Annotated in this window: 52 protein-coding genes and 1 tRNA gene (1 of these 53 running past the window's edge); 25 read left to right on the forward strand and 28 right to left on the reverse strand. The window is 70.9% G+C overall.

What is annotated here, in order from left to right; all coding sequences use genetic code 11:
• On the reverse strand, positions 1-687 hold a 687-nt coding region (locus tag WH85_RS18870), incomplete at its 3' end, for a cytochrome c oxidase subunit I (RefSeq protein ID WP_045743229.1).
• Between the two features lie 151 nt (positions 688-838).
• Positions 839-1945 carry an FAD-dependent monooxygenase gene (locus WH85_RS18875; protein WP_045743230.1) on the reverse strand — a complete coding sequence of 369 codons (1107 nt, stop codon included), beginning with the start codon at positions 1943-1945 and terminating at the stop codon, positions 839-841.
• Positions 1946-2086: 141 nt separating this feature from the next.
• Here WH85_RS18875 and WH85_RS18880 point away from each other — a divergent pair, with 141 nt between their 5' ends.
• Positions 2087-2485 carry a VOC family protein gene (locus WH85_RS18880; protein WP_045743305.1) on the forward strand — a complete coding sequence of 133 codons (399 nt, stop codon included), beginning with the start codon at positions 2087-2089 and terminating at the stop codon, positions 2483-2485.
• Positions 2486-2723: 238 nt separating this feature from the next.
• Here the strand turns inward: WH85_RS18880 and WH85_RS18885 are convergent, their stop codons facing one another.
• From WH85_RS18885 to WH85_RS18905, 5 genes are all read right to left on the reverse strand, one after another.
• Positions 2724-3413, reverse strand: coding sequence for a helix-turn-helix domain-containing protein (locus WH85_RS18885; RefSeq protein WP_045743231.1), 690 nt, complete (start codon positions 3411-3413; stop codon positions 2724-2726).
• A gap of 113 nt (positions 3414-3526) precedes the next feature.
• The gene (locus WH85_RS18890; protein ID WP_045743232.1) at positions 3527-3997 is read right to left on the reverse strand and encodes a MarR family winged helix-turn-helix transcriptional regulator; all 471 of its coding nucleotides are present in this window, start codon (positions 3995-3997) and stop codon (positions 3527-3529) included.
• Positions 3998-4298: 301 nt separating this feature from the next.
• Positions 4299-4688 (reverse strand): cupin domain-containing protein, encoded by a 390-nt coding sequence (locus tag WH85_RS18895; RefSeq protein WP_045743233.1) that lies wholly within the window; start codon positions 4686-4688, stop codon positions 4299-4301.
• Between the two features lie 19 nt (positions 4689-4707).
• Positions 4708-6714, reverse strand: coding sequence for a sensor domain-containing phosphodiesterase (locus tag WH85_RS52990; RefSeq protein ID WP_045743234.1), 2007 nt, complete (start codon positions 6712-6714; stop codon positions 4708-4710).
• Positions 6715-7044: 330 nt separating this feature from the next.
• Positions 7045-11151, reverse strand: a complete 4107-nt coding sequence (locus tag WH85_RS18905) for an AAA domain-containing protein (RefSeq protein WP_083449092.1) — start codon at positions 11149-11151, stop codon at positions 7045-7047.
• A 145-nt stretch (positions 11152-11296) separates the two neighbouring features.
• Between WH85_RS18905 and WH85_RS18910 the strand changes: the two genes are divergently transcribed.
• Positions 11297-12172, forward strand: coding sequence for a hypothetical protein (locus WH85_RS18910; protein ID WP_169792464.1), 876 nt, complete (start codon positions 11297-11299; stop codon positions 12170-12172).
• A gap of 45 nt (positions 12173-12217) precedes the next feature.
• On the opposite strand, the gene WH85_RS18915 is transcribed toward WH85_RS18910, so the two are convergent.
• From WH85_RS18915 to WH85_RS18925, 3 genes are all read right to left on the reverse strand, one after another.
• On the reverse strand, positions 12218-13018 hold the full coding sequence (locus WH85_RS18915) for an SDR family NAD(P)-dependent oxidoreductase (RefSeq protein WP_045743236.1): 801 nt from the start codon (positions 13016-13018) through the stop codon (positions 12218-12220).
• Between the two features lie 47 nt (positions 13019-13065).
• Positions 13066-13734, reverse strand: a complete 669-nt coding sequence (locus tag WH85_RS18920) for a hypothetical protein (RefSeq protein WP_045743237.1) — start codon at positions 13732-13734, stop codon at positions 13066-13068.
• Between the two features lie 868 nt (positions 13735-14602).
• Positions 14603-14974, reverse strand: a complete 372-nt coding sequence (locus WH85_RS18925) for a hypothetical protein (protein WP_052720534.1) — start codon at positions 14972-14974, stop codon at positions 14603-14605.
• Positions 14975-15024: 50 nt separating this feature from the next.
• On the opposite strand from WH85_RS18925, the gene WH85_RS18930 reads away from it, so the two are divergent.
• The 3 genes from WH85_RS18930 to WH85_RS18940 all read left to right on the forward strand — a co-directional run bounded on the left by WH85_RS18930 (position 15025) and on the right by WH85_RS18940 (position 19221).
• Positions 15025-16329 (forward strand): AAA family ATPase, encoded by a 1305-nt coding sequence (locus WH85_RS18930; protein WP_045743308.1) that lies wholly within the window; start codon positions 15025-15027, stop codon positions 16327-16329.
• Between the two features lie 21 nt (positions 16330-16350).
• On the forward strand, positions 16351-17184 hold the full coding sequence (locus WH85_RS18935; protein ID WP_045743238.1) for a bifunctional DNA primase/polymerase: 834 nt from the start codon (positions 16351-16353) through the stop codon (positions 17182-17184).
• 231 nt (positions 17185-17415) lie between these two features.
• Complete coding sequence (locus tag WH85_RS18940) at positions 17416-19221, forward strand: GAF domain-containing SpoIIE family protein phosphatase (RefSeq protein WP_045743239.1); 1806 nt, start codon at positions 17416-17418, stop codon at positions 19219-19221.
• Here the strand turns inward: WH85_RS18940 and WH85_RS18945 are convergent.
• Together WH85_RS18945 and WH85_RS18950 are read right to left on the reverse strand one after the other, a co-directional pair.
• Entirely contained in the window at positions 19198-20637 is a 1440-nt protein-coding gene (locus tag WH85_RS18945; protein WP_045743240.1) for a hypothetical protein, read from the reverse strand. The two genes, WH85_RS18940 and WH85_RS18945, sit on opposite strands and share 24 nt — an antisense overlap.
• Positions 20634-21683 (reverse strand): hypothetical protein, encoded by a 1050-nt coding sequence (locus WH85_RS18950; RefSeq protein WP_045743241.1) that lies wholly within the window; start codon positions 21681-21683, stop codon positions 20634-20636. Before WH85_RS18950 ends, WH85_RS18945 begins: the two co-directional genes overlap by 4 nt.
• 140 nt (positions 21684-21823) lie before the next feature.
• Between WH85_RS18950 and WH85_RS18955 the strand changes: the two genes are divergently transcribed.
• A complete protein-coding gene (locus WH85_RS18955; protein WP_045743242.1) occupies positions 21824-22108 on the forward strand; it encodes a DUF427 domain-containing protein in 285 nt (94 codons plus the stop codon).
• Between the two features lie 25 nt (positions 22109-22133).
• On the opposite strand, the gene WH85_RS18960 is transcribed toward WH85_RS18955, so the two are convergent.
• Positions 22134-22466, reverse strand: coding sequence for a hypothetical protein (locus WH85_RS18960; protein WP_045743243.1), 333 nt, complete (start codon positions 22464-22466; stop codon positions 22134-22136).
• A gap of 49 nt (positions 22467-22515) precedes the next feature.
• The gene (locus WH85_RS50500) at positions 22516-22668 is read right to left on the reverse strand and encodes a hypothetical protein (RefSeq protein WP_157411081.1); all 153 of its coding nucleotides are present in this window, start codon (positions 22666-22668) and stop codon (positions 22516-22518) included.
• Between the two features lie 204 nt (positions 22669-22872).
• Between WH85_RS50500 and fxsA the strand changes: the two genes are divergently transcribed.
• The 3 genes from fxsA to WH85_RS18970 are packed head-to-tail and all read left to right on the forward strand — an operon-like array spanning position 22873 to position 26221.
• A complete protein-coding gene (gene fxsA, locus WH85_RS48185) occupies positions 22873-23064 on the forward strand; it encodes an FxSxx-COOH cyclophane-containing RiPP peptide (protein ID WP_245673998.1) in 192 nt (63 codons plus the stop codon).
• On the forward strand, positions 23064-24512 hold the full coding sequence (locus tag WH85_RS18965) for an aKG-HExxH-type peptide beta-hydroxylase (RefSeq protein ID WP_045743244.1): 1449 nt from the start codon (positions 23064-23066) through the stop codon (positions 24510-24512). Before fxsA ends, WH85_RS18965 begins: the two co-directional genes overlap by 1 nt.
• A gap of 47 nt (positions 24513-24559) precedes the next feature.
• Positions 24560-26221 (forward strand): putative bifunctional diguanylate cyclase/phosphodiesterase, encoded by a 1662-nt coding sequence (locus tag WH85_RS18970; RefSeq protein ID WP_045743245.1) that lies wholly within the window; start codon positions 24560-24562, stop codon positions 26219-26221.
• A gap of 7 nt (positions 26222-26228) precedes the next feature.
• Here the strand turns inward: WH85_RS18970 and WH85_RS18975 are convergent, their stop codons facing one another.
• Positions 26229-26567 (reverse strand): STAS domain-containing protein, encoded by a 339-nt coding sequence (locus tag WH85_RS18975; RefSeq protein ID WP_045743246.1) that lies wholly within the window; start codon positions 26565-26567, stop codon positions 26229-26231.
• Positions 26568-26659: 92 nt separating this feature from the next.
• Between WH85_RS18975 and fxsT the strand changes: the two genes are divergently transcribed.
• The gene (fxsT, locus tag WH85_RS18980) at positions 26660-29077 is read left to right on the forward strand and encodes an FxSxx-COOH system tetratricopeptide repeat protein (RefSeq protein WP_045743247.1); all 2418 of its coding nucleotides are present in this window, start codon (positions 26660-26662) and stop codon (positions 29075-29077) included.
• Between the two features lie 107 nt (positions 29078-29184).
• On the opposite strand, the gene WH85_RS18985 is transcribed toward fxsT, so the two are convergent.
• On the reverse strand, positions 29185-30471 hold the full coding sequence (locus WH85_RS18985; RefSeq protein WP_045743248.1) for an MFS transporter: 1287 nt from the start codon (positions 30469-30471) through the stop codon (positions 29185-29187).
• A gap of 71 nt (positions 30472-30542) precedes the next feature.
• Here WH85_RS18985 and WH85_RS18990 point away from each other — a divergent pair, with 71 nt between their 5' ends.
• From WH85_RS18990 to WH85_RS19040, 11 genes are all read left to right on the forward strand, one after another.
• Positions 30543-31478: a GlxA family transcriptional regulator gene (locus WH85_RS18990; RefSeq protein ID WP_245673999.1), complete on the forward strand. Its 936-nt coding sequence runs from the start codon at positions 30543-30545 to the stop codon at positions 31476-31478.
• 40 nt (positions 31479-31518) lie between these two features.
• Complete coding sequence (locus WH85_RS18995) at positions 31519-33186, forward strand: GspE/PulE family protein (RefSeq protein WP_045743249.1); 1668 nt, start codon at positions 31519-31521, stop codon at positions 33184-33186.
• A 69-nt stretch (positions 33187-33255) separates the two neighbouring features.
• On the forward strand, positions 33256-34359 hold the full coding sequence (locus WH85_RS19000) for a type IV pilus twitching motility protein PilT (RefSeq protein WP_045743250.1): 1104 nt from the start codon (positions 33256-33258) through the stop codon (positions 34357-34359).
• A gap of 2 nt (positions 34360-34361) precedes the next feature.
• On the forward strand, positions 34362-35594 hold the full coding sequence (locus WH85_RS19005; RefSeq protein WP_045743251.1) for a type II secretion system F family protein: 1233 nt from the start codon (positions 34362-34364) through the stop codon (positions 35592-35594).
• A 96-nt stretch (positions 35595-35690) separates the two neighbouring features.
• Complete coding sequence (locus tag WH85_RS19010) at positions 35691-36161, forward strand: prepilin-type N-terminal cleavage/methylation domain-containing protein (protein WP_045743252.1); 471 nt, start codon at positions 35691-35693, stop codon at positions 36159-36161.
• Positions 36162-36222: 61 nt separating this feature from the next.
• The gene (locus WH85_RS19015) at positions 36223-37005 is read left to right on the forward strand and encodes a prepilin peptidase (protein WP_045743253.1); all 783 of its coding nucleotides are present in this window, start codon (positions 36223-36225) and stop codon (positions 37003-37005) included.
• A 28-nt stretch (positions 37006-37033) separates the two neighbouring features.
• On the forward strand, positions 37034-38056 hold the full coding sequence (gene pilM, locus WH85_RS19020; RefSeq protein WP_045743254.1) for a type IV pilus assembly protein PilM: 1023 nt from the start codon (positions 37034-37036) through the stop codon (positions 38054-38056).
• Entirely contained in the window at positions 38056-38766 is a 711-nt protein-coding gene (locus tag WH85_RS19025) for a PilN domain-containing protein (RefSeq protein WP_045743255.1), read from the forward strand. Before pilM ends, WH85_RS19025 begins: the two co-directional genes overlap by 1 nt.
• The gene (pilO, locus tag WH85_RS19030) at positions 38766-39341 is read left to right on the forward strand and encodes a type 4a pilus biogenesis protein PilO (protein ID WP_045743256.1); all 576 of its coding nucleotides are present in this window, start codon (positions 38766-38768) and stop codon (positions 39339-39341) included. Before WH85_RS19025 ends, pilO begins: the two co-directional genes overlap by 1 nt.
• A 51-nt stretch (positions 39342-39392) precedes the next feature.
• Entirely contained in the window at positions 39393-40340 is a 948-nt protein-coding gene (locus tag WH85_RS19035; RefSeq protein ID WP_045743257.1) for a metallopeptidase domain-containing protein, read from the forward strand.
• 159 nt (positions 40341-40499) lie between these two features.
• Positions 40500-42272 carry an FG-GAP-like repeat-containing protein gene (locus tag WH85_RS19040; protein ID WP_083449093.1) on the forward strand — a complete coding sequence of 591 codons (1773 nt, stop codon included), beginning with the start codon at positions 40500-40502 and terminating at the stop codon, positions 42270-42272.
• A 64-nt stretch (positions 42273-42336) separates the two neighbouring features.
• Here the strand turns inward: WH85_RS19040 and WH85_RS19045 are convergent, their stop codons facing one another.
• The 3 genes from WH85_RS19045 to WH85_RS19055 all read right to left on the reverse strand — a co-directional run bounded on the left by WH85_RS19045 (position 42337) and on the right by WH85_RS19055 (position 45337).
• Positions 42337-42615 carry an excalibur calcium-binding domain-containing protein gene (locus tag WH85_RS19045; protein WP_045743258.1) on the reverse strand — a complete coding sequence of 93 codons (279 nt, stop codon included), beginning with the start codon at positions 42613-42615 and terminating at the stop codon, positions 42337-42339.
• Between the two features lie 304 nt (positions 42616-42919).
• Positions 42920-45004, reverse strand: coding sequence for a helicase-associated domain-containing protein (locus WH85_RS19050; RefSeq protein WP_157411082.1), 2085 nt, complete (start codon positions 45002-45004; stop codon positions 42920-42922).
• Positions 45005-45133: 129 nt separating this feature from the next.
• Complete coding sequence (locus tag WH85_RS19055; RefSeq protein WP_245674000.1) at positions 45134-45337, reverse strand: helix-turn-helix domain-containing protein; 204 nt, start codon at positions 45335-45337, stop codon at positions 45134-45136.
• Positions 45338-45384: 47 nt separating this feature from the next.
• Between WH85_RS19055 and WH85_RS48810 the strand changes: the two genes are divergently transcribed.
• The gene (locus tag WH85_RS48810) at positions 45385-45489 is read left to right on the forward strand and encodes a type II toxin-antitoxin system YoeB family toxin (protein ID WP_083449094.1); all 105 of its coding nucleotides are present in this window, start codon (positions 45385-45387) and stop codon (positions 45487-45489) included.
• Positions 45490-45658: 169 nt separating this feature from the next.
• Here WH85_RS48810 and WH85_RS19060 read toward each other — a convergent pair.
• Together WH85_RS19060 and WH85_RS19065 are read right to left on the reverse strand one after the other, a co-directional pair.
• Positions 45659-45731, reverse strand: a tRNA-Ala gene (locus WH85_RS19060).
• Positions 45732-45823: 92 nt separating this feature from the next.
• Entirely contained in the window at positions 45824-46381 is a 558-nt protein-coding gene (locus tag WH85_RS19065; protein WP_045743259.1) for a YqgE/AlgH family protein, read from the reverse strand.
• 113 nt (positions 46382-46494) lie between these two features.
• On the opposite strand from WH85_RS19065, the gene WH85_RS19070 reads away from it, so the two are divergent.
• Positions 46495-47301 (forward strand): S-methyl-5'-thioadenosine phosphorylase, encoded by an 807-nt coding sequence (locus WH85_RS19070; protein WP_045743260.1) that lies wholly within the window; start codon positions 46495-46497, stop codon positions 47299-47301.
• A 2-nt stretch (positions 47302-47303) separates the two neighbouring features.
• On the opposite strand, the gene WH85_RS19075 is transcribed toward WH85_RS19070, so the two are convergent.
• The 7 genes from WH85_RS19075 to WH85_RS19105 form a co-directional block, all read right to left on the reverse strand.
• Positions 47304-48509, reverse strand: a complete 1206-nt coding sequence (locus WH85_RS19075; protein WP_045743261.1) for an ABC transporter permease — start codon at positions 48507-48509, stop codon at positions 47304-47306.
• A complete protein-coding gene (locus WH85_RS19080) occupies positions 48503-49171 on the reverse strand; it encodes an ABC transporter ATP-binding protein (RefSeq protein ID WP_045743262.1) in 669 nt (222 codons plus the stop codon). The genes WH85_RS19075 and WH85_RS19080 overlap by 7 nt, the downstream gene beginning before the upstream one ends.
• The gene (locus tag WH85_RS19085) at positions 49168-50499 is read right to left on the reverse strand and encodes an efflux RND transporter periplasmic adaptor subunit (protein WP_045743263.1); all 1332 of its coding nucleotides are present in this window, start codon (positions 50497-50499) and stop codon (positions 49168-49170) included. The genes WH85_RS19080 and WH85_RS19085 overlap by 4 nt, the downstream gene beginning before the upstream one ends.
• Positions 50496-51056 carry a hypothetical protein gene (locus tag WH85_RS51630; RefSeq protein WP_045743264.1) on the reverse strand — a complete coding sequence of 187 codons (561 nt, stop codon included), beginning with the start codon at positions 51054-51056 and terminating at the stop codon, positions 50496-50498. Before WH85_RS51630 ends, WH85_RS19085 begins: the two co-directional genes overlap by 4 nt.
• Positions 51053-51925 (reverse strand): hypothetical protein, encoded by an 873-nt coding sequence (locus WH85_RS19095; RefSeq protein ID WP_157411084.1) that lies wholly within the window; start codon positions 51923-51925, stop codon positions 51053-51055. The genes WH85_RS51630 and WH85_RS19095 overlap by 4 nt, the downstream gene beginning before the upstream one ends.
• Before the next feature lie 369 nt (positions 51926-52294).
• A complete protein-coding gene (locus tag WH85_RS19100) occupies positions 52295-53377 on the reverse strand; it encodes an ALF repeat-containing protein (RefSeq protein ID WP_045743266.1) in 1083 nt (360 codons plus the stop codon).
• An 11-nt stretch (positions 53378-53388) separates the two neighbouring features.
• A complete protein-coding gene (locus WH85_RS19105; protein WP_083449095.1) occupies positions 53389-55713 on the reverse strand; it encodes an alpha-mannosidase in 2325 nt (774 codons plus the stop codon).
• 225 nt (positions 55714-55938) lie between these two features.
• Here WH85_RS19105 and WH85_RS19110 point away from each other — a divergent pair, with 225 nt between their 5' ends.
• Positions 55939-56994, forward strand: coding sequence for a hypothetical protein (locus WH85_RS19110; RefSeq protein WP_052720536.1), 1056 nt, complete (start codon positions 55939-55941; stop codon positions 56992-56994).
• A 424-nt stretch (positions 56995-57418) separates the two neighbouring features.
• On the forward strand, positions 57419-57671 hold the beginning of the coding sequence (locus tag WH85_RS48815; RefSeq protein ID WP_245674001.1) for a type IV toxin-antitoxin system AbiEi family antitoxin. The gene runs 797 nt beyond the window's last position; the window shows 253 of its 1050 coding nt (coding positions 1-253); the start codon lies at positions 57419-57421; its stop codon lies off the right edge, out of view.

Below are 57671 nucleotides of genomic sequence, written 5' to 3' on the forward strand. Positions count from 1 at the left end.
GAACAGCGCGGCGGCCAGGAACGGGAAGATCAGGATCGCCAGCAGCGCGGTGACCAGCATGTTCCAGGTGAAGATCGGCATCCGGAACATCGTCATGCCAGGCGCGCGCAGGGTCAGGATCGTGGTGATCAGGTTGACCGAGCCGAGGATCGTGCCGAGACCGGAGAGGGCCAGGCCGACCACCCACATGTTTCCGCCGATACCCGGCGAGTGCAGGCTGTTGCTGAGCGGCGTGTACGCGAACCAGCCGAAGTCGGCCGCACCACCCGGGGTGGCGAAACCACCGATGGTGATCAGACCACCGAAGAGGTAGAGCCAGTAGGCGAAGGCGTTCAGCCGGGGGAACGACACGTCCGGCGCGCCGATCTGGATCGGCACCAGGTAGTTGCCGAATGCGAACACGATCGGTGTCGCGAAGAACAGCAGCATGATCGTGCCGTGCATGGTGAACAGCTGGTTGTACTGCTCCGCGGAGAGGAGCTGCATGCCCGGCCGGGCCAGCTCCGCACGCATGAGCAGGGCCATCAGGCCGCCCAGCATGTAGAACACGAAGGCCGTGATCATGTACATGATCCCGATCTGCTTCGCATCCGTCGTGCGCAGGATCCGGGCGAATGCCGAACCCTTGACCTGCCGTCGCACCGGATAGGGTCTGGTCGCGATCGGCGACGGCGCAACGGTCGTCACGAATTGCCTCCGTTGTTCTCGTTCGTCCCTAGAGCCGTACGCCCCTCGACCGAACACCGAAGATCAGGCGTACTCCGCTGGCAGAATAGTCCTCCACCGACCTTCGGCCTGCGCGGGGTGACCCAAGGACCTCCGTGGAGGGTCCGTCCCGTCAGACTCCGGTGACGAGTTCCCGATAGTGATCGGTGAAGATGCGGAGGCCACGGCGCCGCAACATGGGGTCACGCAACGACGGCGGAACGTCCCGGGTCCGATCGCGTTCCCGGGTCCGATCGCGGACCTCGTTGCACCGGGGACGCCGTCGATCCTCGAACGCCCGCAACGCCGACGGGATGTCGTCCTTGGCGTTGCGAAGCTCCTGGCCGAGCACCCAACCGTCCTCGAAGGACATGGCCGCACCCTGCGCCAACGTCGGCGCGGTCGCGTGCGCCGCGTCACCGACCAGCACCACCGGACCGGTCGACCAGGACGGCAGCAGCACCTCGTCGGTCCGCGCCACCTGCACCTTCTCGATCTTCTCGAGGATGGCCGGAACGGGACCTCCGTAACCGGAGAAGAGGTCACGCAGACGGTCGATCGGATCCTGCGGGTCGGGACTCTCCGGCGCGGTCTCGTCGGCGTAGCAGTAGAGCTTGCGACCACCCATCGGCATCGCGACGAACGACGAACGCCGGCCGAGGACCGCGGTCCAGTCCGTCAGCGGCGGGCCGCCGGTGACGACCGCGCGGTAGACGATCTGACCGGTCGGGACGGCCGGGCCACCCAGTCCCGCGAAGGACCGGATCGTGGACCGGCGGCCGTCGGCGCCGACGACGAGGTCATACTCCCCCACGACGCCGGTGCCGAACTCGACCTTGGCGGCACCCTCGACGATCTCAAGGCCGGTCACCTCGGTGTCGTAGCGGACCTCGCCGCCGACCCCCGTGAGCAGCACCTGCTGCAGATCACCGCGGGACAGCACCCGGGACTCGCCGACCCCGGCCCACAGCGCCGCGACGTCCATCTCGAACAGTTGCCGGCCGCGCATGTCGAGGAAGACCTGGCGGAAGATGAGGTCACCGAGCGGGCGCAGCGGGACATCCAGCCCGAGCAGGCGCAACGCCCGTGCGGCGTTGCCCGGGAGATAGATGCCGGCGCCCGGAACCGTGGTGGCGGGCAGAGCCTCCACCACCTCCGGCCGGAACCCGGCGATACGCAGCCCCCGGGCCGCCGCCAGACCGGCCGTGCCGGCGCCCACCACGAGAATGCGCAAGCTCATCGCACCTGTGCCTTCTTGTCGATATGTACGCGTCGGAGCCAAGAGACTACCCCCCGCCATCACCGCGGGGAAACACCCGCGATCCGGCCGAGGTCCGATTTGTTCAAGACACCGGACCTCACGAGCCGTAGCGTCCGGTGCATGACCACTGTTCTCAACGCCTTCGGCCTGTCCGTCGCCGACATGGCCACCTCGCTGGGCTTTTACCGTCTCCTCGGCCTGAAGTTCGAGGACGGTGCCGACGATGCCCCGCACACCGAGATCACTCTCAGCGGTGGCGTCCGTCTCATGTGGGACACCCACGCCACACTCGCGTCCTTCGACCCGGGGTTCACCCCACCGGGGCCGCACGGCGCCCGGATCAGCCTGGCCTTCGAGTGCGGGAGCCCGGCCGAGGTGGACGAGACCCATCGCCGCCTGATCGAAGCCGGGCACACCAGCGAACGGAAGCCGTGGGACGCGCCGTGGGGACAGCGTTACGCCGTCGTACTCGACCCGGACGGCAACGGCGTCGACCTCTACGCCACCCTGCCCGCCTGACCATCTCACCCACACCGCCCCGCCCGCCTGACCGGCTCAGTGCACGCCGCCCCGCCCGCCTGACGGCTCAGTGCACGCCGCCCCGCCCACTGACCTGTTCACGGCACACCACCCCGTCTGCTTGACCGCTCAGTGCACGCCGCCCCGCCGACCCGACCAGCAACCACCCGGCACCGATCAACGCCATGGTGTACGGCCGGAGCACAGCACCCGGCCGGCACGACACTGTGGCGTCTGGTCAGGCTGGGGTCGGGGTGGGACGGGTGCCGACCAGCTCGCCCAGTGGCACGCCGGCCAGCGCCCGCACCTCGCGGGCGAGGTGGGGCTGGTCGGCGTAGCCCGTCTCGGCTGCCACCTCGGCGAACGCCCGGCCGGCACGGGCCAGCGCGACCGCACGCCGCATCCGGAAGATCCGGTGCAGGGTCTTGGGCGGGTAGCCGAACGAGGTGACGCTGCGACGGCGCAACTGCCGTTCGCTGAGTCCACTGCCGTCGGCGATCTCGGTCACCGGCAGCGCGGACCGGGCGCCGTCGGCGAGTGCCACCATCGCCCGGTCCGGCGGCTGGAACCGGCGGGCGGCCGCGGACTCCAGCGCGGACGCCGGATCGTCGGACTCGGCGACCCGGCGAACCTCGGCCGCCGGCCAGATGCCCTCCAACGGGACCCGGCGGTCGACCAGCTCGGAGGCCGGGACGCCGAGCACGCCCGGACCGGTGCCGGCCCCGAACCGCAGGGCGGCGAACCGGTCGCCCGGCGCTGGGCCGGCGAGCTGGGCGGTGGTGTCCGGGCCGGCAACGAAGACGGCCCCCTCGTGCCAGATCAGATCGAGGCAGCCGTCCGGCAGGATCCGCCGGACGCCACCGGACTGCGGTGTCACGCTGCGCCAGGCGACCACGTGTGGCAGCGAGGAAGGCCCTTCGGTGTACATGGGAACACCCAACCACCGGGGTACGACATTCTCCGGCGCGCGAACGGACCTCGACGGTCTCAAACGCGGACGGATCTCGACGGTCTCAGACGCGCGGACGGATCTCGACGGTCTCAGACGCGCGGACGGACCTCGAGCGGCGTTTCGAGGAGCGCCTCGGCGACCTTGGTCAGCTGCCGGACCTGCGTCCCGGTGAGACGGTCGAAGACCAGCTGCTGAACGGCCTCGGCGTGCCCGGGTGCGGCGGCCACCACCTTGGCCCAGCCGTCGTCGGTGAGCACCGCGATCTGCACGCGGCCGTCCTCCGGGTCGCGTTCGCGGCGGACCCAGCCGCGCTCCTCGAGGCGGGCCGCGACGTGCGAGAGACGGGACAGCGAGGAGCTGGCCCGTTTCGCGAGTTTACTCATCGGGAGTCGACGATCCGGCTGCTCGGACAACGTCATCAGCACCAGGTAAGCCACGTGTGTGAGACCGGCGTCGCGCTGCAGTTGCGCCTCCAGGGCGGCCGGCACCTTGACGAGCACCTCGACGACCTGCCGCCAGGCGTGTTGCTGCTCCTCGGTCAACCAGCGCGGTTCGTCCATGATGGAAGGTTAGTGGCGGCCCGCGGAATCGACGCGAACGGGCCGTCCAGCCCTCGCATCGATCGACTTACGTGGAAGTAGGCGGGTACGCTGTGCGGGGACTTTCACCCCGACACGGCGCCGGAACCGGCTGGCTGGGGGGCCTCGGCCGGTTCCGGCGTCGTGACAAAGGGCTTCCCCGCCATGGCAGGAACCGGCTCCGCCGTGACAGGAACCGGCCCCGCCGTGACAGGAACCGGCTCCGCCGTGACAGGAACCGGCCCCGCCATGGCAGGAACCGGCCCCGCGACGGGGAGCGCCGTCACTGCGACGGCGGCTCGTCCTTGCCGGCCTCCTCGGCCGCGTCGCCGGCCTCCTTCGTCTTGTGCACCGCGCCGTCGGCGTGCTCCGGCGGGCCGTAGATCGTGTAGAGGACCAGCGGGTTCGGCCCGTCGTTGACGAAGTTGTGCTTGTGCCCGGCCGGGACGACGACCAGGTCACCCTGGGCGACCTTGCGCTTGGCGCCGGAGACGGTCGCGGTGCCGACGCCGCTGACGAAGGTGAGGATCTGGTCCACCTCGTGGACCTCCTCGCCGATCTCACCGCCCGGCGGGATCGTCATGATCACGAGTTGGGTGTGCTTACCGGTCCACAGGACGCGTCGGAAGTCGGGGTTCTGCTCCGCGACGGTGGCAATCGTGAAGTGCTCCATACCGCGGACGTTACCCACGTCAGGGGCTTTGCAACCGGTCCGGCAGCACCGGGGACGGGCGCCCGATGAGATATCCCTGGACATAGTCGACACCGAGTTCGCGCAGCATCCGCAAGGTCGGCTCATCCTGGACGAACTCGGCCACGGTATGGATGCCGTACGCCTGGCAGACCTGCACCAGGGCCCGGACCAGGACCTGGTCCTGCGGGTTGGCGACCAGGTCGACGACGTACTCGCCGTCGATCTTGACGAGGTCGATCGGGAAGAGGCGCAGGTAGCGGAACGACGCGTAGCCCGAGCCGAAGTCGTCGAGCGCCAGGCCGCAGCCCAGATCGCGGATCCGGTCGGCGAACCGGCGGGCCTCGCTCAGGTTGCCGATCAGCGCGGTCTCGGTGATCTCGAAGGTGAGCTGTTCCGGATTGACCTGGTAACGCTGCAGCAGCTTCTCCACCTCGGCGGTGAGCCGCGGGTCGCCGACCGAGCGGCCGGAGAGGTTGATCTGCAGGCACAGGCCGGGCTGTTCGGCGGCGAGCCGCATGGCCCGCTCCACCACCCAGAGGTCGATGTCGTAGACGGCGTCCAGCCGTTCGGCGGCGTCCAGCACCTGGGTCGGCGACTGCGGCCCGTCGCTCTCGTCGAGCACCCGCAGCAGGAGTTCGTGCCGGGTGACCCGGTTGGTCTGCAGTTCCAGGATCGGCTGCGACCAGAGGGTGAACCGGTCGGTACCGAGGGCGTCGGCGACCCGGGTGCGGTAGGAGCCCTGCCGGTCACGGACCGGGACCGGGTGGGCGATCCGGGTCAGTGGGCGGCCGGTCTCCCGGGACTGCCGCCAGGCCTGCTCGGCGTCGATCAACAGGCCGTGGCTGCCGGCTTCGGCGTCGCGTTCGAAGCGGACCAGGCCGCCCCAGCAACGGGCCTCGGTCTGCTCCTCGAGGACCTCCATCAGGACCTGCGCGTACTCCTTGGCGGCCGGCCAGCCGGCGCCGGCGAGCAGCACCGCGATCTCGTTGGGGCCGACCCGGCCGAGCAGGTGTTCCGGGCTGACCTTGCCCTCCAGCAGCCGGGCCGCGCGGCGCAGCAGGGCGGCGTTGCGTTCCAGCCGCGACATGTCGGCGACGCCGGAGGGACGCGACACCTCAGCGATACCGGAAGAGGCGGCATCAGAGACAGCGGCGTCGGAGGCGACGGCTCCGGAGGAAGCGACGGCTCCGGAGGAAGCGACGTCGGAGGCGCCGACTTCAGAGGAAGAGACGACGGCCCCGGAGGAGGAAACGGCGGCTTCGGAGGAAGAGGCGGCGCCGGAGGAGGACTGGACCCGGACCACCAGCAGGGCGCCACCAGCACCGCGCAGCGCCCGGTCCACCTCGTCGGCGAACCGCTCCCGGGTGAGCAGGCCGGTCGCCGGGTCGGACTCGACCAGCGACACCTGCACGGTCTCGCCGCGGCGGGTGAGGCGGGTGTGTTCGCGGCGGGCCCGTTCACGGTCGGACACGTCGAACACCGTGCCGCGGATGCCGCGGACCGTCCCGTCCGGGCTCTTCACCGGGTCGAGCCGGCAGTCGACGTCGAACCAGCCACCGTCGGCGCGCATCAGCCGGACCGTGGTGCGTACGGCGTCCTGGCTGGTCCAGACGTCGGTGATGGCGCCGAGCGCCTTGGCGTGGTCGTCGCGGTGCACGTACCGGGCGAGCAGCTGGCGGGTCATCGTCTTCTCGGCCGGCGGGCGGCCGAGCATCGCGGACAGTTCGGCGGACCAGACGATCGTGTCGTCGGTCGCCGCGTAGGTGAACCAGGCGTCCCGCTCACCCGGGTCGGCCTCGGCGATATCGGCCGAGCCGGCCCCGGCGAGATCGGCCGAGTCAGCCGCCGCGAGATCGGCCGCGCCGGTCCCGGCAACACCGGCGAGATCGGCCGAGCCGACCCCGGCAACACCGGCGAGATCGGCGAGATCGGCGGGCTGGCGCGGCTCCGGCAGGGTGGCCGGTTTCGCCGGCGTGGCCCGTCTCCGTTTTTTGGGCACCGTCATCCGACGTCACCTCCCCCCTTGCGCACGACCGCTCCCCTTTGCCACCCAAGACCCCTCACCTATTACGACCCGTCACCGGGCCGCAGTAACAGTGGACGTAGGCGTCAAAGTTTTGACGTTTCCGCAGGCAAGGCCATGAGCTGGGAATTATCGCCCATCCAGAGCAGCGAAACAACCGAACGGATGACCTCGTTGCCCTACATTTCCGTCGAAATGCCGCCCTCGTTTCGATGACAGGCTGTCACTACGTGTATTTACTATGGAACCTTCCGCAATTCCCTACCCGAATCCCCTGAAGCGCATGCACGGCGCGTAAGGAAGCGAACGCAATCAGTCCTCACCGAGGTTCCCGTCGGAATCCCCGGCGAGGTCCCCGTCGAGATCCCCGCCGACCGGAGTGATCTCCAGCTCAGCGATCCGCTGCCACACCGGCCGCATCGCCGCCGCGGGCTCCCGGGCGAAGACACTGCCCCGGATCCGGACGAACACGCAGTTGCCGACCCGCTCCAGCACCGACTGCCGGCGGCTGTCACTCTCCCACTGGTCCGGCCCGGCCGCATCGGTGTCGCACTCGATCGCCAGCCGCCGGCCGTCCGGCGCGTTCAGCATGAAGTCGATCCGGTAACCACCGATCCGGAACTGCGGAACCGGACGGAAACCCCGATCGATCAGCATCCGCAGGACGGCCCGTTCGACGTCGCTCTCGCAGAGCAGCGCCGGGTCGGCCGGCATCGCCTCGGCGGGCAGGTCCGACGCGTACGCCAGCAGCAGCCCCCGGGCGTCGTCGGCGGCCAGCGATCCCGGCCGCACCGAGTGGAAGATCCACAGCTGGTCCCGGGCCCGGGACGCCGCCACGTTGATCCGCCGGTGGTAGTCGCGCTTGGTGAACGCGGCGATCCGCTGATCCTTCCCGGACACCACCATCGAGATCAGCACCACGTCCCGCTCGTCGCCCTGGAACGTGTACGCGTCACCCACCCGCAGCCGCCGGGCCTGGATCTCGTCCTCGCCGATCGTGTCACGCAGCCGGTCGAGCAGGTAGTTCGCCTGCCCGCTGCTGCTCAGCAGGCTGATCACGCCGAGGCTCTTCCCGTCGTACCGCGGATCGGCGACGATCTTGGTGACCTGCTCGACCAGGGCGTCCGCCTCGTCGGTGTTGACGTCGCCGAACCCGGGGACCGGCCGACGCACCCCGTTCTCGCAGAAGACCGTCCGGATCGGGGGCAGCGCCGGCCGGTCCGCCCGCAACGGCATGATCTTGCCGTCGTAGTAGTGCCGGGAGGAGAACTCCACGATCTGCGGCACGCTGCGGAAGTGCTCGGTGAGCAGGATCCGTTCCGGGGACCGGCGGACGGCGTGGTCGTACAGCGACGACTCCGGGTCGAAGTGCTCCGCGGACGGGACACCGGTCAGGTGCCGCTGGATCAGCGGGGTGACCGACCCGACGAACCCGAGCTGCGGGCCGATCTGCTGGTCGTCGCCGACCACCACGGCCCGTTCGGCGAGGGTGAGCACCGGCAGCGCGAACAGGTCGGCCTGGGACGCCTCGTCGACGATCACCACGTCGAACCGGGCGCCGGCGGCGAACTGCTCGATCGCCCGGTCCACCGACATGACCCAGACCGGCACCGCGGTCACCGCCGACTCCATCGCCCGCTGGGCGTGCGCCTGCCAGGCCGCCGCGCCCCGGCCGGTGCCCTTGCCGATCTTGCGGAGGGCGGTGGTCCAGTCGGCAAGCGCGGCGCGGCGCCGGTCGTCGAGTGCCCGGGCCACCTCCAGCCACGACGAGGCCACGACCAGTTCGCCGGTCAGCCGCCGGATCCGGGTCCGGGCCCGCTCCACCCGCCGGGCCAGCACCGCCGGGTCGACCTCGCCGACCACGTGATCGAACCAGGTCTGCGCCCGCCGCCACTCCCAGGCCTCCAGGCACGCCTGGCCGGAGACCACCGGATGCTCACCACCGGCGATCGCCGCCGCCCACTCCGGCGCGACCGGGGCCAGCCGGTCGTACGCCGCATGGAACCGCATCACGTCCGGCTGCAGCAGGACAAGCCGGCGCACCTCGCCGACCGCCTCGTCCCAGCCGTCCAGCTCCTGCCAGGCCTCGGCCAGCGCCGGCCAGGACGCCACCCGGGCGGCCACCGCCTGCTGCACCGCCTCCAGGTGTTCCCGGTCGAAGACCCCGGCGACACCCTCCAGCATCTCGGTGATCGCGGCCAGCGCCGCGGGCTCGAAGGACAGCTCCCGCTGCGGGGCCAGCACCGCGACCCGGGCGGCCAGCGGCGGCCAGCGGTTCAGGTCGAAGTCGAGCGACTGGCGGGCCTCGGCGAGCAGCCCACCGGCCCAGATCTCCGGGTCGCCCCAGCCGGATGCGGGTTCCGGCACGGACAGCCGGTCCACCCACTCCAGCCAGAGCTCACCGAGGCGGTGCCGGGCCTGCGAGCGGCGGACCGCGGCGACGGCCAGGTCGACGTCCTCGGGTGTGCGCAACGGTTCGCGGTCCACCCGGATCTCGTCGGCGACGCGGTGCAGGCCCGCCTGCAGCAACCGGTTCAGGCCGCGTCCCGCGGCGAACCGCTGACGGATCTCCGCGAGCCGGCCGAGCAGCAGTTTCGGCTCGGTGAGCAGGTGCTCCGGCGCGACGATGCCGTGCCCGCTCACCGTCCGGGTCAGTTCGGTCAGCTCCGCGTACAGCGCCTCGGTCGCGGTGACGTGGTCGTTCCACATGGTGCGCCAGTGCGGGTCGTCGAGCAGCCGGCCCAGCCGGTCGGTCCAGGTGCCCTCGCGACGGCGTACCCAGGCCAGGGCCTCCCGCAGGTCGGCGAGCAGATCCGCGATCCCGTCGCGGTGCTCACCGCGTACCCTCGAAAGATCGATGCCCTGGTCCGCCCAGCGTGCGAGGTCCGCGGAGATCCGGGTGATCCTCTCCCGCTGCGCGGTGGCGGTGGCGGCGTCCGGCAGATCGAAGATCTCCGGCATCGGCCGCATCGCGGCCACCCGGTCCTCCGGCCGCAGCCGGGCGGCCAGCTTGAGCAGCGTCGCGAAATCCTCGATGGTCAGCGGCGGCGGTCCGGTGACCGGGTCCGGGATGCCACCGTGTGCCGCGGCGCGCTCCCGCAGCCAGGCGCCGACCTCGGCGGGGAGAAGAGCGATACCACCTATCTGGTACGTGACCGCCTCGCTCTCGGCGATCATCCGCAGTCCCGCCAGTGCGGCGGCCAGTTCGCGTTCCGCCTCCTCGATCGCACGGGTCAACCGGTCCACCCGGCGCGTCTCGGCGTCGGCGTCCAGCGTGGCCGCGCGGTCGGACAGCTCACGGGCCGCCAGCTGCAGCTGCATCAGCTGATCGGTGGTCCGCCCGAGCACCGCCAGGCACAGCGGCCGGACCTCCTCGGGCAGACCGTCGCGGAGCACCCGCAGCGGCTCCTCCTTCTGCGCGACCACCAGCACCCGCTTGCCGTTGGCCATCAGATGGCAGATGAGGTTGCGGATCGTGTGCGTCTTGCCGGTGCCGGGCGGGCCCTGCACGGCGACGTTGCGGTGATGCGCGAGACGGCGGGCGATCGACTCCTGCGCCTCGTTGGTGGGCAGCGGCATCAGCAGACGCTCGCCGACCCGGTCCCAGGTCTCCGGACGGTCGTCCGGCATCCGCAGCCGGCTCGGCTCGTGCGCGACCACCGCGGCCAGCGCACCGACCGCGCCCACGTCGCCGGCCAGCCGGTCGCGCAGGTTCTCCAGGAAACCGCGCAACTGGCGCTGGCGGGGACGGGCGAACAGCACCGACGTGTCGCGGACGAACGCCGGAACGCCCTTGGCCGTCTCCCCCGGCGCCAGGACGACCCGGTCGAGACCCATCCGGGTCAGTGCCCGCTCGAAGAACTCGCGCCGCTCCAGGTCGCTCCACAGATCTGCCTCGACCGCGCCGCCCGGGCCGGTCAGCGCGACGAGCTGGCTCAGGTAACGCTCGTCCAGACCGGTCAGGGCGTCGGCCTGCAGGCGGGACGGGCCGGCCGGGGAGACCGTGATCAGGGTGCGGTCGGCGTCGTACTCGATCAGGACAGGCGTGGCGACCAGCGGGTAACGGATCGCGACCCCGTCGATCTCGGCCTCGAGCAGGCCGTGGCCCCAGACCAGTTCGGTGGTGGCGGCGGCCATGTCCAGCTGGTGCATCCGGTCGAAGAGCCGCCGGTGCAGTTCGCGGATCTGATCGGCGCCGGGCGCCACCGGATCGGGACGGCCGGCCCGCAACCAGGACGCGTCGTCCCCGCCCGGGCCGATCCGGCAGTCCGGGTGCTCCGGAAGGTCTCCCAGCCAGTGGGCGTCGAACGGTACGGTACGAGCCGGACGGTCGGTCTGTGCACGGACCGCGAGCAGGTAATCGGCAACCGCGACGGCCCGATCCCGGATCGTCGTGGGCGATTCCCGCTGCTCCGACATCTCCAGGAGTCTAGGACCTGACGTCGATCCCGTAACGGTGCGGACCGGCCTGTTTCACCGGGCGGCGTGTCGATGCCCGAGCCGATAGGGTGACGCGCGCTGATCTTGTATCGATGTATCTGGGGACCTCGTGAATCAGGGATGGGTGGAGTTGGACGGTAACGGGCACTACTGGCCGGCTCAACCACCCGCGGTGCCGCCGTCGTTCTACGCCATGCCCAACGATCCGCTGGTCAGCCCGGACTACAACGGCTGGTGGCAGCGCGGTCTGCACCTGCTGCGGCAGACCTGGAAACCGTCGCTGATCCTGCACGTGATCGTCGCCGTGCCCACGGTGGCCATGATGATCCCGGCCCAGCGGCGGGCCGAGGAACAGCAGGCCGCCGCCGAGCGGGGATTCGGCGCTGTCGACTCCGCGACGGTGGAGATGGGACCGTTCCTGATCGCCCTCGGCCTGGTGCTCGTCGTGGCCCTGATCTCCGCGCTGATCTACATGGTCGTCACGGTGGCCGCCGCCCGGATGGTGGTCCTCGCCGCCACCGGTCAGCCGGTGACCCTGGCGTCGGCGGTCCGCACCGGCCTGCGCCGGGCCCCGGCGATGCTCGGCTGGGGTCTGCTAGCCATCCCGATCTACCTCGTGGCGGCCCTGCTCTGCTTCTTCCCCGTCCTCTACGTCGGGGCCGCCCTCGCCGTGCTGCCCGTGGTGATCACCGTCGAGCGGGGTGCCGGGATCGGCCGCTCGTTCCAGCTGTTCCACGCCGACTTCGGCGCCGCCCTGGCCCGGATCGCCACCCTCGGTGGCATCGGGCTGGCGTTCGGCCTGGTCTACACGGTCATCACCGCGATCCTCCAGGCCGCCCTGCCGGACCTGGCCGCGACGGTGGCGATCGCGTTCGGCGACGGCATCGTCTACGCGCTCGGCGGGGTGCTGTTCACGCCGTTCCTGGTCGCGGCGTACGCGGACATGCGCGCCCGCCGCGAGCCGTTCTCCACCGCCTACCTGATGACACCGCCTACCTGATACGACACCGCCTACCTGATACGACACCGCCTACCTGATGACGCCTCACCAGCCGGCCGGCTGAGCCTCCTCCGGGTCCCGCCCGGTCGCCGACCGCCCGCCGTCGACCGGGACGACCGCGCCGTTCACGAAACCCGCGGCCCCGGAGAGCAGGAACGCGACCACTTCGGCGACCTCGTCGGTGCGGCCCATCCGGCCGAGCGGCTGGAGCAGCCGGATCTCGGAGTCGAACCGGGCGCGGCCGTCCGGCGGGAGCGCCGCGCGGTACGCGTCCGAGCGTGCGGTGGCGATCGAGCCGAGGGACAGGGCGTTGACGCGTACCCCGGAGGGTCCGTAGTCGACGGCGAGCGCGCGGGTCAGTCCCTCGATCGCCGCCTTGGCGGTGGCGTAGGCGAGCGCGCCCCGGACCGGGCGCTGTGCCTGGTGCGACGAGATGTTGACGATCGCGCCGCCGCCGCGGAGGTGGCGCACGGCTGTGGCGCAGCCGGTCAGCACCGGGGCCAGGTTGGCGTCGATCAGCGCGGCGACCGCGGCCGGGTCATCGTGCAGGCTCGCGTCCCGGAAGATCGCGGCGTTGTTGACCCAGCCGCGCAGGGGCGCCACGGCGGCTGCCGCCGCGGCGGCCCGGTCGGCCACCTCGGGGTCGGCGGCGTCACCGACCACCGGGACGAGACGGCCGGCCGCCGGATGACCGTCGAGCCAGTCGAGCGCCGCCGGATCGGTCTCGATGACCGCCACGACGTCGCCGTCGGCACCGCCCGGGTCCGGGTGCGGGCGGGCGAGGCGTTCGACGACGGCACGGCCGATGCCCCGGCCTCCGCCGGTCACCACGTACGAGACAGCCACGGGTTCCTCCGATCCGGATCGTGCGAGCCGGAGGAACCCTTCCCCGCTCAGGGGAACTGCATGCGCCGCGGGCGCGGGATCACCGGCGGCGGCAGCGGCAGGTCGTCGAGGTGACTCCAGTTGAGGGTGCCGTTGTCGGTCGACTTGATCTCGCCGATGCAGGCGCGGAGCAGACCCAGGTGGGGCGCCCCGGCGTAGCCCGCGATGACCACCTCGGGCCGGGGCGCGATCTGGGCGATGGCCGCGCAGATCTTGGCGACATCGCGTTCGTCGACCGCGTCGAGCGGGAGCGGCGACTCGACCGGCGAACGCCGCCAGGACGGGCCGAACCGGCGTAACAACTCGCGGGCGAGACGCCCGAAGGAGCGTCCGACCTCGGCGTCACGCATCGAGATCCGAGCGGACTGTCCGTAGCACCACGGGACCACGACATGGCCGTTGATCAGGACGAGCTGATAGACCGACTTCGGCACACTGATGATCTCCGCTCCCGGAAGGGTGCCGAGGAACAGGACGAGTTCCTCGTAGGGCAGCGCCCATCGCGGGTTTGCCAGGACACGCTCCACGGTCTGGGTCATGGCCGGGTGGGCGTGAACCTCGCGGTCGATCGCGGTGCTGAGTGCCTCCGGCACCCGGGTCCACAGCTCGTCGGCGATCTTGTCACCGAACTGCTCGATCAGCCATTCACTCGGACCGACGAGAACGTCTGGGCGCATTCCCCACCACCACCGTCCGTGTTTCTGACGTCACTGCTGGCTAGAAGAGTTGCACTTCCGATGATCGACTGGAAGAGGCTCGCAACGAGATCATAAAAACAGTCATGAATGAAATCGCGCACGCTGATCATCGGTTAGCCACGACGATGGAGCATCCGGGCGGGCGGCTGCGAAACCTGCAACTTGCGCAGCGAACCGCATGCGCAAGTTGCAAGCCGGTTTCGCTTTTCACCCGTACTCGATAGTGAAGCCGAGAGTTATTTCCGAGGGGTGACAGGGATGCGAACATCATTTCACGGGACGTGATCAAAGCGGGTGCCACCTGCGTCGCGGCGGACGTGTTGATCATTTGCGCGACGAGTGCCGGCGCCGTCCGGCGACTCCCGAAATCGGTTCCGGCGCACGCCGGGGACTTGCATCTCGATCGACTTCACCCCGAGGCCCCGCGGGGCCACATGATCACTGCATGGCTCACGACAGTGCAAGTGTCGGATTCCCGTCAGTTCACTCAGGCTCCCGCCATCCGGAAGATCACCCGCCCGCGCGCCGGCGTCCTCCGGCCCGAGCAGGTCACACCGCACGGCACCCGAGAACCTCGATCCGGTTCGGACGTGTTTCACGGACCCGGAAGCCGGGACAACGCCACGGAACCGGTTCAGCTCACTGTCACGTCTCATCACCGCCCTCACTCACCGGTCACCCCGGCGCACCATTCGGACAGACCCGGGAAATCCGCCCCGGGCGGGCGGACAGCCCGACTGTCCCCGCAGGGACAAAATGTGGCCCCCAACCAGGGAAAACAGCGATCGGGCAGGCCGAGGCGCAGGCAGGCCTTTTCCCGGCCCTACGGAAATGGCGACGGGAATCGTCAGTCCGGATCGACGGTGTCCCACGAATAGCGGAATTCGGAAGGCGGCAGACGCCATTCCCGGAGAACGGCGAGAAGTTCACCCTCATCGGCGGCCTCGGCACGCCGCAACCGGACCGCGCCGATTCCGTGGTCGTATCCCTCCAGGCGATCCGATTCGAACTCCCAGTGCGTCACGCGAAAGCTGCGGGCGTCGTCGCTGCGGGCCCGCCCGGCCCGGATCGCATCCTCGTCGGCGGGGCCGGTGCTGGGGACGATCTGCACGAAGGACCACCGGTGCGGCTGGGAGGCGGGCACGCGGACACCCAGCCGCCGCCCGAGCCGCAGCGCGGACAGGTGGACCGCCGGCCAGGTCCATTCATGATGATCCATAACAGGTGGGAGCGTACCCACCGGAGGTGCCGGGCGTTACCGTTGCCGAGGTGAGTTCCGACCCAGTCGTCAGCCCGTCGCACGAGGCGGCCACCGTCATCGCGGCGGTTCTCGCCGACCTCCTCTCCGGCGATCACCGCGGCGTGGTCGTCGACTCCCCGCCCGGTGCCGGCAAGTCGACCCTGGTCGTGCGGGCGGCCGGCGAGCTCGCCGCGACCGGCGCACCCCTGATGATCGTGGCGCAGACGAACGAGCAGGTGGACGACCTGATCGACCGCCTGGGCACGCGATCGCCGCAGGTCACGGTCGGTCGGCTCTCCGCGGTGGACTACGCGTCCTCGGAACGGGTGCGTGCCCATCCGGCCTGCCGGGTCGCGCCCAAGGTCGCCGATCTGGGCTCCCCGGCGGTCACCATCGGCACGGCCGCCAAATGGGCCACGGTCACCGAGGGCACCTGGCCGTGGGCGATCGTGGACGAGGCGTACCAGATGCGGTCGGACGCCCTGCTGCGCGTGGCGCCCCGGTTCCGGCGGGCGCTCTTCGTCGGCGACCCCGGCCAGCTCGACCCGTTCTCCACCGTCGAGGTGGACCGGTGGACCGGGCTCTCCTGGGATCCGATGCAGAGCGCGGTGGCGGTGCTGCTGCGGCACAACCCCGACCTGCCGGTGCACCGCCTGCCGGTCTCCTGGCGACTGCCCGCCTCGGCGGCGCCGGTGGTGGCCGAGGCCTTCTATCCCTTCACCGGGTTCCGGTCCGGCACCGGTCCGGGCGACCGTGTGCTGACCTTCGGCCGGGCCGCGTCGGACGGGCTCGACGAGGCGCTGGACGCCGCGGCGGCGTCCGGCTGGGGATTCCACGAACTTCCCGGGCGTTTCACGGTACGCACGGACGCCGAGGCCGCGGCCGCCTGTGCGGCGCTGGCCGGCCGTGCCCTGACCCGCGAGGGCGTCGCCACCTCGGAGTCCGGCACCGGCCCGCTGACGGCGGACCGGATCGCGATCGGCGCCGCGCACCGCGACCAGGTGGCGACGATCCGCGCCCTGCTGCCCCCGGAGGCGGCCGGCGTCACGGTGGACACCGCGAACCGGCTGCAGGGCCGGGAGTACGACCTGACCGTGGTGCTGCACCCGCTCTCCGGACGGCGTGACGCGACCGCCTTCCACCTGGAGTCCGGCCGGCTCTGCGTGCTCACCTCCCGGCACCGGCACGGTTGCGTGGTGGTGGCCCGGGAGGGCATCGCCGAACTGCTCGACGCGCATCCGTCGACCGAGCCGGTGCATCTGGGCGTGCCGGTGAAGTTCCCGGACGGCTGGGAGGCGAACCAGGCGATGCTGGCGCACCTGCATCGGCGGTGAATTTATCGTACGGTTGTTCTAATGTCGCTGAGAGCAGCCCTCGCGTACGCCCGGCACGGCATCCCCGTCCTGCCGGTGCACACGCCTGACCGCGCCGGCCGCTGCTCCTGCGGCCGGGGCGCCCGCTGCGACAGCCCCGGCAAGCACCCGCTGCTCCGGCACGGCCTGAGCGAGGCCTCCACCGACCCGTGGCAGATCCACGTCTGGTGGGCACGCTGGCCCCGGGCCAACGTCGGCCTGCGCACCGGCGTGGTGATGGACGTGGCCGACGTCGACTCGGCCGAGGGCTGGCACGGCCTGCACCGCCTGCTGCACGCCGCGATCCCGGCCGGACCACAGGTGCGGACCGGGCGCGGCGGGCGCCACCTCTGGTTCCACCCCACGGGGTACGGGAACCGCGTCGGTCTCCTGCCCGGCCTCGACTGGCGGGGCGCCGGTGGATACGTCCTGGCCCCGCCGTCACGGCACGTGACCGGCGCCGACTACACCTGGCTCCGGCCACCCGAGGCGTTCATGCCGCCGGCCCCGGACGCGCTCCGCGAGCTGATCGCCGGGCCGCCGGCGGCCGGACCCGAGCGGACGGTCACCCATCCCGGCCGCTACGCCGGGGCAGCCCTGGAGGCGGAGAGCGACCGGGTGGCCGGCGCGGTTCCCGGCACCCGCAACGACACCCTGAACCGGGCGGCGTTCTCGCTCGGGCGGCTGGTCGGGGCGGGCCTGCTCGACGAGGGGACGGTCCGGCGGGAGCTGACGTCGGCGGCCCGGCGCGCGGGGCTCGGGGCCGCCGAGACCCGGGCGACCATACGCTCCGGGCTGACCGCGGGACGGCGGTCGCCGTTCGATCACGCGGCGTGAGACGACGATCCACAGCCTGCGCGGAAAGTAGCAAAAGTGGGCAAGATCGACGCCTGCACCGGCTGTGACATAAGTCTGCCCTGATGGGGATCAGCCAGGCCGGGACGACCCCCAGCTGAGGGGCCCCGATGGGCCGTTCGGCGGAGCGTTCGGGTCGTTCGGGCCGCCGCTGGAGGGGCATCCGCTCGTCTCCCGCCGGTAACCTGGCGGGCGACCGGCCGGAGGGCGACAGTGCTGCAACGGGACGTTATCGAGGACACCGGGCAGAGCGTGCTGGCCGACCCACCACGCCTGCGATCGGTGCGCCGGATCATCGGCGGTCCGGCACCGGACCCCGCCTTCGACCGGCTGTCGATGCTGGTGAACAAGCTCGTCGACGCCCCGATGGGTGCGATCTGCCTGGTCGACGCAGATAGACAATATCTCGCCGGCCACGTCGGCATGCCCGATCCGCTGGGGACCGTCCGCGAGATGCCGCTGACCCACTCGTTCAGCCGCCACGTGGTGATCGCCGGCCGGATGCTGGCCGTGCCGGACGTCCGCGCCGACCCGCGGATGCGGGACAACCCGGCGATCGACGAGCTGAACGCGATCGCGTACGCGGGGGCCCCGATCACCGACCCGGACGGGCTGATCGTCGGAGCGCTCTGCGCCGTCGACACCGAACCCCGGATCTGGACACCCAGCGAGATCGCGCTGCTCAGCGAACTGGCCGAGGTCTGCTCGTCGGAGGTCTGCCTGCGCATCGCCCGGGTGGCCGCCGACGAGGCCCGCCGCACCGCCGAGTCCGCACAGCAGCAGATGGAACTCCTCGCCGAGGTGACCGAGTCGCTGGCCGCCACCATGGACGTGAGCGAGGCGATGCGGCGGCTCGGCCGGATCGTCACCGCCCGGCTGGCCGACTGGTGCGTGGTCGCGATCGCCGACGAATTCGGCGAACCGGCCCGGGTCTCCGCGGCCCACCACGACCCCGGGCACGCCGACGACATGGACCGGATCGCCGGCCTGCTCACCGCCACCCGTGAGGACCTGCGCTCGATGCTGCTCGCGGTCCGCCGCAGCGGCAGCCTGTTCCGCACCACGGACGGCGCGGCCGAGGTCCGCAGCCGCATCCTCGACGCCGAACTGACCGCGATCACCACCCGCGCCGGATTCGGACCGTCGATGATCGTGCCGATCACCTCGTCGGTGCGGCGCCGGGTCCTCGGGGCGGTGCTGCTGGTCAACCGGCCGGACCGGGAGCCGTTCACCGCGGCGCAGGCGCAGACCGCTGCCGAGATCGGCCGCCGGGCCGGGCTGGCGGTGGAGAACAGCCGCCTCTACCGCGAGCAGCGGCACATGGCCGAGGTGCTGCAGCGCAGCCTGCTCACCGACCTGCCGGAGATCCCGGGCATCGACCTGCACGCCCGCTACCAGCCGGCCCAGGACGGCGCGGCGGTCGGCGGCGACTGGTACGACGCGTTCGCCCAGCCGGACGGCGGCGCGGTGGTGGCCGTCGGCGACGTCTCCGGGCACGACATCAAGGCGGCGGCCACCATGGGGCAGCTGCGCAACCTGGTCCGCGGAGACGCGTACGGGCGGGACGAGGAGCCGGGAGCGGTGCTCACCGCCCTCGACCACACGCTGCACGGGCTGGCGGTGCCGGCGTCGGCGACCGCGGTGCTGGCCCGGGTCCGGCCGGCCCCCGGCGGCTACGCGGTGACGTTCGCCAACGCGGGACACCCGCCGCCGCTGCTGCTGTTGCCGGACGGTTCGGTGCAGGTGTGGTGGGTGCCGCCGGAGCCCCTGCTCGGGCTGCCGCCGCTGGGACCGCGGACGACCAACCGGCGGACGGTGCCGCCCGGGTCGACGCTGGTGCTCTACACCGACGGGCTGATCGAGTCGAAGGACCTGCTCATCGACGAGAGTGTCCGGCGGCTGGCGGGGGTGTTACGGGCCAACGCGGCGTATTCCGGGGACGAGCTGTGCGCCCGCCTGCTGGAGACCGCGCCACGCCACTACGACGACATCGCCCTACTGCTGGTCCGCCTCAACTGACAAGATCTCAGGCGGGACGTACGGCTCGGGTGGGCCCCCGTGGGTCCACGGCGTCTCGGTCGGGTCCGGGAACGCCCCGCCCGGCCGGTACGCCTCGCTCAGCGTCGTCAGCATCAGCCGCTCGCCCGCCGCCGGCACACTGCCCGGCTCGGCCACCAGCTTGCGACCCATCCCGCCGGACAGTTCCAGGAGCACGTCGTACCCGCCGGGCACCCGGGTCACCGACACCACCCGGGCCTTCTGCGACGGCCGGGCCGGTGACGTCAACGACGTGCCCGGCTCGACCCGGACCTCCTCCGCCGTCTGCACCATGATCCGCGGGCGCAGCACCGGCCGTCTGCCGCTGTCGTCGATCCGGTCCGGGGCGGCCAGCGTCACCACCCCGGCGAAGGCCGCGCCGGCCAGGCGGTACTCGGCCAGCACCAGCGGATCGTCGAAGGCACGCTGGACCGAGTATCGAGAAGCCGCGTTCTCCAGGCGTTGCAACCGGGCCGCGGCCGCCACCGCCCCGTCCCGGCGGGGCTGCGGCGGGCCGCCCTCGGCGAGCGTCTGCGCGAAGGCGGTGAAGGCGTCCCGGTCGGAGTCCCAGCGCGATGCCACCCGGTCGCCGACCGGCAGGTCCCGCAGCCGGCCGAACACCCGCCACATCCGGTCCCAGGTCGGGGTCAGCAGCTCGCGCAGCACCTCGGGCAGGGCCGGGTCCCCGCGTTCGAAGAGCGGGGCGAGCACCCGGTTGTCGAAGTCCGGGTCGGTGGCGGGCCCGGCGACCGGGCCCTTCTCCGCCTCGCGGGCCGCGGCCGCGCCCTCCTCGATCCAGGCGAGCTGCGCCCCGAGCTGGGCGTCCTCGGCGCTGCTCTGGCCGGTGGCCCAGTGCAGGCCGAGCGCCTGCACCGCGGTGAGCAGCAGCGACGAGCCGGGCACCTCGGCGGTGGCGGCGAAGAAGGTGAGCCAGCGGCCGAGCAGCGGCACGGCCGGCGGGACCGGGTTGTCACCGTCGACGCTGCGGAACCGGGTGGAACGCCCGAACAGGCGCAGGAAGTCGACGCCGCCCGGGTTCGGCACCCAGATCTGCGGGGCGTCGGTGTACCGGTGCCGGACGTCCTTGCCCCGGTCCACCGGGACCGCCTCGGTGTCGGTGGTGAACGATTCGGCGTACGGGACCAGCACCTCGGCCAGTTCGGCGGCGAAGGCGAACCGGTCGTCGCGGTTGCGCGGGTTCGTCACCACCAGCAGGCGCGGCTTCTCCGGATCGGTGCCGGCCAGGGCGGCCAGCGGCGCGTTCGCCTCGCCGGCCATCGCGAGCGGGATCAGGACCATCGGATGGTCGTGCAGGTGCAGGTGGCGTACGGTCGCGATCGGCTGGGCGTGGCCGGTGGCGGCGGCCTGGGCCCGGGCGAGCGCGGTGAGCGTACTCAAGAAAGCGCCTCGGACCGCAACCGCAGCGCGGTGCGCAGGAGGGCGGCGGCCTCGCTCTGCTCCTCGGTCGGCTCGCGACTGCCGTCGGCCAGGGCGAGCACCTCGCCGACGGTCTCGATGCCGCCCAGTGATTCCCGCACCGAGCGGCCGAGCGCGGCGGTGCTGCCGGACGACTCGTCCCGGCAGTACACGGAGAGTTCGCAGGCGGAGAGGCACTCCGGGGCGTAACGGGCGGCGATGTGACCGAGCGCGCCGGTCAGCTGCTCCGGTTCGAGGGTCAGGTCGAAGGTGACGCCGTCCGGGAGCGCGGCGGCCAGTTCGCCGACCGAGGCGAGCCGGGACAGCTGGCGGCGCAGGGTGGACAGCTGTTTGCGGATGTCGAGGACGACCGCGGCCGGGCGCAGCGAGAAGTTCTCCGGGCAGACCAGCACCACCTCGTGGCTGACCAGGGACGGGTCCTGGCCGAGGCGTTCCAGCAGGTCGCGCAGGGCGAGCACGTAGACGGCGGCCTGCACGGCGGCGGCCGAGACCTTGGCGCTCTCGGCCTGGCCGTCGACGATCGCGAACGACTTGATCTCGACGACCTGGAGGCGGCCGCGGTTCGCGTACGCGATCAGGTCCGGCTCGAGGTAGACGGTCTGGCCGGCCACCTCGAGGGTGAGCAGCGGGTGGTCGATCAGCGCGGCGCGCGCCGAGGCGAGCAGAGCGACGGTGCGCCGGTGCCGGGAGCTGAGCGTGTCGTCGGAGTCGGCGCCCAGGTCGGAGTAGCCGAGTCCGGCGTCGGCCTGCAGCACCGAGCGCAGCAGTTCGCAGTCGTCGGCCTTGAGCATCGCCTCGAACGCGTTGCCGCGGGACAGCGCGAACCGGGACTGGCCGAACTCGCCGGGGAAGCCGATCCGTTCGGCGAGTTTGAGCTTGTCGACTCCGGCGGCGTCGAGCACGGCCCGGCGGTCGCAGCCGGGGTTGCCGGTGAGCGCGGCGATGGTGCGCGCGTTGTGCCGTTTGGCCCGCGCGGGGCCGCGCAGCTGGTCGAGCCGGGTCTCCATCAGCGCCGTTTCTCCTGCCAGGAAAGCTCGACTGTAGATCTTTGTACGCTCCGGCGGCAATGTCCGGACGTTTCACCCTCGAGAGGTGAATAAACCGCACATATCAGACACGAAACCCATCTGCGGGGTACGTTCGGGTCATGCCGAAGGCCATCTGGAACGACGAAGTGATCGCCGAGAGCGACGACACCGTGGTGCTCGAGGGCAACTACTACTTCCCGCGCGCATCGATCCGCGAGGACGTGCTGGTTCCCTCCGAGACCCACACGGTGTGCCTGTGGAAGGGCAAGGCCTCCTACTACTCACTGCGCGCGGCCGGACAGACCTCGGTTGACGCCGCCTGGTATTACCCCGACCCGAAGCCCGACGCCGCGGCGGTCCGCGACCGCGTCGCCTTCCGTCGCGACGTGCACGTCGAAGCCTGAGACACGCCCACTGGCGGGGGCCCGCTCACGTGATGCGCGGGTGGGCCTCCTCGATCGTGCCGACCTCGAGATAGTCCAGCATGTCCCGCCGCTCCTCCTCGGAGAGGTCGGCGAACGCCGCGTAGGCCTCCGCGCGCGCGTGCGGGGTCTCCGCCGCCAGCAGCGCGATGATCGCCGACCAGGCCAGCGAGACGCGGTCGAAGAGCCGCGCCCGGCGCAGCGAGGTGAGCCGCGACAGCATCCCCACCCGGGTGGCCGCGTCGTCGTCACGCGGAACCCGGTCGCTGAGCTCGAACAGCGCCCGCCCCCGGTACGGATGCTCGGACTCGACCATGCGAGCCAGCTCCGCGTTGCTCATCCGGTCGACCGCCGGCGCGGGACCACGCCTCGGCAGTGACGGCGGCGTGTCAGCGGGCACGGCTGTCCCGCCCACTCTCGAACCCGTTGCCCGGCACCTGCTGCGGCAACGTGGGCGTGTTGTCGAAGATCGGGAACGGCGGCGCCGGCGGCATCACCGGTTCGGCCGGCTCCGCCTCCACCGCGACGTCCGTTCGCGACACGCCGTCACCGGCGCCTGGGTCTGCATCCCGCACGTTTTCGCCCTCCGTTACCGACTTTGCGGTAGTCAACGCCCATCAGATCACGGCTGTGCAAGACCCGCGAGCACCCACCGTAGCGACTCCCGGCGGTCACCCGACCCGGCGACCGCCGTAACCTTCAGGCAACGCATCGACCGACACCGCGCCAGCACTGAAGGAGGTGCCGTGGAGCCAGGCCAGGACGGCGACGGGAAGCCTACCGAATGGCGATCCGTGATGATCGATCTCTCCGGCGTCTCCCTCACGGATCTCGTCACGGATGACGACGAGTCGGTTCTCGCCCATTCCCTGCGCCGGGTCCTCGGCGAGCTGTCCGGCCCCGGCGAGCCCATCGCGGGCTTCAACTCCGCGGTCTGATGCCCCCGCAGCCTCCCCCGTCCTCCTTCTCCCTCGGCGACCGTGCGTTCGCCGCGCTCGGCGCGGGCCGCCCGGACACCGCCACCCTGGACCTGCTGCACCGCGCCCACCTGAGCCGGCACCTCCTGCTCCTGCGCGAGCTGCGGCTTTCGGCGACGGTCGAGCCGGACTGGTTCACCCGGCTGAGCACGACCGATCCGGATCAGACCCGGCAGTGGATCGCCGACCCGATGACCGGTCTGTGGGCCGCACACGCGCTGCGGACCGGCGCGGCCCCGGACGCGGCACCCGCGCCGCGCGGCGGTCATCGGCTCACAGCCCACCACCGAGACCTCTCTCTCCGGGTACGCGTCGACGACAGTGATCCGCTGCGCCGGTCCCTGGGGCTGACCCCGGCGCCGGCCCTGACTCCCGTCCAGGCGGCCCACTGGAGCGCCTGCCTGGACGAGGCGTGGCGGCTCCTCGTCGACCGGCACCGGGCGGCCGCCACGACCGTCGCCGCGGTGCTGCGGGTGATCGTGCCGGTGCTTCCGGATCCGGTGGCCGAAGGGATCAGCGCGACCTCCGCGGAGGCCTTCGGAGCGGTGGCCATGTCGGCACCGGTGGACGGGCGTTCGCTGGCCGCCGGGCTGATCCACGAGACGCAGCACAGCGTGCTGAACACCGTTCAGCTGCTGTTCCCGCTGGTCGAACCGGGCGGCGAGCGGGAGTACTCGCCGTGGCGGGAGGATCCACGGCCGGCGTCGGGGGTGCTGCACGGCGCCTACGCCTACCTGGCCGTCACCCGGTTCTGGCGGGACGAATGGCGGGCCGGTGGATCGCCGGCCGGCGGATTCGAGTTCGCCCGATGGCGGGAGGCGGTGCTGTCGGCGGCCGGTGACCTGCTGGACGGCGGACGGCTGACCCCCGCCGGGGAGCGGTTCGTGACGGCCCTGCGGGCGCAGGCCGCGGCGTGGCGCGACGATCCGGTCGCGCCGGAGACCGCCCGCCTGGCCGCACTGGCGAACGCCGACCACCGGGCGCGGTGGCGGCTGCGAAACCTGGCCGTCACGCCCGGCGACACCGGACGTCTCGCGGACGCCTGGCGGGCCGGGCAGCCGCCGCCGGCGGTCACGTCCCGGCTGAGTTCGGCGCCCGGACGCGCCCTGGAGAACAGCCACCGGCTGCGCCTGGCCCACGCCCGGGTGAAGGGCGACGCGGCGGACCGGACCGGCGACGGGGACGCCGGTGCCGGGGACGCCGCCTGCGTGCGCGGCGACCACGGGACGGCGCTCCGGTCGTACGGTGAAGCGCTGGTGAAGAACCGCGACGACGACGCGGCCTGGAGCGGCCTCGCCCTGGTCGCGCCGCAGCAGGCCCTGCGCGCGCGGCCCGAGGTGGTCCGCGCGGCGGCGCTCGCCCTGCCCGGAGCCGACATCGTCACACTCGCCGATTGGCTGTCCGGATGACTCATCTGCGCCCGGGGCGGACCGATGTGTGTCGCCGGAGGTGGACCGTGGGCCGCAACGCACTGATGGACCGGATACGGGTCGGCATCGATGACAGCATCGTGCTTGCCTCGCTCGTTCTGCTGGCCTGGCCGGCGGCCGTGGCCGCGCACCCGGGCGGGCTGCTCGGCCGTCTCGTGCCGCTGCTGGCCGCGGTGTGCCTGGCGGTGGCGGTCCTCGCGACCGACAACACCCGGCCGATGCTCCGGCAACTCACCGTCGGGGCGGCCCTGACCGCCGCCGCGGTCCAGCACCTGAGCGGGGACCTCTCCCCCGCCGCGACCTGGCTGGTGCTGCTCATCGGGGGCGCGCTGGCGGCCCGGCAGGCGCTCACCGGCCGCGAGGTGGACGGCAACCGGCAGCAGGTCCTGCTCGCCCAGCAGGCGTTCCGCGACTCGCTCACCGGCATCGGCAACCGCCGGATGTTCGTCGAGTACGCCGACGAGGTCCTCGCCGTGCCGGGCCGCAACCGCACCGCGGTGATCCTGCTCAACCTGGACGGCTTCAAGGACGTCAACATGTCGCACGGCCAGGCCGTCGGCGACGAACTGCTGCGGATCACCGCCGACCGGATCTCGGTAAACGTGCGTGCCAACGACACGGTCGCCCGTCTCGGCGGCGACGAGTTCGCCGTCCTGCTGCCCGGTGTGGAGGACGAGCACGCGGCCGTCGCGGTCGCCGAACGGGTGCTGACCGAGCTGCACCGGCCGATCGAGGTCGCCGGGGTGCCACTGGCCGTCCGGGCCAGCGCCGGGGTGGCCATCGCCGGCGCCGTCGAGGACCTGACGTCGGTGCTGCGCCGGGCCGACCAGGCCGTGCTGCGTTCCAAGGAGGACGGCGGCGGCATCGCCCGCCGGTTCGACCCGGTGCTGTTCGCCGCGGCCGAGCAGCACCGCCGCCTGCAGGCCGACGTGCTGCGCGGTCTGGAGGCCGGCGAGTTCGAGGTGCACTACCAGCCCATCGTGGACCTGCGCAACGGCGAGCAGACCGTCGGCGTCGAGGCGCTGATCCGCTGGCGGCACCCGGAGCGCGGCCTGCTCGCCCCGGCCGCCTTCCTCGACCTGGCCGAATCGCTGGGCCTGCTGCCCCGCATCGGCGGCTGGGTGCTCGAGGAGTCCTGCCGGCAGGCCATCGCCTGGCAGAGCCAGTTCCCCGGCTTCGAGATCAACGTGAACCTGTCGGCGTCCCAGCTGGGCAACCCGCGGCTCATCGAGGAGGTCCGGGCGGTGCTGACCGCGACCGGTCTGCCCCCGCAGGACCTGGTGCTGGAGCTGACCGAGTCGGTGGCGCTGACCGACCTGGTCGAGTCGGCCCGGGTGCTCGGCGCGCTCAAGGCACTGGGCGTCCGGATCGCGCTGGACGACTTCGGCACCGGCTTCTCGTCACTGAGCCACCTCAGCGCCCTGCCGGTGGACGTCGTGAAGATCGACCGCTCGTTCGTGCAGGCGATGCCGGAGACCGGTGGCGCGTCGGTGGCCGAGGCGGTGCTGCACATCGCCCGCACCTTCAACCTGGCGCCGGTCGCCGAGGGCGTGGAGGACGCCGGGCAGGCCGAACGGCTGCGGGAACTGGCGTGCAGCCGGGCACAGGGCTATCACTTCGCGCGGCCGATGCCGGCCGCCGCGGTGACCGAACTGCTGGACCGTCAGGGCGTGCCGGTGCCGCTGTGAGCCGCCGTCACTGCGCCGGGCCCTGTTCGGCCGGCCGCACCGGGACGACCTCCATCAGGCCGCTCAGGACGAGCACCTGGCGGACGTTGGCGGACGGCCGGGCCAGCCGGAAATCGATGCCGGAGTCGCGGGCGCGCTGGAAACCCGAGATCAGCGCGCCCAGGCCGGTCGAATCGATGAACGCGACACCGGCCATGTCCACCTCGATGAGCCGCGGACGGCCGGCCACCGCCTCGCCCAGAGCCACCCGCAACTGCTCCACGGAGAGGATGTCGATCTCGCCCCGGAGGGACACGGTGGTGACGCCGTTCGCGGCATCCAGGCTCGTCACGATCTCGTCGGTCACCGAGGGGCCTTCCGTTTCGTCGCGTGCCCGCTTTGCGTTGGCGTGGCTTCCACGTACGGTAATCGGCATCACCAACACGTGAGGAGCACGGTGTGCCGATCCGTGGCGGTCTGCCGCCGCGCAACTCCCGCTTCGTGGGCCGTGAGGAACTGCTGACCCGCGTGCGAGGTCTGCTCGGCAACGGCCCCGTCGTGCTGCTGCCGAGTCCGGACCATCAGCTCGGCGGGACAGGACGTACCCAATTGGCCGTCGAATATGCCTACCGGCACGCCGACGCCTACGACCTGGTGTGGTGGATCCCGGCGGAACAGCCCGCGGGGATGCGCGCCGCCCTCGCCGGTCTCGCCCAGGAGCTGGGCGTGCCCGAGGCCCGCGACCTCAACCGGACCCTCGGGGCGGTCCGCGACGCGCTGAGCCGCGGCGAGCCGTACCGGGACTGGCTGGTCGTGTTCGAGAACGCCAACCGGCCCGAGGACATCATGCCCTACCTCCCCTCCGGCGCCGGGCACGTGCTGGTGACCAGCCGCAACCCGCGCTGGACCGCCGAGGTGGCACAGGCCATGCCGGTGCCGGTGTTCGACCGCGCGGACAGCGTGGACCTGCTCCGCGGGCGCTCTCCCGAACTGTCCGCCGACGACGCGGACCGGCTCGCCGACCGCCTCGGCGACGTGCCGATGGCACTCGACCTGGCCGCCGCGGTCCGCGAGGCCACCGGCTGGCCCCTCGCCGACTACCTGGACCGCTTCGAGAGCCGCGCCGCCGACCTGGCCTTCCCCACCCCGATCCGGGTGGCCTGGGGACTCGCCGCGGAGGCGATGGCCGCCGGCGACCCGGCCGACCGGGCCCTTCTCGAACTCTGCACCTTCCTGGCCAGCGCGCCGATCTCCTGGCGGCTGCTGTGGGCGGCCCGCACCCTGCCCCTCGACCCGGAGCTCGCGCCGACCGTCCGGGTGGAACGCCGGCTGCGCTCGGCGATGCGCCGGATCAGCCGGTTCGGCCTGGCCGACCTCGACCCGGCCGGCGAGCAGCTGACCGTGCACCCGCTGGTCCGCGGCATGTTCGGCCAGGAACTCACCTCGGAACGGCACGCCAGGCTGCTACGGACCGTCCGGGGCATGCTCGCCGCCGCCGACCCGGGCGAGCCGGACAACCCCGCCGGGTGGTACCGCTACGCCGAACTCGCCCCGCACCTGATCCACTCCGATCTGCTCGGCGGCGACGGTGAGGAGGTCCGGCAACTCGTCATCAACTGCATCCGCTACCACTACGCCCGCGGCGACTTCGACTCCAGCCGCGACCTGGCCGGCGCGGCGGTGGCCCGCTGGCGCGACGCCCTCGGCGAGACCTCCGAACAGACCCTGCTGGCCGCGTTCCACCTGGCCAACACGCTGCGGGCGGTGGGGCGGACGGCGGACGCCCGCAACCTCAACCTGCAGACCCTGCGCACCCAGCGGGAGGTGTTCGGCGCCGACGACGAGGCCACCCTGGCCACCGCCAACAGCGTCGGCGGCGACCTGCGCATGCAGGGCCACTTCGGGCAGGCCCGGCAACTCGACGCGGACAACCTGGTGCGGTACCGCCGGCTGTTCGGCGAGAGCTTCCCGACCGCGCTGCGCTGCGCCAACAACCTCGCCGCCGACCTGCGGCTGCTCGGTGACTTCCGGGGCGCCCGCGCCCTCGACGAGCCGACCCTGCGTCACCGGCAGGCCATCTTCGTCGACGGCCACCCGGAGACCCTCTCATCCCGGGCCGGCCTGGCCTTCGACCTGTTCGGGCTGGGCGACTACGCGGGCGCGACGGCCCTGCTCTCCGGTGGCCACACGGTGCCGGCCGACCACCCGTTCGCGTTGTGGGCCGGCCGGATCGCCGCGATGGCCGCCCGCCGCCGCGGCGACCCCGCGGCCCGTGCCATGGCCACCGCCAACCTGGCGACCACCCGCCAGAAATTCGGCGACCTCAACGTGGACACCCTGGCCGCCGCGATGTCGCTGGCCAACTGCGCCCGCGCCGAGGGCGACCTGGACCACGCCCACGAACTGCTGGAACGCGCGGTGACGCGTTACCACGCGGTGCTCGGCGACGAACACCCGTTCACGCTCGCCGCCTCGGCCGGCCTGGCCGGGGTGGTACGAGCCGTGGGACGGCACGCGGAGGCCCGGACCATCGACGCCGAGGTGCTGAGCGGACTGCGCCGCAGCGTGGGCGCCGACCACCCGTTCACGCTGAGCTGCGCCAACGGCCTGGCCGCCGACCTGGCCGCGATCGGCGAGGCCCAGCAGGCCCGGGAACTCGCGGCGGACACGCTGCGCCGCTCCCGGACGGTCCGCGGCGCCGACCACCCGGACTCGGTGGCCTGCGCCTGGAACCTGGCCCTCGCCGACGCCGACGAGGCGGCACAGCAGCAGGCCCTGGACGGTCTCGTGAAGGTGTACGGAGACGGGCACCCGATCTTCCGGAGCACGGGGGCCGGACTGCGCCTGGAGACCGACATCGACCTGCCCCCGTTGTAGGCACCCCGGTCCGGACAGCGGAGCGGCGGGGCCCGGCTCTCCTGGGGCAGGGTGGGACGGGTCGGTTCTGGCGGGACGGGGCGGTCTCGTACCCCGCCGAGGAGATCTCAGGAATCGGCCGGGACCGCCAGGCCGAGGCCGGGAGCGATCGGCTTGAAGTGTTTTCCGGCGAACAGCATCAGGCTCAGCAGCGAGGCGAGCAGGGCCAGGGCGCCCGCGCCGTACCAGGCCCAGGTGTACGCGCCGAGCTGATCCCGGACCAGGCCGGCGGCGGTGGCGGCGAAGGCCGCGCCGATCTGGTGGGAGGCGAAGACCCAGCCGAAGACGATCGGGCCGGCGGCACCGAAGTACTCGCGGCAGAGGGTGACCGTCGGCGGCACGGTGGCGACCCAGTCGAGGCCGTAGAACAGGATGAAGATCAGCATGCTGGGGTGTGCGGCGGCCGCGAACAGTGACGGCAGGAACAGCAGGGACAGGCCGCGCAGGGCGTAGTAGGCGCCGAGCAGGATGCGGCTGTCGACCCGGTCGGTCAGCCAGCCGGAGGCGATGGTCCCGGCGATGTCGAAGACGCCGACCAGCGCGAGCAGACCGGCGGCGGTGGTCTGCGGCATGCCGTGGTCGTGGGCGGCCGGGATGAAGTGGGTGCCGACCAGGCCGTTGGTGGTGGCGCCGCAGATCGCGAAACCGCCGGCCAGCAACCAGAAGGCGCGGGTACGAGCAGCGTCACGCAGAGCGGAGAGCGCGGTGCGGGCGGCGCCGCCGGCGGGTTTCGGCGGGGCCGCCACGACGGTGTCCGCGCCGAGGGCGGCGACACCCAGATCGGCGGGGTGATCACGCAGCCGCCACCAGATCAGCGGCACGACGCACACCGCCGCCACCGACACCGTGAGTGACGCGGTCCGCCAGCCCTCCGACTCGGCGAGCCGGGACAGCACCGGCAGGAAGATCAGGTTGCCGGTGGCGCCGCCCGCGGTGAGCACACCGGTGACCAGGCCGCGGTGCCTCACGAACCAGCGGCCGGTGATCGTGGCGACGAAGCCGAGGGCCAGCGATCCGGTCCCGAGACCGACCAGCACACCCCAGCAGAGCATCAGCTGCCAGCTCTGTGTCATGAACACCGTCAGCCCGGAGCCGGCCGAGACCAGCAGCAACGCGGCCATCGCCACCCGCCGGATGCCGAACCGGTTCATCAGCGCCGCGGCGAACGGCGCGGTCAGCCCGTAGAGCAGCAGGTTGACCGAGACGGCCGCCGAGATGGTGCTGAGCGACCAGCCGAACTCCTCGTGCAACGGCTGCAGCAGGACGGACGGGGTGGCCCGGAAGCCGGCCGCGCCGATCAGGGCGACGAACGCGGCGACGGCGACCAGCCAGGCGGGGTGGATGCGGTACTTCACGTGACCGATTCTGCGGGGACCCGTCCGTCCGGACGAGTGGCCGGGAGGTCATGATGCGCAAGAATCGGGCCATGGCGCATGTGATAGCGGTGCTGCTGCTGGACGGTGTGGTCCCCTTCGACCTGGGCACCGCCACCCAGGTGTTCAGCGCGGCCGGCGACCGTTACGAGGTGCGGGTCTGCGGCGAGGGCCCGGTGCGCACCGAGCACGGCTTCACGATCGTCCCGGAGCACGGTCTGGAGGCTCTGGATCAGGCGGACACGCTGCTCATCCCGGGTATTCATCGGGGTGGGCCGGTGACCGACGGGACACTGCCCGATCCGATTTATGCCGCTTTATCGGCTTTTTCCGGACGTATCGTCTCGATCTGTACCGGCGCGTCGGTGCTGGCCGCCGCCGGTCTGCTCGACGGGCGGCCGGCGGCCACCCACTGGGCCTGGGCGAAACGGATCGCCGGGCTGTATCCCCGGGTCGCGTGGGACTTCGACGTGCTGTTCGTGGACGACGGCGACGTGCTGACCTCGGCCGGTGTGGGCGCCGGGATCGATCTGTGCCTGCACATCATCCGCAGCGACCACGGCGCGGACGTGGCGAACCGGGCGGCCCGGCGTTGCGTGGTGCCGCCCTGGCGGGACGGTGGTCAGGCGCAGTTCATCGAGCGGCCGGTGCCGTCCGGCAGCGGGACGGGTACCGAACGGACCCGGGCCTGGGTGCTGGACCGGCTGGCCGAGCCGGTCACCCTGGAGGAGATGGCCGGGCACGCCCGGATGAGCATCCGCACGTTCACCCGCCGGTTCCGGGACGAGACCGGGATGAGCCCGCGCCAGTGGCTGCTACGACGCCGCGTCGAGCAGGCCCGGATCCTGCTGGAGTCGACCGATCTGGCGGTGGAGGCGGTGGCCCGGCACTCCGGCCTGGGCAGCGCGACCGCCCTGCGCCAGCATCTGCACGCGGCGATCGGGGTGGCACCGTCGGCGTATCGGCGGACGTTCCGCCACACCGGGTGAGCTTGCTCAGTTCTACGGCGAAATGTCCGATGGGCTCCATGTGGATCAGACCTTCCGTCCGCTGCTTGATGCCCTGAAGCAGATCGGCGTCGATCCGCACGCGGTCGATGCCGCGGCTGAAGAGGCACAGCGCAGCGGCCGGTCGGTGCGGGCCGTGCTGATCAACGACCAGGTCGTCACCGAGGAGCAACTCACCCAGGCCGCCGCCGCCTCGTTCGGCATCAACACCCTGGACCTGGTCGGATTCACCCCGGACCCGAACGCGCTCAAGCGCATCCCGCTGCCGGTGGTGCTGCGCCACCGGGTGCTCGGCCTGGCCCTCAACGGCGACGAACTGGTCGTCGGCGTCACCGACCCGGCCGACGTGGTGGCGCTCGACGACGTTCGCGCGGCCACCGGCATGACGATCCGCCCGGTGGTGGTGGCCCGCAGCGAGGTCCGCCGGATCATCGAACGGCTGGAACGCGAGGGCGCCGACCTCGGCGAGATGGCCGACAACGGGCTGGACGACGCGGCCGGGATGGCCGCCCAGTCCAGCGGCACCGAGGACGCCCCGATCGTCCGGTACGTGAACAGCCTGATCGAGCAGGCCGTCATGAACCGCGCCTCCGACCTGCATCTGGAGCCGACCGAGGACGACATGCGGGTGCGGTACCGGATCGACGGCGTGCTGCACGAGGTGGACGTGGTGCCGCGCGGCGTGATGGCGGCGCTCACCTCCCGCATCAAGATCATGTCGGGTGTCGACATCACCGAGAAGCGGGTCCCGCAGAACGGCCGCATCACCGCGCTGATCCGCGACCGGACCGTCGACCTGCGGACCGCGACCCTGCCCACGGTCTGGGGCGAGAAGCTGGTGCTGCGTGTCCTGGACACCGGCGGCATCGACCTGGACATGCAGAAGCTCGGCTTCACCCAGCACAACCTGGACCGGTTCGCCGCGTCGTTCTCCAAACCGCACGGCATGGTGCTGGTCACCGGGCCGACCGGCTCCGGCAAGTCGACCACGCTGTACGCGACACTCGGCCGGATCAGCAAACCGGAGATCAACGTGATCACGGTGGAGGACCCGGTCGAGTACCGGCTGCGGGGCGTCAACCAGGTGCAGGTGAACGCGAAAGCCGGCCTGACCTTCGCCGCCGTGCTCCCGGCGATCCTGCGGTCCGACCCGGACGTGGTGCTGATCGGTGAGATCCGGGACGGCAACACCGCGCAGATCGCGGTCGAGGCGTCGCTCACCGGTCACCTGGTGCTCTCCACGCTGCACACCAACGACGCGCCCGGCGCCGTCACCCGGCTCACCGAGATGGGGATCGAGCCGTTCCTGGTCGGATCGTCGTTGGACTGCGTACTGGCCCAGCGGCTCGCCCGCCGGATCTGCGACTGGTGCAAGGAGCCGTACACGCCCGCCGAGGACGAGGTGGTCGCGGCGAACTGGCCGTTGCAGGACCTGCCGTACCCCGAGGTGCTGTACCGGCCGGTCGGCTGCCGCAACTGCGCGAACACCGGGTACAAGGGCCGGATCGCGATCCACGAGGTCATGCCGATCTCGCCGGAGATCGAGTCGCTGACCATCCGCCGCTGCTCGGCCGGTGAGATCCGCGAGGTGGCGCTCTCCCAGGGCATGTACGACCTGCGCGCGGACGGCCTCGCCAAGGCCGCCGGCGGGCTGACCTCGATCCGCGAGGTCTCCCGCGTGGCGGTCTGAGCAGGCCTAATCCGGATCGTTCGCCTGCCGATTCAACAGGCGTCGGGAGTCGGCGAAAGGGGGCGGGACGTGGACACCCTGCAGCAGGAGGCCGCGACCGCGAACGACCTGGCGCTGCTCGATCAGCTGCTCGTCACGATGGTCGAGTCCCGGGGTTCGGACCTGCACCTGACGGTCGGATCCCCGCCGATGATGCGGATCGACGGCGAACTGCGGCCGGCCCCCGGGTACGGCAAGCTGAACTCCGCGGACACCGAACTGCTGGCCCGGGCGGCGGTGACACCGGCGCAGTGGGTGACGTACCGGAACGAACAGGAACTCGACTTCGCGCACAGCATCGTCGGCGTCTCCCGGTTCCGCGGCAACCTCTACGTGCAGCGCAACTCGTGCGGCGCGGTGTTCCGGGCCATCCCGCACAAGATCAAGCCGCTGGACGAGCTGGGCATGCCGGAGTCGGTGGCCCGTTTCGCCCACCTGCCCCGCGGCCTGGTACTGGTGACCGGCCCGACCGGTTCCGGCAAGACCACCACCCTGGCCTCGATCCTCGACCTGGCCAACCGCAGCCGGGCCGACCACATCATCACCATCGAGGACCCGATCGAGTTCCTGCACCCGCACAAACGCTGCATCATCAACCAGCGCGAGGTCGGCTCGGACACCGGCACGTTCGCCAGCGCGCTCAAGCACGCGCTGCGGCAGGACCCGGACATCATCCTGGTCGGCGAGCTGCGTGACCTGGAGACCACGGCCACCGCGCTGACCGCCGCCGAGACCGGCCACCTGGTGCTGGCCACCCTGCACACGCAGAGCGCCACGCAGACGGTCGACCGGGTCATCGACATCTTCCCGCCGCACCAGCAGCTGCAGATCCGGGCCCAGCTGGCGGCCAGCCTCCAGGGTGTGGTCACCCAGTCGCTGGCGCCGCGGGCGGACGGCAAGGGGCGTGCGGTGATCGCCGAGATCCTGACCTGCACCCCGGCCATCCGAAGCCTGATCCGGGAGGGCAAGTCGCACCAGATCCCGTCCTTCATGCAGGCCGGCAGCGCCGAGGGCATGCTCGCCTTCGACCAGCACCTGGCCGAGAAGGTCCGTGAGGGTGTCGTCGACATGCAGGCCGCCCTGGAGATCTGCCATTCGGCGGAGGAGCTCAAACGGCTGGTGGGACGGGGCTGAGCATGCCGACGACGAAGACGTTCTCGTACCACTCGATCGACGCCGCGGGGAAGAAGGCCAAGGGCACGATCGAGGCGCCGAACGAGGCGGCGGCGACCAGTCTGTTGCGCGGGCGCGGCGAGGTGCCGCTCGGTCTCACCGAGGCCGGCCAGGGCCTGCAGATGGAGCTGAAGATCCCGGGCTTCGGCGGCAAGGTGAAGCTGAAGGACCTCGCGGTCTTCTCCCGGCAGTTCGCCACGATGACCGCCTCCGGCATGTCGCTGCTCCGCTCGCTCGCGATCCTGGAGGAGCAGTGCTCCTCCCCGCCGCTGAAGAAGGCGCTCGGCGAGGTGCAGGCCGACGTGTCGGGCGGCCACGGGCTCTCCCAGTCGATGGCCAAGCACGACCGGGTCTTCCCCCGCCTGATGGTCGCCATGGTCCGGGCCGGCGAGACCGGCGGCATGATCGACCAGGCTCTCGAGCAGATCGCCGACAGCCTGGAGAAGGACACCGCACTCCGCGGCAAGATCAAGAGCGCCCTGACCTATCCGGCGATCGTGCTGGCGTTCACCTTCATCATGATCGCGGGCGTCCTGATCTTCATCGTCCCGATCTTCGAGGGGATGTTCAAGAACCTCGGTGGTGAGCTTCCGGCCATCACCCAGTTCCTGGTGGACGCCAGCCACAACATGGGCTGGATCGGTCCGCTGTTCATCGGCACCGGGGTCACCACGAGCATCGTCTACAAGCGGCAGATGCGGGCCAGCGAGAACTTCCGGCTCAAGGTCGACCAGCTCAAGATCAAGATGCCGGTGTTCGGGCCGCTGATGCGCAAACTGGCGATGAGCCGCTTCTCCCGCAACCTGGGTCTGCTGCTCAACGTCGGCGTACCGGTGATGCAGGCCCTCACGGTGGTCGGCGAGACCACCGGCAACGAAGTGATCAACGCGGCGATGAAGGACGTCCAGGCCGCCGTGCGGGACGGCCAGACGATGTCCTCGTCACTGCGCCACCACAAGATCTTTCCCGTGATGGTCACCCAGATGATCGAAGTCGGGGAAGAAAGCGGTCAAATCAGTCAGATGCTCGACAAAGTTGCCGACTTCTACGACAGGGAAGTGGACGACGCCGCCGAGTCCCTGACCGCCTCGATCGAACCGATCATGGTGCTCGTCATGGGCGGCGTGGTCGGCGGCCTGGTCGTCTGTCTCTACCTGCCGATGTTCACGATCTATCAGAACATCCAGTCGAGTTGACGCCGGTCTCCCGACCGTCCCCGACGGCCGGCAGCACCACCGGGCGCCCGAGCCCGGCTCCCATCCTCGCCCCGCAGCCCACTGGAGGCACAGCACATGCACGACATCATCGACCGGCTCCGCACCAAGAAGGACGACGAGGGCTTCACGCTGATCGAGCTCCTGGTCGTGGTGGTCATCATCGGCGTGCTCGTCGCGATCGCCGTGCCGGTCTACCTGAACTACCGCCAGGGCGCGGCCGACAAGTCGGCGCAGTCCGACGTGCGCGGCGCCATCAGCGCGGTCGAGCAGTTCTACACGAACAACGGCAACACCTACCCGGACGCCACCACCGCGGACGGCACCGTCAGCAAGCTGACCCTGAGCCTCGCCGCCGGCGGCTCCGCCTCGACGGTCACCCTCTCGGACAAGACCAAGCTCGGCTACTGGAAGGAAACCCCTGGCGGCACGTACTACAAGATCTGCGCTACCAGCGGAAACGGCAGCGGAAAGTGGTATGTGTACAACAGCCAGGAGGGTGGCTCGGTCAAGACCTCGACCGCGCTGACCCTGACCACCTGCGCCTGATCCACCACCGGAGGGTCCCGGGCGCCCGGCCCGGGACCGCCGTGACCGAAGAGGGGAAGCCATGCCGTCCGAGGTCCTGCTCGTCGTCACCGGCGTGCTCGGGCTCGCGGTCGGCTCGTTCCTCAACGTGGTGATCCACCGGGTGCCCCGGGGCGAGTCGCTGCTGCGGCCGCCGTCCCACTGCCCGCACTGCGAGCACGGGATCCGCCCGCTGCACAACATCCCGGTGATCGGCTGGGTGCTGCTGCGCGGCCGGTGCGCCGACTGCCACACCCGGATCAGTGCGAGATACCCACTCGTCGAGATGGCGACCGCCGCACTGTTCGTGGCGGTGGCCGCCCGGTTCGGCTGGTCCTGGGAGTTGCCCGGCTACCTCTACCTGGCCGCCGTGGCGATCGCCCTGGCCGTCATCGACCTGGACGTCCTGCGGCTGCCGGACAGGATCGTCATTCCGTCGTACGCCGTCGCCCTCGCCCTGATCCTGCCGGCGTCGCTGGCCGGCGACCACCTGTGGGCGGTGGGCCGGGGCCTGCTCGCGGCCGTGCTGCTCTACGCCGTCTACTGGATCCTCGCCGGCTGGGGCATGGGCGGCGGCGACGTCAAACTGGCCCCGCTGCTCGGGTTCTACCTGGGCTGGCTGGGCTGGCCGGCGGTGGCGATCGGAGCGATGGCCGGCTTCCTGCTCGCCGGGATCGTCGGCATGACGATGATCATGCTCAATGTGGCCGGCCGCAAGAGCCGGATCCCGTTCGGGCCCTTCATGCTCGCCGGCGCCTTCCTCGCGGTGTTCGCCGCGACACCGGTCGCCGAGTGGTACGCCACCCACCTCATGCCCGCCGTCTGACCACCACCATCCGAGGAAGGGAGCGCCGATGGCCGGCTCCACGCCGATCGGGCTGGACATCGGCTCGTCCTCCATCAGGGCGGTCGAGGTGCGCCGTACCAAGGACGACTACCAGCTGATCAACTTCGGCCAGTTCCCGCTGCCACCCGGCACCGTGGCGGCCGGCGTGATCCAGGACCCGGTCGCGGTCACCTCGGCCCTCAAACAACTCTGGACGGCCAGCCGGTTCGGCACCAAGCGGGTCAACCTCGGCGTCACCAACCCGCAGCTGGTGGTCCGCGAGATGTCGATCGCCAACCTGCCGCCGAACCAGATGCGCCAGGCCCTGCCGTTCCAGGTCAAGGAACAGCTGCCGCTGGCCGTGGACCGGTCCCTGCTCGACTTCTTCCCGCTCGAGGAACCGGGCGACAACCCGACCGTCCGCGGGCTGCTGATCGCCATGCCCAAGGACGCGGTGGTGACCCTGGTCCAGGCGGTGGAGAAGGCCGGCCTCTGGGTGACCGGGGTGGACCTGGCCTCGTTCGCGCTGCTGCGGGCCGCGTCCCGGCTGGACTCGCAGGTCGAGGCGATCGTGGACATCGGCGCCAACATCACCAGCGTGGTGGTGCACGCGGACGGGGAACCGATCTTCGTGCGTACGCTCCCCCGCGGCGGCAGCGAGATCAGTGACAGCATCGGCACCCGCCTCGGCATGCCGACGGCCGAGGCCGAGGCGCTCAAGTGCCGCTTCGGCCTGCACGGCGACGGCAACCGGGACAGCGTGGCCGCGATGATCGACGCGGTCCGCCCACTCGCCAGCGAGCTGCGCAGCTCCTTCACCTACCTGGCCTCCGGCGAACGCCAGAAGCAGGTGACCCGGATCGCCCTGTGCGGCGGCGGTGCCCTGATGCCCGGCCTCGCCGAACACCTGCAGGAGCAGCTCGGCGTCGCGGTGATGTACGCGGACAGCGCCACCCGCCTGCGCGACATCCGCAACGCCCGCGAGCGCGGCTTCGACAGCTTCGTACCGTCCGGCGCGGTTTCGATCGGACTCACGCTGGGAGTGTCCTGATGACCGTTCTGATGCCGCTGGATCCGACGGTCACCCCGCAGCAGGCCGCCCGGGTCCTGTCGATCCGGGCCAACCTGCTGCCGCCGGAGATCCATGACAGCCGGCGGGCCCGCCGGACCCGGACGATCGTGCTGTTCACGGTCGGCCTGGTGATCCTGCTCCTCGGCCTCTGGTACGCACACGCCTCGGTCCTCAAGAGCGACGCCGACACCGAGTACAACCAGACCCTGGAACAGCTCGCGGCGGTCCAGCAACAGCAGCAGAAGGACGAGAACGTCCAGAAGCTGATCAAGGTGCAGAACGGCCAGACGCTGCTGAAGAAGGAACTGAAGGCGATCGAGGCCGACGACCTCTCCTGGGCGAACGTCCTCGACCTGGTGAAGAAGACGGCCGACACCGAGGAGGTCGTCATCACCCAGGTCTCCGCGCTCCTGGACGACCAGGCGGCCGCCACCACGACGACGAGCAGCACCACCGTCGGCACCGTCCAGATCACCGGCACCGCCCCGAACAAGAAGGGGGTCGCCGACTTCGTCGACGCGCTCAGCCAACTGGAGAGCCTGGCCAACCCGTTCGCGAAGAGCGTGACCGGGGCCGCCGACGACCTGAAAAACGAGAAGACCGTGAACTTCTCGCTCTCGGTCAGCATCACCGACAAGGCGCTCTGCGGCCGGTACAGCGACAAGACCTGCGAAAGCAAGGGCAAGTGATGGGCGGGCTGCGCGTCGACCGGATCTGGCTCTTCGGCGGGCTCACGCTCATCGTCGTGCTCATGGTCGCCAGCTGGTTCCTGCTGATCAACCCGAAGTACGCCGCCGCCGACGAGGTGCAGACCCAGACCGGGGAGACCTCCACCCAGCTGGCCAAGATGCGCAGCTCGCTGGCCGAGTTGAAGACCCAGAGCGAGAGCCTGTCCTCGTACAAGGCCGACCTCCGGACGTACCAGGCGGCGCTCCCCCTGAGCAGCAACACCAACAGCCTGCCGGCCTTCCTCAAGCAGCTGCAGTCGATCGGTGTCTCGCTGCAGGTCGCGGTCAACGGGTACAGCGCGGCCGACCCGGTCGTCTCCGAGGAGATGCCGTCCGTCTCGCAACTGGCGATCACGCTGAACGCCAGCGGCTCGGTGGAGAACCTGAGCAAGTTCCTGCGCAAACTGCAGCAGGTGCAGCCACGGGCGGTGCTGATCCAGAGCGCCCAGGCGCAGTACAACGCCGACGACACGATGAGCATCGCGCTGAGCCTGAACGCGTTCGTCACCAGTTCCACCACCGAATCGGTGGATTGATCGGCCGACCGGCCGAGACACCGGGGAGCGTGCGCCGGGATTGAATCCCGTATGCGTTCTCCCGCCCGTACCCTGCCGGCGCTCGGGGCCGTGGCGGCGCTCGTGCTCACCGTCCTCGCCGTGCTCGCCCCGCCGGCCACCGCCGCGACGGTGCAGCGGCGGGTGGCGGTCGTGCTGTTCGACTTCGCGGACAGCAAGCTGCGGAGCGTCCCGGATCCGCTCGGCGACGCCGCCGGCTGGTTCGACGCGGTCTCCGGCGGCCGGTACCACCTGGTGCCGGCCGGGGCGCCGATCGGACCGGTCCCGCTCGGGTTCCCGGCCGCCTGCGACACCGACCGGATGGGCGCGGCCGCCCGGGCCGTCCTCGCCGCGCACGCGGTGGACTACGACGCCGTCACCATGGTCTTCGCCAACGGTGAGGCCCGCTGCCCGTGGTCCGGCCTGGCCTCGATGCCCGGCCGCTACACCTGGATCACCGAGGGCCTCTCCCCCGGCGGCGTGGTCCACGAGTTCGGGCACAACCTCGGCCTCACCCATCAGCGGCTCCTGCGCTGCCGGTACGGCGACCTGGGCGACTGCACGGCGAGCGACGAGGGCACCCGCAGCCCGATGGGCGGGGCCGGCGACGACACCGGGCTGAGCGCGCCGGAACTCATCCACACCGGATGGCTCACCCCGCAGGAACAGGTGACCGTCGTCCGGCCGGGCCGCTACCGGCTCGGACCGCTCTACGGCGGCGGCCCGGGACCCCGCGCGCTGGTCATCCCCCTCGGCCGGGACCGGCTGGTCCTGGAGAACCGCAGGCCGGCGGGCCGCCTGGACGGCCGGGTCCGGGGCGTGCACGCCTATCTGGTGCCGGGCAACGCCTTCCACCGCTCCGCACTGATCACCACGGGCCGGTCCGCCCCGATCACCCGGCTCACCGACCGGGCCGCCGGCCTCACGATCACCGTCGGCGAGACCGGAGATGCGTCCGTCACGGTCTCCGTCGTCCTTTGAGGGGTACGCGTGAAGCAGGGACACATGAGCAGTGCGTGAATATGTATGATCTTAAAGTTACCGATGGCAAGTCTCGTTTGAGCTGGGCTTTCGCGCCATCACACCCTGAATAGTCCGCCCGGGCCGCGTTTCGTGGCGGACCGGAAAGGCTGCCGAACCATGCCATCCCCCAGTCGCCGCCGAGCCGTGACAGCCGGCCTCGCCCTCACCGGCACGACGATCCTCCTCAGCGGCGCCGCCGCCCACGCCGTCCCCGGTGACACGGTGGCCGGCACCGCGTACGCCTTCACCGCCCGGGTGGCCATCGGCGCCCCCGGCGTCGGCACCAGCTGCACCGGCGCCCTGGTGGCGGCCTCGTGGGTGCTCACCGCCCGCGCCTGCACCGACCAGACCGGCACCCCCACCACGCCGATCACCGTGACACTCGGCGGGCAGCCCGTCGCCGTCACCCGGGTCGTACCGCACCCCGACCGTGACGCCGCCCTGCTCCGCCTGACCACCCCGGTCACCACGATCACCCCGGTCGCCCTCGGCACCACCGCCCCGGCTGCCGGCGACACCCTGCGCGTGATCGGCTACGGCCGGACCGCCGACACGTGGATCCCGGACGCGAAACACGCCACCACCGTCACGGTCACCGGCGCGGACAGCACCACCCTGACCATCGACGGCGACACCACCACCTGCAAGGGTGACTCCGGCGGCCCCGCCGTCCGCGAGACCGGCGGCACCGCCGAACTCGTCGCGATCCACCGGAGCTCCTGGCAGAACGGCTGCCTCGGCGCGCCCGCAACCGACAACCGGGGCGGCGTGGAGACCCGGACCGACGACCTCGCCACCTGGATCCGCGCCACCGCGATCCCGGGCTGCAACGCCACCGGCGAGGTGATCACGGCGGACCAGAGCGGGGGCTTCGTCCGCACCGCCGACCTCACCGGCGACTGCCGCCACGACATCGTCGACCAGAACGTCGCCGGTCAGCTCCGCGCCTGGCCCTCCTCCGGCAATCTGTCCGCACTCTTCACCGGCGCCGGAACGGTCGTCGGCGCCGGCTGGACGACGACGAACATCGAACGCGTCGTCACCGGCGACTTCAACGGCGACGGCAAAGCGGACGTCATCGGCCAGGACTCCACCGGCCAGCTGCGCGCCTGGGCCGGCACCGGCGATCTGTCCGCCGACAGCAGACTCCTCGTCGGCGCCGCGACCATCGTGGGCACCGGCTGGACCACGACGAACATCCAGCGCATCATCACCGGCGACTTCAACGGCGACGGCAAGACCGACATCATCGGCCAGAGCTCCACCGGCCAGCTCCGCGCCTGGGCGTCGACCGGCGACCTCTCCGGCGACAGCAAACTGTTCGTGGGCGCCGCCGCGATCGTCGGCACCGGCTGGACCCCCACGGCCATGCCCCGCATCCTCACCGGCGACTTCAACGGCGACGGCCGCACCGACATCATCGGCCAGGACTCCACCGGTGTGCTGCGTGGCTCCGTCTCCACCGGCGACCTCACCGCCCTGTTTCCCACCGCCCGCGTCGTCGGCAACGGCGGGTGGACCACGGCCAACATGCCGCGCATCGTGACCGGCGACTTCAATGGCGACGGCCGCACCGACATCATCGGCCAGGACTCCACCGGTCAGCTGCGCGCCTGGGCCGCGACCGGCGACTTCTCGGCCGACAACCGGCTGCTGGTCGGCGCCGCCACGATCGTGGGCACCGGCTGGACCACGACGAACATCCAGCGCATCATCACCGGCGACTTCAACGGCGACGGCCGCACCGACATCATCGGCCAGAGCTCCGCCGGTCAGCTCCGCGCCTGGGCGTCGACGGGTGACCTCACCGCCGACAGCAAGCTCTTCGTGGGCGCCGCCGCGATCGTCGGCAATGGGTTCACGCTGGCCGCGTACCCGCGCGTCTTCTGACATCTGTTTCCGACAGCCGGTGGGGCCGCCCTCATGTCGGGCGGCCCCACCGGCTGTTCCGCGGTCAGCGCTTCTCGCAGGCCACGCCGTCCTTGTCCCGGTCCATCTTCTTGTTGGCGTTGTACAGCGCGTTCGACACCTTGAAGTTGGTGACCGGCTTGGTCTTGCCGCGCACCTTGTCCTTCGCGCCCTTCTTGCCGACGCCGTGCTTGTACGTCTTGTTCAGGGCGGTGCAGTTCTTGTACGTCTTCGCCGCGGCGGCTGCCGGCGTAGCGGTCACGGCGACCGCCCCACCGAACGCCAGAGAAACGGCGAGCAGGCCGCGGGTAAGGATTCGGGTCATCAATTCTCCTCCAGGTCCGGCCCGCAGGTTATCGATCGCCCACCACTCACGAAAGAGACCCGGAAAACACCCGATCCCCGCCTTCACCAGGCGAGACACCCCGAATCCGCGGTTGCCGGAGAATGCTTTCGGCCCGACGGATTCGCCCGATCGGAGTCACCCGCCACCCTCATGCGGCACACCGGAAGACCATTCGGCGCCCACTGTGCAATCTCGGACAACCGCTCATCACCGATCGTCCGGCCGGCCACCGCGGAAAGTGGATCCCCCAGCCGGCACCATCCCCGGCTCGGCGCGGCCGGAGTCAGCGGTGACCGAGCAACCTTCGTGCCATCGTCGCCGGATCTCCGAGTGCAGGCGCAGAAAACCCCTCACCCATGTCGGCGTGGGGCGGCGGTGCGGCGCGGCGACGTTGCGGAACCTCGATCATCGGGCTGCCATCAGCGCGGATGCCCGAGGGCGCGTATCCCGCCGCGCGTAGCGCGGCGAGGGTGTCGGCCTGTGCCTTGGCGCTGATCAGTACGGTCGGGGCGAGCCGGACCAGCTCCAAGGCCCGCAGTGAGCGGGTGTTGAGGATCTCGGTCAGCAGGGTCTCGTCATCGCTGCACAGGCAGCACCCGGCAGAACGCACCTGGACCCGGCCGTGCCGGCGGGCTACGTCCTCGATGAGATAGGTCAGGGTCTGTGGCACACGGCCGCCCTCGGCCGCCTCGGTGAGACGCGCGATCAGGTCCTCCGGGCCGTACCCGGCATCGAGGGCGGCGCGGACGCTTGCCGGAGAGAAGCGCCAGGTCCAGGCCCCGCTGCGAGATTCCTGGGTGGCGATGCCGTCGAGCAGGGCGAGAAGAGCCGCCGATGGGGTGCCGGTCACCACCGCGGTGAGGTCGTTCGGCAACAAGACCGAGTCGCGGGACCGGGGCAGCATCGCTTCGGCGTGCCCACGGGCGGCGTCACGGCCACCGTCGAACAGGACACGGCCGAGCGTGGTCATCGTGCCATGGGCGAGCAGAGCCAGTCGGTGCGCTTCCCGCCAGATCCCTGTGACGTATCGCTCCAAGTCATCGTCGCTCTGGTCGGTCAGGACAGGGCTCTCCCAGCTCAGTCGTGCCGCAAGGGTGCCGGGATCGGTGGCTTGTCCTTCGGGAACGACGCCGAGGACCGTACGCATGGTGAGAGCGCGCAGGCCGGTCAGGATCAGTTCCTCCTCCTCGTCCCAGTACAGGATGCGGGCGGACGGTCCGGTCGGATCGGGTGGCGCGAGCGGAGAGGCGGGCATGGTCAGCCAGTCCTCGATGACCTCGAGCAACTGGTCGGCGGGCTCGGCGCCCCCGAAATCGTCATAGGCCGTCGACGGTGTGAGGCCGGCCTGTGACGCCTCAGTCAACCCGCCTGCCGCGAGCAGTTCGACGGTCAGACGGGTACGGTCCTCGTCCTGACCGGATGCTTTCGCGATTCGGCGCAACTCCCGCACGCCGAGGCCACCCGTCTTGAGCAGCGGGACCGGGCCGGCGCTCATCGCTTCGACCACCGCGGTGATCGCCGCGAGAGTCTCCGTCGCGGCGGCCGCCGCCTCGCGCTCCACGATCGCCGGATCGATCGGCTCGAGCGTCACCACCGGCGGCCGCGGCCGAAACGGAGCCCTGAAGCCCTCACGCAGGGCGAGAGCGACTTCACGTGGCATCTCGCTGACGTTCCACATCGAACGAATGAGCAGTCCGCGTTCGACAGCCCACGGCAGCACCATCCCGGGAGAGCCGAACATCGCCCCCGGCCGGCCGAAGAGAGAGTCCGACTGCCGCGCCAGGTCGCCGAGCTGACCGCGGACCTCGGCAGGCGCCTCGGCCACGAGCCGACGCACATTCTCCGGCTCGGCCAGCCAACCGGCGAGCGCCGTGATCAACTCGTCTTTACCTCGCCCCGTGGCGGAAACGCCGTACAGCTTCGCCAGCTTGCGCAACTCGGTCATGTTCCGCGTGACGAGAAGGTCAGCGGCACCGGCGCCGAGTCCCAGCGGATGCGGCCACATCTCGCTCAGGTGAGCTGCGGCAAGGCCACCTGCCCTCGGCCAGACGAGAACGAGTGCCGTGAGCCGCCTCAGCGCCCCCGCCAAGTCCGCATCATCTTCCGGTACGCCCAGCAGCCCCGCGAGCCGAACCGTGGTGCAGCCGTCACCCAGTGCGGCAGCAGCCTCGCCCACCTGCAACTGCGGCAGGGCCAGCAACGCGCAGGCCCCCGCCATCGACGAGGGATGCAGCAGACGTTCGGCGAGCTTGTCGACGGTCTTGGGAACAGGTTCGATGGTCGCGTCACGCCGCATCGCAACGAGACCGGCGAGCTGGTCTTCAGTCAGCGTACGAAGGTGGGCGGCAAGCGTGGCGTGAGAGGACACGCCGCCAACCTACGGGCTGGCGGGACCGTGACCGACGTTCCGGACCTCGAACGAGTGATGGTGTCGCATGAATCCCGGTGCGGATGCCTCGCTCGGTCGTGAACGCCCCATGCTCGGCCCGCCCCTGCTTCAGGCGATCTGCCGAAGGTCGCTGCCGTAATCGAAGATGATCCGCATCCGGGCACCCAGCGCCCGCGCGTACCGGCTCAGCGTCGCCACCTCGTTGACGTCCAGATCACCGTTCTCGATCTGGCTCACGCGCCCCGGCGAGACGCCCATGAGCTCCGCCACCTGCTTCCCCAGGCGTTTCGCTCCCGGCCGGATGAGACGCACCGACTCCCCACGCCTGGGAAGACCACGACGGCTGGTTACGCCGAGGCATGAAGATGGCCCGGCGCATCAACGACGAACACCGGCTCATCTACCGCGTCCGTGGCGGCGACCTGGAAATCGCCGCCTGCCACGGCCACTACCTCGACAAGTGATAGCGGCCCGAGCCACGCTGCCCTCCTGACGGATCGGACAGCCCGGGAAACAGCCTGAGTCCGCAGCATCGTCGCCTCAATCGAACGCCCAAAAAATCGAACGCTTGGTCGGCTCGATGCTTGATGCAACAAAAACGCCCGGACCAGAGGTCCGGGCGTTTTTCAAGGGTGGAGCTGAGGGGACTCGAACCCCTGACCCCCACACTGCCAGTGTGGTGCGCTACCAGCTGCGCCACAGCCCCTTGCTGCACTTCTTTCTTGCGGTGTCCCCGGCGTTTCCCCCGGGCACGCTGGAAATATTACACGCCCCCACACCCCCCTCTGAAGGGCCCCCCTAGTTCAGCGAGACGTCCGGTGGGAAGTGGGCGACAGCAGCGAGGATGTCGCCCTGGCGCTTGAGGACCATGGCCCACAGGTCGTCGGGGCGTTCCACGAAGGGGTCGCCGGGGAGGGCGTCGAAGACGAACCAGGAGCCGGCGGTGATCTCCTCCTCGAGCTGGCCGGCGGACCAGCCGGAGTAGCCGGCGAACACCCGGATGCCGGCGACGGTGTCGCGCAGGCGGTCCGGGTCGGCGGAGAGGTCGAGGGTGCCGAGGGCGCCGCTGACCGGGTGGAAGCCGGACACCCTCCGTTTCACCTCGGGGCGGGTGCGGGCCAGGCAGATGGCGGACTCGGGCTGGACCGGGCCGCCCTCGAAGAGGACCGCCGGGTCGCCGGCCAGGTCGCCCCAGGTGCCAAGCACCTCGGACACCGGCACCTCGGTCGCCCGGTTGAGGACGACGCCGAGGGCACCACCGCTTTCGTGTGCGACCAGCAGCACGACCGTACGGTCGAAATTGGGGTCTTTGAGCGTGGGTGTAGCGACCAGAAGCTGCCCGGTCATCGACTCCATCGACCGGCCTCCGACTCGCTGCCCCTCACCGAACACGTGCTCCCCGCCGTCCGCTCGACGTAGTCATGCCTCGCACATTAGCTTGCGATTCCGGCCCCCGATAAGGTCTGCTCATGAACCCGCCACCTACGGCAGCAGAGATCGGCGTCATCGGCGGCTCCGGGCTCTACGCGCTCCTGGAGAACGCCACGGAGCACGAGATCGCGACGCCCTACGGAGCACCCTCGGACAAGATCACCGTGGCCGAGGTGGGTGGGCGCCGGGTGGCGTTCCTGCCGCGGCACGGACGTGATCACCGGTTTCCGCCGCACCGGATCCCCTATCGGGCGAATCTGTGGGCGCTGCGCTCGCTGGGTGTGCGCCAGATCCTCGCGCCGTGCGCGGTCGGCGGCCTGCGGCCGGAGCTCGGACCGGGCACGTTCGTGGTGCCCGACCAGCTGATCGACCGCACCAGCGGGCGGGAACAGACCTACTACGACAGCGGCGCGGTGCACGTCTCGTTCGCCGACCCCTACTGTCCGGCGGGCCGGGCGGTGGCGCTGGCGTCCGCCGCACGGGTGAACGCTGTGGACGGTGGTGCCATGGTGGTCGTGGAGGGTCCACGGTTCTCCACCCGGGCCGAGTCCCGCTGGTTCACCGCGATCGGCGGCGCGGTGGTGAACATGACCGGCCACCCGGAGGCGGTGCTGGCCCGCGAGCTGGCCCTCTGTTACACCTCGATCGCGCTGGTGACCGACCTGGACGCCGGCGTCGAGGGCGACCACGGTGTCACCCAGGAGGAGGTGTTCTCGGTCTTCGCGGAGAACACGGCCCGGCTGCGCGAGGTGCTGCTGGACGCGGTCACCAGATTGCCGGCCGAGCGCACCTGCCCGTGCAAGGACGCGCTCGAGGGCATCAAGCTGCCGATCGAGCTGCCTTAAAATCACCGGCGCAGCGCCTCGACGGGTTCCACCCGGGCGGCGCGCTGTGCCGGGTACACCCCGGCGAGCAGCCCGACGACCGCGCCGACGGCCGGCGCTGGCAGCACCGCCCAGGTGGGCAGAAGCGGCGTCCAGTCCTGGGCGACCGCGGCGATCACCACGACGGTGATTCCGGCGGAGGTGCCGACCAGGCCGCCGAGCAGGCCGAGCGTGGTCGATTCGGTGAGGAACTGGGCGGCGATGTGGGCGGGCCGGGCGCCGAGTGCCCGGCGCAGGCCGATCTCGTTGGTGCGTTCCAGAACGGCGACCAGGGTGGTGTTGGCGATGCCGATCGCCCCGATCACCAGGGAGATTCCGGCGAGGGTCAGGAACAGCACGTCGAGGTCGCCGCTGACCCGGCTGCGCAGCGCCTTGGGGTCCGGTGCGGCGGTGACCTGGAAACGTTGCGGCGCGTCCGGGCGCAGGGCGAGGGCGACCTGGCCGGCGACCACGGCGGCCGCGCCGAGCCGGGTCTCCACGAGCATCTCGGCGCGTTGCGCGGTGGGCGGACCGTACAGGTCGTAGGCGGTGGCGGCCGGCAGCACGATGCCGAACAGCAGATCGGGCAGTCTGGCGGCGTCGTCGATGATGCCGAGCACGGTGAACGGTGTGCCGTCGACGAAGACGGCCGGGTTGCCGTCGAGCCGGGTGATGCCCAGGTTCGCCGCGGCGACCGAGCCGAGCAGCGCCACGTGTTCGTGCCGTCCGGCGTGGAAGGCGTCGAAGCCGCGCCCCTGGGTGAAGGTGGGCCGGGCCGCCGCCAGCGCGGACGGATCCATCGCGATGATCGGCGGGGTGCCTGCGCGGCTCGTGATGCCGGGTGCGCCGCTGACGGACGGTTCGGTGAGTGGGACCGGCCACCAGCGGCCGGCGTGTACTACTCCGCCGATCTGTTCGACCAGGCCGGAGGCGTCGTCGGGGAAGGACATGGCGCTGTCGGTGCTGCCGGTGACGCCGATGTCGGCCACGGTCACCTCGGTGGCGGCGAGTTCGGTGAACCGTCTGTCGATCTGCCCGCCGGCGGTTGCGGTGAGTCCGAGGACCGCCACGAAGGAGCCGACGCCGAGCGTCGTGCCGAGCATGGTCAGGATCGACCGCGCGGGCCGTTGTAGCAGGCCGGCGAGGGCTTCCTCGGCGATGTCCGGCAGCCGGAAACGCGATTTCAGCACAGCACACCGTCACGGATAGTGACCGAGCGTTGGCCGCGGCTCGCCACCGCACCGTCGTGGGTGATGACCATCAGGGTCATGCCGTCCGTGTTCAGTTCGGTGAGCAGGGACAGCACCGAGGCGGCGTTGTCGCTGTCCAGGTTGCCGGTCGGTTCGTCGCAGAGCAGCAGGCTGGGCCGGTGCAGGATGGCGCGGGCGATGGCGACCCGCTGACGTTCACCGCCGGAGAGGGTGTTGGTCAGGGCGCCGGCCCGATGGGCCAGGCCGACGCGTTCCAGCGCTTGCGCCGCTGCCGCGAGACGTTCCTTCTTGGGTACGCCTGCGTAAAGCGTCGCGAGTGACACGTTCTCGACCGCTGACCGGTAAGGCATCAGGTGGAACGCCTGGAACACGAAGCCGATCCGCCGGCCGCGCAGTGCGGTGCGTTCATTCTCCCGGATCGTCGCCACGTCCACCCCGTCGAACCGGTAGGTTCCGGAGGTCGGCCGGTCGAGGAGGCCGACGACGTTGAGGAAGGTGGACTTGCCGGATCCGGATGGTCCGACCACGGTGACGTATTCGCCGGGCCACACCTCGAGGTCGACGTCGCGTAGTGCTGGGACGGGCGGCGGGCCGGGGTAGGTCAGCCCGACCGCGGTCAGCCCGATGACGGGCCCGCTCATCGGGCCGCCCCCACCACGACGCGATCGTTCTCGGTGAGTTCCCCGTCCACTTCGACGTATCCGTCGCCGGAGACGCCGGCGCGTACCTCGATCCGGGTGGTCGTCCCGTCCGTGCCGGCCACGGTGACGGTGGTTTTGCCGTCGGCGCCGGCGGACACCGCGGACAGCGGCACGACCAGCACCTTCTTCTCGGTTTCGGCGGAGACGACGCTGACCCGGACGTCCTGGTCGGCCCAGCTGTCGTCGAGGCTGCCGGTGACGTCGACGGTCATCGGGTGGTATGCCGCGTCCTGACTGTCCGGGTCGGTGGTCAGGGCGCCGATCCGGGTGACGGTGCCTTTCGCGTTCTCGCCCAGGGTCTCGGAGGCGATCTCGACGGCCATCCCGGCGTGGACCAGTGCCGCCTGATCGCGCCGGATCTTGACGCTGACCGCGAGGTCGCCGATCGCCAGGGTCAGGAACGGTGCGGTCACGGGCTGGCCGACCTTCGCGGTGATCGACGCGACCCGGGCCGGGAAGGACGGCACGAACACGTATTCGCTGTGCGGGACCATCGGGCCGGTGGTGGCGACCAGATCGTCGTAGGCGGTCCGCGCCCGGGCCGCCTGTTTGACCAGACGCGCCCGGGTCCGTTGCAGTGCCGGCCGGGCGGCAGGGGCGGCCGCGGCGATCTCCGCGTCGAGGTCGGTCAGCGCGTCTTTCGCCTCGTCGACGGCGGCCTGCGCGTCGGCGACGGCGGCCGCGTCGGTACGCCCGCCGGCCCCGTCGGTAGCCGCGGTGTCGTATCCGGCCTCGGCGTACAGGGCCCGTACCGCCTTCTTGGTGGCGCCGCCGTAGTAGCCCTTCCGGTCGCCGCCGGCATAGTGGCCGAGTTTCCGTAGCGCCGTCTGCAGCTGGATGATGTCGGTGCCGCTGTCGCCGGGTTTGAGGTCCCGGTAGCCGGGCACCTTTCCGGGCAGGGCGATCAGTGGCCGCCCGGATACCGCCGCCATCACCTGGCCGCGTGCGACCTGCCGGCCCGCTTTGATGTGCAGCGCGGTGACCACCTGTGCGGCCGCGCCGTCCACGACCGGGGTGACTTCCAGTTGCCCGGCCGGCACGACCGTGCCACGGGTGACCAGCGTGCTGGTCAGGACCCGTCGTTCGACGGCGGCGGTGAGTACCGTCAGTTCCGGTGCGGCCGCTTCGGCCCGTTTCTCCTCCGGGGACTGGACGACCGTGGCGGCGGCCAGTCCACCGGCGCCGATGATCAGGGCGATCACCGGCACCAGGATCGCCAGCCGTCGGCGTCGCCGTGCCGGGTCCCCCTCGCTGACGGTTCCGGTCATGCCGACGGGGTTCCGGCGTTCGGCGTCGCGGCGACGGTCAGGGACGGGTAGACGGGCCATTCCGGGGCGTCCGGGGCGGGCGACTCGCCCGGCCATCGGCCGGCGACGTCGACGCAGGCGTGGAAGGCCGTGGTGTAGGCCGTGTCCGCGTCCGTGGCGACCAGCAGGTCCTGCTCCACCCGGGGGTAGTGGGCGACGCCGGTCTCCAGGCATCCGCGGACGAAGTACCAGAGCCGGTTGCCCTCGTCGTCGGCGACCTCCCGGCCGTCCTCCAGGCTCTTGTACAGCGCCGTCCGCGGGTCTCCGCACGCGGCGTCGGCTTTCGTCAGTGTGTCGCCGGCGCCCCGGGTCGCCTCCACATAGATCCCGGTCACCGCGGTCACCGTGGCGCCGTTCGCCCGGAGGCAGTCGGCGTACGCGGTGACCAGCGCATCTTCCTGCGGGATCAGGCCACGGCCGGAGCTGGGTGTGCCGAGGTCGACCGCGGGTTCGTCGTTCGTCGTGCACGCGCCGACGCCGAGCAGCGGGATCAGCGCCAGAAGCGCGAGCCGCCTCACGCCTTGCCGCCGATCACCGAGGCGGCCACGCGGATCCGGGTCTCGAGTTGGGTGCGGAGCGCGGTCAGGTTCTGTTCGTTGCCCGCGATGGCCCGGTTCTGGTAGGCGCTCTCGACGGCGACCCAGGTGTCGATCAGGCCGGTCTCCTTCTTGCATTTCACGTCGGCGGTGGCCAGCTTGATCTCGGTTTCGGTCACTGTGGCCGCGCTCATGAAGGACTCGCCGTCCACCGCGTCCGGGTCGGGATAGTCGTATCCGGCGGCTTTCATGCAGGTGCTCCATGCGCCGAAGGCCGCCTGTACCCGGCTGTCGGCCCGGGATTCCTTGAGCGAGGTGATGCTCAGCGTCTGGGCGAGGTCCCAGTCGACCGCCTCCGGGTCGGCGCCGTCGGCCAGTTCCCGGTCGGCTTCGCCCCGGCAGCCGCCTTCGGGTACGTCGACACCGCTGACGTCCTTACCGTTGAGGATCGACAGGGCCACCCCGGTGACCGCCGGCTCTTCGGGTTTCTCCGCTTCGAAGGGTGGGCGGTATCCGTACACCGCGGCTTCGGTTTCGTCGGTGATGCCGTAGCGGCGTTCGTTGACCGTCATCGGGAACGGTTGCGGCATGGCGGTCGCCGCGATGGTGTATCCGAACCGTTGCAGGCACTTGAGGGCGATCAGCATCCGGCCGTACTCGATCTGCCGTTCCTGTTTCCGGTCCGGCCGGTAGGGATCCAGGGGCAGGGTCAGGCTTCGCACGTCGGCGACGGTGGTGGGCTGCACCGCCGGTTCGCCGGCCGCCTCCACTTCGGAACCACAGGCTGTAACCGTGGTGAGCGCCATTCCTATCGCCAGCAACGCCGCGACCCGCCGCGCACGAAACCGCATGAGAATTCCTATCGGTCAGACGATCACCGGAGTGCCGGAGCACTCCGGTGATCACCACCAACCCTGCCGGTCGGTGCGCGAACTTTATGAATCACCGAGCGTTCCGGCAAGCCCTTCGCCCGAGAAAAGGACGTCCGGCGCAATCGTTGTGCGCGCCGGACATCGCGCCCGCATTTCGGCTCCGGCCCGGTGACATTCCACGCCGCCAAACGTCACCAACCGGACCACCGCTCACGCTGCGTAGCCATCAGCAGGCTAACCGCCCGCTGTGCCTCAGCTGAGGTACGGATAACGCCCTGATAACAAAAAGCCGAGAGGCCCTGCTCCACATCGCGTGGAGCGGGGCCTCTCGGCTGAACGGGATCCCGTCTAGGCGCTGATGACCGGAATCGCTTCGGCGTTCCGCTTCGCGTCCGCGGCGAGGTCGGCCCACTGCTGTGCCTGATCGCGTGCCCAGGCCAACTCCGCCTCCCAGGACTCGCTGGTCACGCCGGCCCGGTCGGCGATGCCCGGCCAGTCCTGCTGGGTCGCGGCCTCGAGCGCGAACTCGCGCACCGCCGCCCACGCCTGCGCCTGCCGGGCGGCCAGATCCTCGTTGGCCCGCCAGGTCTCCTGGGTGGAGGCGGCGACGTCCGCCGCGGTGTCCCAGGCCAGCCGCGCATCGGCCGCTGCCTTGGCCTTGGCCGCCTCGGACGCCTGCTCGTAGGCCAGCTGCGCCTGCTGAGCGGCCACGGTCAACTGCTCGAGCCGGCGACGGTAGGTGAGCTGGCTCTCCGCGAGATCCATCCGGTGCGCCTGAAGATCACAGTCGGCGGCACTGGCCCAGCCGTACTTGAAGAACTCCTGGATGTCGGCGTCGGAGCCCTTCTGCGTGGCACGCTGCGCGGCGGCCCGCACCCAGGCGCCACCGGCGTTCACCGCGAGATCGGCCACGTAGTCGCGGTCCATCTGCGCCTGCTGCTTGACCGCCTCGACCGGCGAGTGCTTCGCGTCGAGGTCCTTGGCCTCCTGCAGGCCTGTCTTCACATAGCGGTCCTTCTCCGCCAGCGTGCCGTTCGACGCCCGGACCGCGGTCAGGTAGACGATCGGGGAGGTCGCCGGGGTACTGGTCAGAATCGCCTGCTTGATGATCAGGTCGTTGAGATAGGCGTTGGAGGACGCCCGGGCCCGCGCCTGCTCATAACCGCCGCCGGTGCTGAGGAACTTGACCACCGCGTCGGCGTCGTCGCTGATCAGCGCGGACCAGGCCGCGGTCGACACCTCCCAGCGGGGATCCACGTCGGCATAGCGGCGGACCAGCGTGCGATAGCGATCGGCGACCGGATCGGCGGCGGCCTGGACCAGCGCCGCGGACTGCGGGGCGGCGACGGCGGGACCGGCCGCCATCGGCAGGGTCACCGCCATCACGGATGTCATCAGCAGGGCGTACCCGCCCCGGCGAGCCCGGTTCATGGTCTCTCCCGTCACTGGATGATGCGGATGTCGTCGATGAAGCCCCGGTAACCGCCGGAGTTGGCCTTCTGGTCGTAGCCGACGTCGATCTGCGCGATCCGCTGACCGTTGGCCACCCCGGCGAGCGGGACGACGACCTGCGTCCACGTGTCGAGCGGGAGTTTGCCGCACTGGCCGCCCGGGTGGATCGAGTTGCCCCGGGCGTCCTTGGCCCCGGAGTCACGCAGCGAGGCGGTCGCGCCGCTGATCTTGTCTTCCAGGATCAGGTCGACCGCGACGCAGGTGCTGTTGCTGCCGGACACCCAGCTGAACGCGGTGCTGCTCTGCGGGTAGATCCAGTAGGACAGCTTGGTGTTCGCCGAGACGTACGTGTCGGTCAGCCCATAGGCCTTCAGGTACGCGTACGACGAGGTGGTGCTGTTGTCCTTGCCCGAGTACAGCAGGTCCTTGGCGCCGGTACGCGGGCTCGTGGTCCCCACGAAGAGCTCCGGGATGGTGACCGAGCTGACGACACCGCCGACGTTCGAGACGCCGCCGCCGGGCTTGACCGAGCTGGCCGTGTTGGTCCACTGGGGCGCGGGGTCGCCGGCCTCCAGCGAGGTGCCGAACTTCGGCCCGCTCTCCAGGTCGGAGATCTTCAGGTCGTCGATGAAGCCGCGGTAGCCGCCGGTGTTCGCCGGCTGGTCGTACCCGACGTCGACCCGCTTGATCACCTTGCCGGCCTGCGAGCCCAGGTCGACGACCACCTCGTTCCAGGTGTCCAGGGTCAGCCGGCCGCACTGCCGGGCCGGGTGCACCTCGTTGCCGTTCTGGTCCTTCAGGAACCGGTCCCGCAGGCTGGTGCCGTCGCCGAAGACCATGTCGATCGCAACGCAGGTGCTGTTGCTGCCGGAGACCTGGCCGAACGTGGCGCTGCTCTGCGGGTAGATCCAGTACGACAGGGTGCTGGTCGTGCGGACCGCGACGTTGGTCAGCGCGAACGCCTGGTTGTAGTTGAACGACCTGGTCGCGCTGTTGTCCATGCCCGAGTACATCAACGTGTACGTACCGGTGCGTGCGCCCTTGTCACGGACCCCGAGCTCCGCGGTGGTCACCGTGCTGACGATGCCGCCCACGTTCACGGAGCCGCCGCCGGGGCTGATCCCGTCCGCCGTGTTCTGCCAGTTCGGCCGGGAGTCGGCCGCCTCGAACCCGGTGGCGAAGTCGAGCCGGCGGTCCTTGGCCCGGGCCTCGTCCTGACCCTTGAGCAGGAACGTCTGCAGCGCGATCAGGGTGTTGTCGGTCAGTGCCTTGTCGGCGGCGGCGAGCAGGGCCGGTGCGAACCCGTCGTGCTTCGCGGCGTCGCGGATCGGGATGACCCGCTCGCGGTAGGCGGCGAGTTCCTTGGCGGCCGCGGCGTCCTCGTCACGGCGGTTGGCGGCGGCGCCGCCGGTGAAGATGTAGTCCTTCAGCGACTGGGCGAGCTGGGCGTCCGGCGCGTTCAGCGCGGTCTGCGCGCTGAGCTTCACCTCGGCACCCTTGGCGTTGGTGTACACGTGCAGCACGAACTGCCGGTCCGGGGCGTTGACCAGTTCGGTCGTCACCGGCAGCAGGAGCAGTTGGAGCAGCGACTGCTTGGCGGCGACGAGTTGCTCGGCACGGAGCCGTTCGGCCTCCGCCTCGTTCGCCTTCTCGATCGCCTCACGCAGATCCTGCTCGGCGGCCGCGGCGGCGCCGGTGTCCAGGAACACGTCCCACTCCGCCTGGCCGGTGCCGTCGGCGATCGCCTGCTGCGCGGCCGTCCAGACGTGGCTGCCCGCGGTGACCCGCTGCCAGACGCTGAAGATGAAGTCCCGGTCGTTCTTCTCGATCAGCGCGATGTCCGACGGGTCCAGCCCCACCGTCACCGCGACCGAACTCCGCCGGGCCTTGGCCTGCGCCGCGGCGTAATCGACCAGAGCGTCGTCGTGCGAGGCGTTGAAGATCCCGGTGGTGATGAACGCGTACGCGGCGCCGGCGTCCGCGGTGTCGTAGGCGCGCCAGGCCTCGGCCTTGACGTAGCTGCCCTCCTTGGCACGCCGCCAGATCTCCAGCACGAACGCCTGGTCGTTCATGAGCAGCAGAGCCGCGTCCGGTACGACGCCGATCTCGGCGGCCGCCTTGACCTTCTGCTCCGGCGTGGCCAGGTTCGTCGGCTCGGCCAGTGCCGCGGCCATCGTGGAATCCGGCCCGGCGGCGATGGGCGCGGCGACGACCGGCGCGGCCTGGGCCACGGCCGGAGCCGACAGCAATCCGGCGAGCAGGCCGGCGGCCATCAGGCCGGCCGACACACGCCCCCGGCGAATGCGAACAGACACTGTGAATTTTCCCCCATGCGATTGCCGCCCGCCGTCACCCGGCACAATTGCCGCGACGGCGGAGCGAGCTGAAGAGAGTGGACCGATCCACGATCGTCCCTGGTGGACGATCGGATCGATGCAATGATCATGACTAATATAGGGCACCCGGCTACCGGCCGAGGCCCCGCTCCGTTGTGGCAGGGGCAACCACACCGCGCACTTGCATAATCATGTTCGGTGATATTGGGTATCGCTTACCTTCAACTCGCCGGTTACAAGGCGCAGGCCACCGAGATCCTCGCCACCGAGATCCTCGCCACCGCCAAGCTGGACGGGCTCCAGGTCAACCTGGTCGCCGCCGCGACCCGCGCACTGGCCGACGGCACCGTCTCGGCGCTCTATGCCTTCCTGCTCAGGGGCATGGACGAGGCCCGGGCCGAGGACCGCCGGCTGCGGGCCACGGTGACGCTCGCCGACGACCGCATCGGTGTCCTCGCCGCCGACGGCAAGCTCTACGCCCGGGACAGCACCACCCTCGCCAACAGCGGCTGGACCACGCAGTACAGCAACGTCAAGACGTTCGCGATCTCCACCACCCGCGTCGGCATCGTCACGGATGACGGCACCGCGTACGTGAAGGAGGGTGGTCTCAGCACCACCTGGGTGAAGCTGTACAGCAACGTCAAGCAGATCGTGCTGGCCGGCACCCGGGTCGGTGTGCTCACCAACGACGGCATCGCGTACGTCAAGGAGGGTGCCCTGAACACCGCCTGGACCAAGGAGTACACCGGGGTCGCCCAGCTGGCCCTGTCCGGCACCCGGATCGGTGTGCTCACCACGGCCGGCACCGTGCTGGTCAAGGACGGCAACCTGAGCGCCACCTGGGACGAGCAGACCGCCAGCTCCAAGATCAAGGCGCTGACGCTTGACGGCACCCGCATCGGTGTCATCACCGCGGGCAACAGCGCCTACATCTCGGAAGGTGCCATCACCAAGACCACCTGGGTCCTGCAGAAGCAGCTGGTCGGCGACCTGCGCCTGTCCGGCACCCGGGTCGGCATGATCGAGCGTCCCAGCATCTCCATCCCGGAGACCGGCATCCCCGCCGACGCGGCCGGCCGGCCCTGGGTGAAGGACGGCACGCTCGCCGCCACCACGTGGACCAACGTCCGCCCCACCAGCGACGCCACCCGCCTGTCCCTGGCCGGCGACCGCATCGGCGTGGTCACCGAAAGTGGCACCGTCTACGTCAAGGACGGCACCATCAGCGCCGCCTGGGTGGCCGTCCGCACCATCTGACGCCCCCGATGACGGACGAGCCCCGGTCCACCATGGGGCCGGGGCTCGTCCGTCACGCTCACGGGGCCGCCGCGTGGATCGGGTCGGCCTTCTCGGCGTACTCGTCGACCAGGAGCATCGAGTTCGGGGTGACGGCACCCGCGCCGCCGTGAGCGGACCCACCGGCCCTTCACCGCGGGCGACGCCCCGCGAAGAACACGATCAGGCACTGTCGAAGGCTCACCGCATCGCGGGGCGTGCGGGGCTCGGCCTCCGGAGCGAGCAAACCGAAACGGCCCCGGTTCGCGTGACGCGAACCGGGGCCGTTCATCCGTGGAGGTGCTCTCCGCCTACTTGAACCTCTCTGACCAGGTACGGCAGCTCCAGGCACACCTGACCGCGAGAGGCGTTCGGTTCTAGGCGGCGTTCGGCTAAGCTGAACAGCGTGTCAAACCGAACATCCGGAGCACAGGTAGGCGGCCTGGCCGATGGTCGCTTTCTGGAAATCGCTCGTGACCGCTTGGCCGAGTTGGGCATCACGCTCGATGTCGAGTCGCAGGCCCGTCTGCGAAACACAGGGGTTGACGCCATCGTGACCCTGTCGCATGCGGACGTCACGGCTCGATACGCCGCAGAAGTAAAAGTACCGATGACGCTCAGTGGGGTGGCAGGTCGAAGTTCTTCGGTTCCCTATCCGC

The sequence above is a fragment of the Actinoplanes rectilineatus genome (assembly GCF_000962825.1).
Classification (GTDB): Bacteria; Actinomycetota; Actinomycetes; order Mycobacteriales; family Micromonosporaceae; genus Actinoplanes; species Actinoplanes rectilineatus.

Coding starts and splice junctions, on each gene's coding strand:
- WH85_RS18875 (WP_045743230.1), bottom strand. CDS start 1,945: ATGAGCTTGCGCATTCTCGTGGTGGGCGCCGGCACGGCCGGTCTGGCG.
- WH85_RS18880 (WP_045743305.1), top strand. CDS start 2,087: ATGACCACTGTTCTCAACGCCTTCGGCCTGTCCGTCGCCGACATGGCC.
- WH85_RS18885 (WP_045743231.1), bottom strand. CDS start 3,413: ATGTACACCGAAGGGCCTTCCTCGCTGCCACACGTGGTCGCCTGGCGC.
- WH85_RS18890 (WP_045743232.1), bottom strand. CDS start 3,997: ATGGACGAACCGCGCTGGTTGACCGAGGAGCAGCAACACGCCTGGCGG.
- WH85_RS18895 (WP_045743233.1), bottom strand. CDS start 4,688: ATGGAGCACTTCACGATTGCCACCGTCGCGGAGCAGAACCCCGACTTC.
- WH85_RS52990 (WP_045743234.1), bottom strand. CDS start 6,714: ATGACGGTGCCCAAAAAACGGAGACGGGCCACGCCGGCGAAACCGGCC.
- WH85_RS18905 (WP_083449092.1), bottom strand. CDS start 11,151: ATGTCGGAGCAGCGGGAATCGCCCACGACGATCCGGGATCGGGCCGTC.
- WH85_RS18920 (WP_045743237.1), bottom strand. CDS start 13,734: ATGCGCCCAGACGTTCTCGTCGGTCCGAGTGAATGGCTGATCGAGCAG.
- WH85_RS18925 (WP_052720534.1), bottom strand. CDS start 14,974: ATGGATCATCATGAATGGACCTGGCCGGCGGTCCACCTGTCCGCGCTG.
- WH85_RS18935 (WP_045743238.1), top strand. CDS start 16,351: ATGTCGCTGAGAGCAGCCCTCGCGTACGCCCGGCACGGCATCCCCGTC.
- WH85_RS18950 (WP_045743241.1), bottom strand. CDS start 21,683: ATGGAGACCCGGCTCGACCAGCTGCGCGGCCCCGCGCGGGCCAAACGG.
- WH85_RS18955 (WP_045743242.1), top strand. CDS start 21,824: ATGCCGAAGGCCATCTGGAACGACGAAGTGATCGCCGAGAGCGACGAC.
- WH85_RS18960 (WP_045743243.1), bottom strand. CDS start 22,466: ATGAGCAACGCGGAGCTGGCTCGCATGGTCGAGTCCGAGCATCCGTAC.
- WH85_RS18965 (WP_045743244.1), top strand. CDS start 23,064: ATGCCCCCGCAGCCTCCCCCGTCCTCCTTCTCCCTCGGCGACCGTGCG.
- WH85_RS18990 (WP_245673999.1), top strand. CDS start 30,543: ATGGCGCATGTGATAGCGGTGCTGCTGCTGGACGGTGTGGTCCCCTTC.
- WH85_RS19005 (WP_045743251.1), top strand. CDS start 34,362: ATGCCGACGACGAAGACGTTCTCGTACCACTCGATCGACGCCGCGGGG.
- WH85_RS19010 (WP_045743252.1), top strand. CDS start 35,691: ATGCACGACATCATCGACCGGCTCCGCACCAAGAAGGACGACGAGGGC.
- WH85_RS19015 (WP_045743253.1), top strand. CDS start 36,223: ATGCCGTCCGAGGTCCTGCTCGTCGTCACCGGCGTGCTCGGGCTCGCG.
- pilM (WP_045743254.1), top strand. CDS start 37,034: ATGGCCGGCTCCACGCCGATCGGGCTGGACATCGGCTCGTCCTCCATC.
- WH85_RS19025 (WP_045743255.1), top strand. CDS start 38,056: ATGACCGTTCTGATGCCGCTGGATCCGACGGTCACCCCGCAGCAGGCC.
- pilO (WP_045743256.1), top strand. CDS start 38,766: ATGGGCGGGCTGCGCGTCGACCGGATCTGGCTCTTCGGCGGGCTCACG.
- WH85_RS19035 (WP_045743257.1), top strand. CDS start 39,393: ATGCGTTCTCCCGCCCGTACCCTGCCGGCGCTCGGGGCCGTGGCGGCG.
- WH85_RS19040 (WP_083449093.1), top strand. CDS start 40,500: ATGCCATCCCCCAGTCGCCGCCGAGCCGTGACAGCCGGCCTCGCCCTC.
- WH85_RS19045 (WP_045743258.1), bottom strand. CDS start 42,615: ATGACCCGAATCCTTACCCGCGGCCTGCTCGCCGTTTCTCTGGCGTTC.
- WH85_RS48810 (WP_083449094.1), top strand. CDS start 45,385: ATGAAGATGGCCCGGCGCATCAACGACGAACACCGGCTCATCTACCGC.
- WH85_RS19065 (WP_045743259.1), bottom strand. CDS start 46,381: ATGGAGTCGATGACCGGGCAGCTTCTGGTCGCTACACCCACGCTCAAA.
- WH85_RS19070 (WP_045743260.1), top strand. CDS start 46,495: ATGAACCCGCCACCTACGGCAGCAGAGATCGGCGTCATCGGCGGCTCC.
- WH85_RS19080 (WP_045743262.1), bottom strand. CDS start 49,171: ATGAGCGGGCCCGTCATCGGGCTGACCGCGGTCGGGCTGACCTACCCC.
- WH85_RS19085 (WP_045743263.1), bottom strand. CDS start 50,499: ATGACCGGAACCGTCAGCGAGGGGGACCCGGCACGGCGACGCCGACGG.
- WH85_RS19095 (WP_157411084.1), bottom strand. CDS start 51,925: ATGCGGTTTCGTGCGCGGCGGGTCGCGGCGTTGCTGGCGATAGGAATG.
- WH85_RS19100 (WP_045743266.1), bottom strand. CDS start 53,377: ATGAACCGGGCTCGCCGGGGCGGGTACGCCCTGCTGATGACATCCGTG.